Genomic DNA, 53,821 nt, shown 5'->3' with positions numbered 1-53,821 from the left:
GGCCAGCTCGGGACCGCCGCCTCCTTGGGCTCGCGGTCGATCGCCTTCACCAGGGCCTTCACCCCGTCATCGAGGGAGACCTTCATCGAGGTCTTCACCCCCTTGTTGATGTCGGTCTCGATGAAACCGGGCTTGATCACGGTCACGGCGATATCGCTGCCCGCGAACTCGGCCTGCAGGCCCTCGCCGATCGCGGTGAGCCCGGCCTTGCTGGCCGAGTACGCGGTCTGCGCCTTCGGCATACCGCGCTGCCCGGCGATGGAGCTGATCAGCACGAGGTGGCCGCGGCCCTGTTTGCGGAAGATCTCCAGCACGGCCTCGATCTGGGCGAGCGCGCCGGTGAGGTTGGTCTGCACGGTCTCCAGGTTCGCGTGGGCCTTGCCCGTGCCGAGGGGCGCGCCCTTGCCGATGCCGGCGTTGATGATCGCGCGGTCGAGGCCGCCGAGGCGTCCGACCACATCGTCGATCGCGCCGGGCACCGCGGCGAAGTCGGTCACGTCCAGGCCACCGATCTCGACGGCGCCGCCGTCGGGCACCGTCGAGAGTTCGGCCTTGAGTGCTTCGAGGCGATCGACGCGGCGCGCCAGCAGGCCCACGTCCTCGCCGCGTTCGGCGTACGTGCGGGCCATGCCTTCGCCTAGCCCCGAGCTGGCTCCGGTGATGAGGATGCGCATTCGTCCACCTTATCGGCGTGACGCGCGAGCTGCGGGCCGCCGAGTCCGGTGCGGGCGAACAACTGGATCAGCGGCCCCACGCCCACCGCGTAGAGCACGGTGCCCACGCCCAGGGTGCCGCCCAGGGCGAAGCCGAGGACCACCACGGTGACCTCCATCGAGGTGCGCACCACGCGCACCGACCACCCCGTCTTGCGGACCAGGCCGGTCATGAGGCCGTCACGCGGCCCGGGGCCCATCTCGGCGCCGATGTAGAGCACGGTGGCGAAGGCATTGCCGACGATGCCGAGCAGCATCATCGGGATCGCGATCACCAGGGCCGGGTGGTACGGGAACAGTGGCGACATCACGTCGAAGGCGATGCCGATCACGAAGACATTGGCCACCGTGCCGAAGCCCGGCCGCTCGCGCAGCGGGATCCACGCCAGCAGCACCAGCGCGCCGACCACGATGATCACGGCGCCCACGGACACGCCGAGCTTGTCGGCGATCCCCTGATGCAGCACGTCCCAGGGCATGTTGCCCAGGCCTGCGCGCAGAATCGCCGCCATCGCGGTTCCGTAGAGCCACAAGCCGACGAACAGTTTCACCAGTCGCACCATCATGGGAGCCACTCTGCCGCCGATTGGACCTTGAATACATAGCCAGTTCTGAGATACTGGCCTCATGTTCTCAGCGACTGGCACGATCGGCGCCGCCACTCTCACCCGTCAGCTCGGGTCCTGGCGGCCCGACGGTCCGCGTCCGGCGTACCTCGCCCTGGCCGAGGCGCTGCGCCTGCTGGTGCTCGACGGCCGCGTCCCGGTGGGCACCGCGCTCCCCAGCGAGCGGGCGCTCGCCGCGCACCTGGAGGTGAGTCGGACCACCGTGACCACCGCCTACGCGGAGCTGCGCGACAGCGGGCACCTGCAGTCCCGCCAGGGCGCACGCAGCGTGCTCACGCTGCCGCACGAGGTGCCGGCCGAACCCGCGGACACCGGAACCGAGGGCGATCTGATCCGGCTGAACATCGCGGCACCGTCGGCCCCCGACCAGATCGTGCACGACGGCTACCGGCACGCCCTCGAGTGCGCCCCTCCCTACCTCGCGGGAATCGGGCTGTATCCCGGCGGGATTCGCGCACTGCGCGAGTCGATCGCGCGGCGGTACATCGATCGCGGGCTGCCCACCACCGCGGAGCAGGTGCTGGTGACCTCGGGCGCGCAGCATGCGCTGCGGATCGTGCTGGACACCCTGGTGCACCCCGGCGACCGGGTGCTCATCGAACAGCCCACGCACCACGGCACCATTCTCGCGATCCGGCGGCACAACGCGCGCCCGGTGGCGGTGGGCCTGCATCCCGAGCACGGCTGGGACCTCGATCAGTTCGAGGCGGTGGTGAAACAGCAGAATCCGCGGATCATCTTCTCCATCGCGGACTTCCACAATCCCACGGGCCTACTGCTCGACGAGGCCGGCCGCGTTCGGCTGGCCGAGATCTCGGCGCGGTACCGGGTACCGCTGATCGTGGACGAGACGATGGCCGAGCTGGGCCTGGACGTACCCGCTCCCCCACCACTGGCGGCGCTCGCACCGCGCGGCGCACAGATCATCACCATCGGCTCGGCGAGCAAAACGGTGTGGGCGGGCCTGCGGGTGGGCTGGATCCGCACCGAGACACCGCCCGACGGTCTCACCTCCGCCCGCTACGACATGGACCTCGCGGGTGCGGTCTTCGAACAGCTCGCGGCGGGCTACGCGCTCGATCACCTCGCCGACTTCCTTCCCGGCCGGCTCGATTCGCTCCGCACCGCGCGGGCGGTCGCGCTCGCCGGGATCGCCGAGCACCTGCCCGGCGCCACGGTCGCGGACGGCGTCGGCGGCCTGTGCCTGTGGGTCACCCTGCCGCGACCGGCCGGTACCGCCACCGCCGCCGCAGCCGCAGGGCTGGGCGTGCGGATCGCCCCCGGTTCGGCCTTCGGGATCGACGGTGCGCTCGAACGCAACATCCGCATCCCGTACACGCTCCCCGTGGACCAGCTCGTGCGCGCTCTCGAGCTCGTCGGCGCCGCCTATCGCCAGGCCACCGGCGGCGCATCCGCCGCCCCCGACCTCGCCGGCCAGCTGGTGGTGTGACTACGCCCCGCAGGCGGCCGCGCGGGCCTGAACGCCGCAGAAGGTATTTCCGCCCGACGACACGATGATGTCGGACGTCCGTTCCAGGGTCAGACGCTCGACAGGCGTGAGCAAAGCCCGTGCGCGCTCGGGGCGCACTGCGATGATCGTCCGATCGACACTCGCCGAGCTCCGTTCGAAAAATGTCTCACCGACTACGAAGTCGTAGTACACGCCGTTCACGCAGTTGCCTCCCGTGGCGTCGCAGACGACCGTGAAATATCCCGTGCCGGAGTCGTCTGCACGAATGGTCAAGCCACGCCCGTGGCCGCCGTACCAACCGGCGAGGGGAGGGAGCCCCGCCCTCGTGTAGTGGTAGCTCGTGCCCCGGTACGGGATCGACAGCGTCATCGAGTTCCAGTCGACAGCGGCAACGATCATTCGGGACTGTGGATCGCCGGGCGTCTGAATCACAGTGGGTGAGTAGTCCCCATCGCGGTCGCCGACGACGACCTCCCATCGGCCTGCGCCTTCGACCTCCCTCCTGGTCGACAACGTTTGCCGGGTGCCGTCGACGAGGTATCGGGTCTTCGTCTCACTTGGCGCTTCGACCCGCACCCAGGTACCGACGACGAGATCGCGGACCCGATCGACGTCGGACACCTGCACACCGTTCGAGGGCGAAGCGATCGATGAAGCCGTAGGTGGTGTCCCGTAGTCGACGATCGGGTCAGCACAGGCCGTAACGAGCAGGGTCAACGACACCAGGAGCCCCATCCCGCAGAGCAAACCCCTCATGCACTTCACTCAATCAAGCGTAGACGCCGCCGAGCCCGCAGACTCGACAGTGAGGCGGGACACATTTCCGCGATCCCGGAATCACTCGGACCACGGTCCGGTTGAACGTGGGCAGAACCGTCGACCTCCGCTGGAAGGGACCCACCACCATGGGACAGAACAACACCGCACGTGACCTCGGACTCCTCGCCCTGCGTACCGCCGTCGGCGGCACCCTCGCCTACCACGGCGCACAGAAGCTGTTCGGCGTCTTCGGTGGCCACGGCCTCGACGCCACCGGCCAGGGATTCGAGTCGATGGGCTTCGCCCCCGGCAAGCCGAACGCCGCCCTCGCCGGCGCCGGCGAGCTGGCCGGTGCCGCCCTCGCGCTCGGCGCCGCGACCCCGCTGGCCGCGGCCGGCGGCGTCGGCGCCATCATCGTGGCCGCCGAGGTGCACCGCCCGCAGGGCTTCGCCGCGCAGAGCGGCGGCAACGAGTACCCGATCACCCTCGGCGTCGCCGCGGCCGCGCTGGCCCTCACCGGCCCCGGCAAGTACTCCGTCGACCACCTGCTGGGCGACCGCCTGAACAAGCCCTGGCTCGCCGCCGTCGCGCTGGGCGGCGCCGTCGCCGGCGCCGCGGCCACCATCGCGCGCCGCAACGCCGCGCTCGCGCAGACCGAAGCCGTGTCCGAGGAGATCGAGACCGAGGCCGCCGAGGGCGACTTCCTGCTCGGCGATTACGACCCGGAGACCGGCAAGAACGACGGCGCCGACAAGCTCATCAAGTAGTCGACGCCGCCGCGGCACTCACCGGCCGCATGAAGAACACGAATGCCGCCGTTCCCATCACCCAGGGGGCGGCGGCATCGTGGTGTCCGGCTGTGGGACGAGGGATGCCCTCGGCCATCCCGCCGCCCTCACGCGAACAGCCCGGAGCCCAAGAAATCCCGGTCGTCCTTCACACCCGGCACCGCGAAGAAGTACCCGCCCCCGAAGGGCGTCACGTAGTCGGTGAGCGGCTCGTCGATCAGCCGCTTCTGCACCTCCTCGAACTGCCCCTGGATATCGCGCTGGAAGCAGATGAAGACGTGCCCGCAGGCCATGTTGCCGTTCACGTCCAGCCCCAGGTCGTAGTTGTACGACCGGCGCACCAAACGCTGCTTCTCCGTCTTCTCGCCCTCGCGCGGATTCGCGAGCCGGATGTGCGAATCCACCGGGATCACATCGCCGTCGGGGTCCTTCGAGTAGTCCGGCTCGTCGAACTCCTCGGCACCGTCGAGGGGTGCGCCACTATCGCGCCGCCGCCCGAACATGCCCTCCTGCTCGGCGATCGAGACGCGGTCCCAGAACTCGACGAGCATCCGGATCAGCCGCACCACCATGTACGTGCCGCCCTCGGTCCAGGCGGGCTCGTCCGATCCGGCCCCGTCCAACCAGATCAGCGACTCCGCCTGGCCCCCGGTGGGATTGGCGGTACCGTCCTTGAATCCCAGCAGGTTCCGCGGCGATCCACCCGGCCGCGGCGGGGTACCGTAACCCTGCATCTTCCACCGCAGTTGCATCGCGCCGCGGGTCTGCTTGGCGATATCGCGCAAGGCGTGGTGCACGGTGTCGGGGTTGTTGGCGCACAACTGGATCACCAGATCGCCGTGGCACTGCGTCGGATCGGGCTGATCGTTCGGGAAGGTGGTCATCGGCGTGAGCCGCTTCGGCTTCACCCCCGCCAGCCCGAACCGCCCGTCGAACAGGCTCTCGCCCACGCCGAGGGTCACCGTGAGGCCGTCGGCCGGGACCACCGGCCCCAGCACCGCACTGTCCGACGGCGGCTTACCGACGCCGAGATCGGCCGGGGCACCACCCGTGGTGAGGAAACGCGATCGCTCGGTGATGGTGCGCAGCAGGCCCTCCAGGCCCGCGCGGTCGGCGGCGATCACATCGAACGCGGCCACCATGAGATGCGACTGCTTGTTCGCGGGGTCCGGCGTCAGCACACCGGACTGGTGCTTGCCCTGGAACGGGTAGGTCTCGCTCACCGTCGGGCCGGTGCCCCGCGCGTCGCTGCGGGCGCCGCCCACCAGCACCGCGCCGAGGGCGGCCGCACCCACGGCACCGGCGGCCGTGCCCTGCAGGAACTTCCGGCGGTCGGTGCCGCCGTTCTTCTCATCGCTCATGCTTGGGCTTCTCCAGGAGGTTGGGCACGGCCGAGAGCGTCTCCAGCGCCTGGCCGACGGTGCCGTTGATCTTCTGCCGCTGCGCGAGCGGCGGGGTGTCGAGGGGCGGGTACGTCCCGTCGGGGCGCTTGACCGCGTCGAGCGCGCGGATCACCTCGTCGAGTTCCCGGCGCGCCGTGGGCAGCAGTTCCGGTGCGCGGGTCACCAGCAGCGGCTCGACGATCCGCAGCACGGCGCGAGTGGCATCGACGCCGGCTGCGGTGGCCGCGTATCCGGCGTGCGCGCCCTGATCGCTGACCCCGGTGAGGTGATCGCGCAGGGCGTCCTCGAGGATCTCCTGCGCCCGCTTGGTGAGGGTCACCGGATCGCCCGCGATCTCGTCTGTGCGCAGATCGGTGCGGACCTTCTGCAGCCCCTCGCTGGTCTTATCGACCTGCGTCAGGAGCGCGGCGGGCGCCTCGCCGCGGTACAGGCCGTACTCGATCCGCCGGATGCCGGAGAACTCCGGATCGCGCACACCGTCGGCGAAACCGTCCGGCAGGCCCGCGACGGCCTTCCCCGCCGCGCCGAAGCTGTTGTACGAGGCGCCGACCCGCTCCCACGCGGTCATGGTGTCGAGCCAGGCCCGCTTCGCACCGTCGACATCGCCGCCCGCGAGCGCCGACCGGACCCGGCCGAGCGCGGACTCCACGGTGGGCAGCACCTGGAGCACGTAGTCCTGGTACGTGGCGTTCACGCCCTCCAGGTCGGCCTTGGTGACGCGGTCGACGGCCTTGGGCGCTTCGCCCGAACCGCCGGTCACGGTGAACTGCTCCGACCGGGTGGGCTGCTGGCCCGCGAGGTAGCAGACGAACTGGTAGGTGCCGTTGCCCAGCGTCGCCGAGAGATCCGCGGTGGTGGCGGGACCGATGGTCTCGATCTCCCCCACCACGGCGCCGCCGGCGTCCACCAGGTTGATCTCGCCCGACTTGCCGGACTTGTTGGTCACCGAGATCCGCTGCAGCCCGGGGCCCGCACCGCTGAACTCGCGCGCGCAGTCCTCGGCCGTGACCGTCACGGCCCCGGCGACAGCGGGCTTCGACGGCAGGATCGCGATGATCAGGCCGGCCACCAGGAGCGGAACGAGCACGATCACCGCGGCCACCGGCCACACCTGCCGGCCGGCGAGGTTCTCGGCCCAGGTCTCGAACCGGCTCTTGGTGTGCGCCTCGGGCGGCGCCGGCGTGGTGCGCAGGAAGGCCCACAGCACGATCACCAGGTACGCCAGCCAGGCGAACACCTGGAGCACCGTCATCTTCGGGGACAGGTTGGTGATGCCGGAGAACAGCGCGACCCACCAGGCGTCGGGGTTGACGGTGCCGGTGAGATCGAACGCCAGCCAGGTGCGGCCCGGCAGCACGCCCGCGTTCTGCAGGTCGCCGAGGCCGTACGAGAGGACGCCGGCCGCCACCACGATGAGCAGGATCGCGGTGTAGCTGAAGAACTTGCCCAGGTCGAGGCGGACGGCCTGCCGGTACAGCAGCACGCACAACCCGAAGGCCACCAGCAGCCCCAGGGTCGCGCCGACGGCGGGTCCCACGGCGTCACCGGAGGCGCGGGCGGCGGTCCATAGGAACAGCGTGGTCTCCAGGCCCTCGCGCGCGACGGCGAAGAAGGCGGTGAGCACCAGCGCGCCCGCGCCGAGCGCCATCGCGGCCTCGACATCGCCGCGCAGACCCTTCGAGAGCGTCGCGGCGGTGCGGCGCATCCAGAAGATCATCACCGTCACCAGGATCACCGCGAGCACGCTCAGCGTTCCCGCGACCACCTCCCGCGCCGTCGCCGACATCTCGGAGGTGGTGAAGGTCAACACCGCACCGAAACTCACCGACAACGAGGCCGCGCCGAGCGCGCCCAACCACACCGGCACCCGCGAACCGCCCGATTTCTTCACGGCGGCCAGCAGGATGCTCACGATCAGTCCCGCTTCCAGACCTTCACGCAGGCCGATCAGGAAGTTCGGGACGGCATCACCCCAGTTCATGGAGTAGAAGGTAAGGCACGCCTTCACCGCACTATGCAGCAATGCCTAACCTCAGGGCGTTTCGGGCGATATGCGCCCTACTTCAACAGCTTGGACATTCTGCGGTCAGCGAGGATTTTCCCGCCCGTCTGGCAGGTGGCGCAGTACTGGAAGTTCCGGTCGGCGTACGACACCTCGCGCACCGTATCGCCGCACACGGGGCACGGACTGCCGGTGCGGCCGTGCACCTTCATCCCCGAGCGCTTCTCCGCCTTGAGCGTGGCGACGTGCTGCCCCACCGAGCGGGCCACCGCATCGTCGAGCTCCGCGTGCATCGCCGCGTACAGCGCATCGACCTGCGCCTCGTCGAGCGATTTCGCGATGGCGAAGGGCGAGAGCTTCGCCGTGTGCAGGATCTCGTCCGAATAGGCGTTACCGATCCCCGCGATGGTGCGCTGATCACGCAGCAGAGTCTTCAACTGGGCCCGCGAGCCCGCGAGGATCGCGCCGAAGTCCTCTCGACTCACCGCGAGCGCATCCCGACCGAGCGTGGCCACCATCTCGATCTCGCTGGGATCGCGGACGATCCACACCGCGAGCCGCTTCTGCGTGCCCGCCTCGGTGAGATCGAAACCCTCCCCCTCCGGACCCACGTGCACCCGCAGCGCGATCGGCGATTTGCCGCCCGGCTTGAGCGGGGTGGGCGAGAGTTTGTCGGACCAGCGCAGCCATCCCGCCCGCGACAGGTGCGTGACCAGCGCGACGCGATCGCCGTTCTTCTCGGTCCACAGCACGAAGTACTTGCCGATCCGGTCCGTCCCGGTCACAGTGGCGCCCACCAGATCGTGCGGGCCGGGCGCGAAGGTCTTGAGCACCGACAGCGCCGCCACATCCACCCGACGGATCTGCGTTCCCACGGCCTTCTCGGCCACGTACTGCGCGATAGCGGCGATCTCGGGAAGCTCCGGCATAGGCCCACTCTAGGGTGGGGGTATGACCTTTTCGAGCCGTTCCGACGGTGGCATGCTGTCCGACATCGAGCTCGCGGCCGAGATCGCCGACGGGGCGGGGCGGATCCTGCAGGCCATCCGCCACGGCTCGCTGCTCGAGGACGGCATCCTCGGTGACACCGGCGACCGGCTCGCGCAGGCCTGGATCGCCCGCGTCCTGCGTCGCTACCGCCCCCAGGACGCCGTGCTCTCCGAGGAGGCGCCCGATTCCACCGAGCGGCTCAGCGCCGACCGGGTGTGGGTGATCGACCCGCTCGACGGCACCCGCGACTACGCCGCGCACCGTCCGGATTACGCCGTGCACGTGGCGCTCACGCAGAACGGGCAGCCGGTGCACAGCGCCGTCTCACTGCCCGCGATGGACCGGGTGTTCCGCTCCGACACCGTGACCGCGCCCACCGGACCGCTCACCGGCAACCTCGCCCTGAGCCGCAGCCGCGCCACCCCCGGGATGTTCCGGGTGGCCGATCAGTTGGGACTGCAACCGGTCTCGCTCGGCTCCGCCGGCGTCAAGACGATGGCCGTGGTCACCGGGCAGGTGGATGTGTACCTGCACGCCGGCGGCCAGTACGAGTGGGACTCGTGCGCGCCGGTGGGCGTGGCGCGGGCCGCCGGCCTGCACTGCAGCCGCCTCGACGGCTCCGAGCTCACCTACAACAATCCCGATCCGTATCTGCCGGACCTCGTGGTGTGCCGCCCCGAACTGGCCGAGCGGGTCCTGTCCGCGCTCAACTGATCCGGCGCGCGAACGGGTTCAGGCGATGGGACGGCGCAGCAGGTAGATGTCCATGATCCAGCCGTGCCGCTCGCGCGCCTGCGCACGGGTCCGGGCGATCCTCTCGCCCACCTCGCCGACGGGCCCGTCGATCAGGATCTCCTCGGGTGTACCGAGATACGCGCCCCAGTAGATGTGGTCGGTGGGCCGCGCGGTCCGCCGGAAGGTGCAGTCGGCGTCGAGCATCACCACGGTGTTGCCGCCCGCACCGTCGGAGAACCCGTCGCCCGCCAGGCGCCGGCCGGTGGTGATGTGGATCGGCTCCCCCACCCGGTTGAGCAGGATCGCGTGCGCAGCAGTGAGCGCCTGCACGCTGGTGATGCCCGGGATCACCTTCGGGGCGATCGGCAACACGGCACCCACCCGCTCGATCACCCGCAGCGTCGAGTCGTACAGCGACGGATCGCCCCACACCAGGAATCCGGCCCGTCCACCTTCGGGCACGTGCTCGGCGATCGCCGCCGCCAGCGCCTGTGCGCGGGCGTCGTGCCAGGCGTCCACGTTGGCCGCGTAGGCACCGTCGGGCCGGGACTCGCCGCGTTCGGCCGACCGGTCGCGCGGCGGATCGGGCACCAGGATCACCGGGGTGTCCGGGGCGTGCCGCGCGAGGATCGCCTGCCGGGCATCGGTGAGCGAGGAGGCCGAGGGCTTGTCGAGCACGAAGAAGGCATCGGCCTCGCCCATCGCGTCCACGGCACCGAGGGTCACGTGCCCGGGATCGCCGGCGCCGATCCCGATGACGAGCGCGGTGCGGCTCACGCCGACGGCTCGATGGGCTCGCTGTACATGTTCAGCGTGGCCGTGAGCAGGTTGATCCGGTTCTGCTTGAGGGTCTCGTTGTCCGGGTCGATGACGCAGTACGAGGCGGTGCCCTCGTGCACGGCGAGCAGGGCGTAGCCGAGAGCCTCGGGCGCGGTGACCCGGCGGCCGGCGGCCTCCAGCACGTGCATCACGGTGGGAATCATGTTGGCCAGCAACATCTGCTGCGCATCGCGCACCGTCTGGTTGAGCTCGGGCGTGCGGGTGCACAGGGCCACGAAATCGCCGTTCACGCGCTGCCAGCGCTCGTTGACCGGGATCGCACGGACGGCCATATCGATCAGCTTGCCGTAGTCGGCGCCCTGCACCACGTTGCTCTCGACCACCTTGGCCAGGACGTCCATGATCCACTGCACGTGGTAGCGCCAGACCTCGATGAACAGCTCTTCGAGGCTGGTGAAGTTCGAGTAGAACGCGCCCCGGGTGAACCCGGCGGCATCGCACACCATCTTCACGGTGGTGGCGCCGTAGCCGTGCTGCGCGAAAACGAAGTAGGCGGCCCGGATCAGCTTGCGGCGGGTCTTGGCGCGTCCCTTGGCGTCGGGTGACTCCTCGCCCGACTGCACCGCGGCGGTCACCCGAGCACCGCTACGGGACAGATCCTCGGACGTTGTCTCATTCGATCAGTGTACCGGCGGGCCGCCACGGCTTTGGCGCGACTTCAGCGACCGCCAACCCGCAGGTCCTAGCGTTGCGGACACATCGCCGTAGGAGGTCCGCAATGCCCGATTCGAAGTCCGCCCCGTCCGCTCTTCCGCGGTACGCGGGCGTCGTGGCGGCCGCCCTGGGCGGCGCCGCGCTGATCGCCGCGGCGTTCCTCACCTGGTTCTCGGCGACCGCCGACCTCCCCGCGCTGCCCGGCCTCCCGGCGCAGGTGAAGGCGGAGGTCACGGGGTTGGGCGAGGTCTCGGCGCCCGCCGTGGGCGGTGTCGACGTGGCCTCGCAGGTCCCCACCGACGGCGCCTGGGTCGGTGCGGCGGTGATCGCCGCCGGTGCGGCGGCGATCGTGCTCGGTGCCGTCGCGGCCTTGGCTCGCCCGGCCACTGTCCGACGGTCCGCGGCCGGCCTGGTGGCCGCGTCCGGGCTCGCCGGCATCGGCGTGGCCGGGTACGCCCTGGTGCGGCTCGTCGGCAGCCGGACGGTGCCCGTGCAGGGCGTCTCGCTCGACCTCGACGTGGCGGCCGGGCCCGGACCGTTCGTGGCGATCGCCGGCGGCGCCGCGGTGGGTGTCGGCGCGGTCCTGCTGCTCCTCGCGCGGCGGGCCGCTCCGGCGCCCCCGATCCCGGCGGCGGTGCGGCACGAGCAGCGGCCGGTTCCGTCGGCGCCGGTGCCTCCGCCGCTCCCGCAGCGGATTCCGGCACCCGACGCCCGGTGGGCGCGCCCGGCACCGTCGCCCCGGCTCCCCTCCCAGCAGGACACCGTGGTGGTCAAGCGTCCGCCGCGGCCGGTGCGGGTCTCGCCGAATCCGGTGACCGAGGCGATCCCCCGGCAGAACTCCTACGACGGGCCCACCGGCCCCCTGTGAGCTACCGCGCCTCCAGTTCGGCCACCCGCGCCCGGAGCCGCTCGATCTCCGCGGTCAGCTCGTCCTCCCGCTCCGCCGCGACCTTCTGATAGGCGGCACCGAGCTGCGCCAGATAGTCGCGGTCGAACCGCGGGATGATGCTGCGCGAGCAGTTCCAGTCGAAGGCCTCCACCGCGATCTCGATGGCCCGGCCCGCCTCGTCCTCGACCACCCGTCCGCGACCGAAGACCTTGAGCCGGATACGGCGCGGATAGTCCACGAAGAACATCGCGAGGCGGTCGTCGTCGGCCAGGTTCCCGAGGGTGACGAACTGGTTGTTCCCCGGCAGATCGGTGAACCGCAGCCGCCCCGTCGCCGCGTCGTACCGCACGAATCCGGCCGGGCCGCTGCGGTACTGGAGGTACGGCCAGCCGGTGGGCGTGACGGTGGCCAGACAGAACTGATCGGCGCGGGTGATCATGAGCAGCTCGCGGTCGGACAGCTCCTGCGGCCCGTCGTCGCCGCGCTCCATCTGCCGCCCGTAGGCCACGTAGCTGCCGTTCGCGCGTTGCCGCTCCAACGCGTCATCGCCGAAGACGAGGTGGTGGTAGTGATTGTTCGGCACAACACCTCCCGTATAACTCGTGTCAGTCACCGTCATTATGCTTCTCAGCAAGATGAATCGATGACGGAGGAGAAGATGGGCCCTATTGTCTACTGGCCTCGCGACCTTCGAAGCGCATTCGATGATCCCGAGGCCGTGGTACAGCAGGCTGTAACCTTTCAAACCAGGTGCGGATTGTGCCACGAAGATCTCGGCTCCGCGGAACTCTCCTGCGTCGTAATCGCCCCGCGCTCTCTGCGGACACACGCCACGGCAGGCCAGCCGGGCACCAGGACGACAGTCCAACTCTTCATCACGCACTTTCGGTGCAGTATGCCTCACGTCATCATCGACCCTGAACTCGAAACAGCCCCTCCACCCGTGGAGATGACGTGTGATTGGCGGCCAGGTGCACTCCTGTTCGACGAGGACACAGTGGTACCGCTGCTGGTCGTCCAGATAAGCTACTCAGAGATTGTTCGAAAGCCCAACGGCGATACCGTATCTGCCTTCGTTCAGAACCTGATGAATTGCGGAATGCAGCTCGCCAGTCTAGGTATCCTTGACGCCGACGCCGTGGGGCACGCACGCGTTGTTCGACCGGGCGTACTCAGTGCAGACGTCAGCGCCTTCGAGTTGCTTCGGGAAGCCGACTTCACCCTGGCTCAAGAGAATCTCGACTGGCTCGATTACGCACGGAGCCTCGGTCGGTTTGTCCTCCTCGCCGGAACCGGAATCCATGTTCCCACCGACGGCCTTCTGGACATCACCAATGTGGGAGTCATGGGGTCCGTCGTGTGGGGATGGATCGAGATCGACGACGAACCTCAACACGAGATATCCTCGTGACATGGGGTCGGCGCGCATACGCAAAAAGGGGTCCGTGGTCGATGGGCTCCGTGAATCGCCACGCGCGCTACGGGAGACTGATCGAGGGTGGCTCGAAGCCCTGACTCGCGAAGAAGCCGAAATCCGGGAAGATACCTCAGCCGTGATACCTACACAGGCGTGCGAGAAACCACTCGCCCACGCGGCTGACGTCAATGAAGTGGTGGAGGAGATCCTCCGGGACTTGCCCGAGGATCGATGACCGGCGGACCGCGTTTCGTTGAACTTGCCACCGAGCCGAGGACTTTCGTCTTCGATATCAACGTCTGGCTGAACGTCGCCGATCTGCTTGGCACCAACGCCGTCCAGAGCGATCGCGAGCGGCTGGACCGTGCGGTCGCCCAACGCCCGATCCCGGACCGTGAGCAGCCCCAGATGGACGACTACCGCGTGTGGCGGATGGCAGCCAGCGGGCTTTTCACCCCCTCGCTCACCGCCATCGTTTACATCAGCCGATCAATGATCAAGACGCTGTATACGAAGCTGACGCAACCCGAGTCCGGCCCTACAGCCGAGACAGCGGGCCTGGGCTGGACCCGCGATGAGGCGCGCGATTTCATCAGCGATGCCGTCATGTCGTTCGCGCGTCTTCCGGAGCACGACGGGTTTCAGGAACCGATCAGCGCGGTGCGAGGAGGCACGCATCAGCCTGCCCTCGACCATGAGGACGGGATGGTGCTCGCATGCGCCCTCCAGGTCGGCGCGCACTTTCTCGTAACGTCTGATTCCGACTTCAACGCGGTTCGCGGCGACCGCCGCTGGAAAAACACACTCGCAATCGTGACCCCCGGCATGCTTACCGCGCTGCAACGGAGATACGGAGGCGGGGCCGGGCCATCCCGTCGCTACGATTGATCCTCGTGGCGGACGAGATCGTGATCTACACCGATGGTGCGTGCCTGGGCAATCCCGGGCCCGGCGGCTGGGGTGCGGTGCTGCGCTTCGGCGAGCACACCAAGGAGCTGTACGGCGCCGAGAAGGACACCACCAACAACCGGATGGAGCTGATGGGTGCCATCTCGGCGCTGGAGGCGATCACCAAGCCCTACCCCGTGGTGCTCTACACCGACAGCTCGTACGTCAAGAACGGCATCACCAAGTGGGTCGCCGGTTGGCAGCGCAACGGCTGGAAGACCGCCAACAAGCAGCCGGTGAAGAACGTGGAGCTGTGGCAGCGGCTCGTCGAGGTCGCCGGCCGCTACGAGATCGACTGGCGCTGGGTGAAGGGGCACGCCGGCAACGAGGGCAACGAACTCGCCGACCAGCTCGCCTCGCGCGGCGCCGCCGAGGCCCGCGACGCCTGAGCCGGGCTCAGCCGATCAGCCGGCCGTCCGGGTCCGGCCAGCGCGGATGCGCACCGTCGATCACGTACGCGTGGGTGTGCTCGAACCAGCCGTCGCCCACCGGCGTGGCATCGGCGATGATCGCCGGGTCGACCTCGCCCTCCTTGTGGCTGTGGGTGATCTCCACGGGATCCTGCCGCGGCCACGAGGCCACCGCCACGGCCAGACCGATCAGCGCCAGCACCAGCATCGCCGACCAGGTGACGGTGAGTCCGGCGGCGCCGGTGAGCCACCCCGTGAGCGGGTAGGTGATCAACCACGCCACGTGCGAGAGCGAGAACTGCGCGGCGAACACGGCGGGCCGGTCGGCGTCGTTGGACGAGCGCCGCAGCACCTGCCCCGACGGGGTGACCACCGCGGCGGTGCCCGCGCCGATCACGAACCAGATCGCGGCCAGCAGCGCCCAGCGCCAGGTGCCGTCGGTGAACCGCGACAGCACCACCGCCGCGACCAGCGCCACCGGCAGCACCGCACCGCCCGTGAGCATCACCGTGCGCGTGGGGGTGCGGTCCAGCAGCCGCGGCACCACCAGTGCGACCACCATGGTGCCCAGGCCGTTCGCCGCGAGGACGAGCGCCATATCGGCCTGATTGCCGCCGAGCTCGTCGCGGGTGTAGTTGACCGTGTTCACCATGACGATGGCGCCCGCCGCGGCCACCGTGAGGTTCAGGCCCAGCAGGCCGCGCAGCCGCGGGGTGGCCACGAAGATCCGGGTGCCCGAACTCAGGCGCTGCAGGAACGATCCCTCGGGCGCCGCATCGGGGTTCGGCACCCGCGAGCGCAGCACCAGGGCGGCGGCGATCACGAAGCCGATCGCGGTGCCCACGAACAGGTACTGGTAGCTCATCACCAGCAGCGCGGCCGCGGCCAGCATGGGGCTGAGCAGCGTCTCCATCGTGGTCGCGAGCTGGGAGGCCGACAGGGCCCGCGTGTACTGCCGCTCGTCCGGCAGGAGGTCGGGGATCACGGCCTGGTAGGTGGGCGTGTACGCGGCCGACGCCGCCTGCAGCAGGGCCACCAGCAGGTAGATCTGCCAGATCTCGGTGACCACCGGCAGCGCCAGCACCACCCCCGCCCGGATCAGGTGCAACGCCACCAGCAGCGCCCGCCGCGGCAGCCGGTAGGCCTGCGCCGCGACGACCGGCGCGACCACCACGTACAGGGCCATCTTGATGGTGAGCGCCGTGGCGAGAACCCCCGCCGCCGATGCCCCCGCCAGCTCGTAGGCCAGCAGGCTCAGGGCCACCGTCGTCAGGCCCGAGCCGAACAGGCCCACCACCTGCGCCGCGAACAGGCGGCGATAGTCGGGGTCGACGAACGGGGATGCACTGTCGGACATCGAGGCTCCTCTCCTGAGCAACCTCATGATGCCGCCCCCGACTGGCTAGCGCGAGAGGATGTTCACGATCGCGATCTCCGGCGGCGCGGCCACCCGGACCGGCGGTCCCCAGGCGCCCGCACCGCGACTGGTGTACACCGGCATACCGTCCACCTGCTCCAGGCCGGCGATGGTGGGCTGGTCGAGCCGGACGAGGTAGCGGAAGGGCCACAGCTGGCCGCCGTGGGTGTGCCCGGCGAGCTGCAGATCGACTCCGCGGCGGGCGAATTCGGTGGCCTGCTTGGGTTCGTGCGCCACCGCCACGGTGAACTCCCCGGGGGAGACTCCCGCGAGCGCGGCGTCGTAATCGGGGCCCAGCGGCTCCTTGCCCTTGCGGTCGTTGACGCCGACGAAGGTGACGGACGAACCGCCACGCGGTCCGTCGCGCCAGATCCGCACCGATTCGTTGATCAGCGGCCGCACGCCCACCTCCCGCCAGCGCTGCACCCAGTTGCGGGCATCGTCGGCGTAGTACTCGTGATTGCCCGTCACGGCGAAGACGAAGGGGCTGCGGAGATCCTTGAGCGGCGCGAGGTACTCGCCGATCTGCTCGACGGTGCCGTCGATGAGGTCGCCGCCGAGGATCACCACGTCGGGCTTCTGCGCATTCGTCGCATCGACCACGCGCTGGGTGAAGGCGCGGGTGCGCACCGGCCCCACGTGCAGGTCGGTGATCAGCGCGATCTTCAGGTCGCCGGGCTCGGCGGGCGCCGCCGGCAGGGCGACGTCGGTGTGGGTGATCCGCGGCGACGACGCCTCGAACAGTCCGTACACCGTGGCGGTCACGGCGCCGATCAGCCCGACCGCGGCGATGGTGCGCAGGAGGCGCCGCGCACCGTCGGCCAGACCGGGCCGCAGGCGCACCGCGATCCGCGCCCCGACCCAGACGATGCCCAGCACGATCAGCGTGATGAGCAGGTAGAAGATGGTGGCGAGCCAGGTCAGGCCCACCGCGCTGATCCACCGGACCGGTCCGGGCGGCAGCACACCGGCACCCGCGAGCAGACCGACCGCGGTGGCCACCGTGAGCAGCGCGGCGACGATCAGCCCGGCGGTCCCCACCGTGCGCGCCCGCGGCGAGTTCCACCGCGCGACGATCCGGCGCCGGGTGACGAACAGCGCCGCGAGGATCACGACGAGGAGCACAGTGATACCGGACGGCACGCCGATTCCCTTCGATGGTTCGAGCAAAGCTAAACTGTGGCCGCACGCCCTCGTAGCTCAGTTGGATAGAGCGGATCTCTCCTAAAGATCAGGTCGCACGTTCGATTCGTGTCGGGGGCACCAGGCCTACTTGGCCCGCTTGGCCACCGCCGTCACGAAATCGGTGAGCATCTGCTCCTCGGAGTCGGCCTCCTGAGCGGTGCCGCCCGTGGCGTCCGCGATCCGCTTGAGCGCCCCGAGATCGGCGTCCTTGCTGATGCCCACGGTGTGGATGTTCACCGGCCGCGCGGGATCGACCAGCGCGCGCAGCCGCGACACCAGATCGTCGAGCGACATGCCGCCCGGCTTCTCATCCGAACCGTCCGTGAGCAGGATCAGCGAGTTCGAGTACGCCGGGTCGAAGTTCTCCACCGCGCGCCGGTACGCGGCGAGGGTGGTGTCGTAGAGCGCCGTGGCGCCGCCGACCTTGCCGGGCAGCCCGTTCACACCGTCCAGCAGTGCCTGACGCTGCGATTTGTCGCCGCGCCGGGTGTCCAGCGGCGCCGTGGGCACGACCTCGGTCCAGTCGGGGCGGGTCGCCGTGCCGATGGAGAAGGTCCACAGGCCGACGGCGTTGGCGTCGGGGATCTGGGTGACCACCTTGGTGAAGCCGGAGGCCAGCATGCCGATCCGGGTGGTGTTGCCCGCCGAGTCGTTCATCGACCCGGAGGTGTCGACCACCACGAGCGCCTTGAGCGGCACGGCCAGGGTGGCGAAGGACTGTTCGGCCTTGGTGAGCTCGTCGGTGTTCGGTTCGGGCAGCGCGGTCACCTTGCCGACGCCGGCGGGCGGCGCGGGGCTCAGATCCTTGCCGCGCAGGCCCTCCTCGCCGAGCGCGACGATGCCCGCCTCCGAACCGAAGGCCTTGGCGAGGGTGTCGGCGCCCGTCTTCGCGTCGGTCGCGCGATCGCCGGACGCGGTGACCGTGAGCAGCAGATCGTCGCGCGGGGCGCCGGTCTTGGGCACCACCGCGGCCACCCCCGGCTCGTCCTTCTTGGCGGCGAGGTACGCGTACTCGGGGACGACCACGACGCCGCCCTGCGATTTCGCGGTCCGCACCGGATCGCCCGAGACGCGCTTGGCGGCCTGGGCGTACTGCGCGAGGGCGGCCGTGAGGGCCTGCCGGTTGGCGCCGGGTTGCTGGGCCTCGGAGACGCCCGCGGTGACGGGCGCCGAGGCGTAGGTGGAATCCGCGGGAACCGCGCGGATGGTGGCGGCCTGGAGTGCCTCCAGCCAGCTCGCCGGCTGGGGAATCGAGGCCCCGGCCAGCACGATCGGCGAGCTCGCCACCTCGGTGGCGGGCAGGTCGCGGCCCAGCTGGGCGGAGACCGCCGCGACCCGGGTGTGCGACGGTGCCAGCCACAGGTCGGGGGTCTCGCCGCCGCCCGTGAGGCTGCCCGCGACCTGAGCGTCGGGCACCTCACGGACGGTGTAGGTGGTGCATTTGTCGGCGACCGCCTTCGCCTCGGCACGGACGGCCGAGGCGAGGGCGGGGTCGGCCATCACCGTGTATTCGGACCGTTCGCCGCAGCTCGCGACCTTGCCGCCGAAGATGGCGACGAGACCGGCGACCAGCACTGCGACGAGTCCGATGCCGAGCGCGATCCGCAGGTAACTGCGGCCACGCGGAGTTGCCGCCGGCGCGGCGCCGGGGGCGTGATGACGACCCATGAGTCGATGACGCTACTTTCTCAATGAAGATCTACTGCTGGTCGGGCTTGGGCTGATCCGCCTGCGGATCGCGCGCCTCCTGCTCGACCTGGATCTCCTTGTCGTCGATGAACTTCTTGGCGGCATCCTGCGCCTTGTTCACCTGCTCGGAGAACTTGCCGCCGGTCTTGCTGTCGACGAAGTCACCCGCCTTGTCGATGATGCTCGGGTTCTTGCCCAGAGCGTCTTTGGCCTTGTTTGCGATGTCCTTGAAATCCATGGCCACAGGCTAGCCGACCTCGGTCCACCAGTCGCCACTGCTTCGCGTTCCCGAAGAATCTCCGCTGTGGTGATCTACCTGCGGGATCCTCCCCGCGGCCGCCGCGACACCGTCCACCCGGCCGCCCGGCTTCGGCACCACTGTGGTGATACCCGCCTCCCGCGCCGCGACCAACAGTCGCTCCACGGGCTCGGACCAGTCGTGGAAGGCGAGGTTGAAGGTGGCCCAATGCACCGGCACCAGCGGCGCTTTCGGCTTCGCGATCATCTGATGGATCGCGACCGCCTCCTCGGGGTTGGTGTGCACATCGGGCCACAGCGGGTCGTAGGCGCCGATCGGCAACAGCGTCAGATCGAAGGGTCCGAAGTGGTCGCCCACCAGCTTGAACCGCTCCGTGAAGCCGGTATCGCCGCCGAAGAACACGCTGTGCCCCTTGCCCTCGGCCCGCTGCCCGATCAGCGACCAGGACGCCCACTGCGTGGAGTTGCGGGTGAGGCCGCGGCCGGAGAAGTGCCGCGCCTCGGTGCACACCACCTTGAGCTCATCGGTGCCGCCGCGGCCGTCGTCCCGGCGGAGCGTGTGGCTCTGGTCCCAGTCGAGCTCGATGATCCGATCCTCGGGGACGCCCCAGGCGCGCAGGTGCCCGCCCACGCCGATCGGCACGCAGAAGGGCACGTCGCGGTCGCGGGTGAGCTCGTCGATCGTGGGCAGGTCGAGGTGGTCGTAGTGGTCGTGGCTGATGATCACCGCGTCGATCGGCGGCAGCGCACTGAGTGCCACGGGCACGGGGTGCAGCCGGGCGGGTCCGATGGTGGGCGACGGGGACACCCGCTCGCCCCACACCGGATCGGCCAGGACACGGAAGCCGTCGATCTCGATCAGTACCGAGGAATGGCCGTACCAGGTGACGGCCAGGTCGGCGGCGTCCACGGGACTCAGCGGCGCGACCAATGGGATGGGGCGTGACGGCCGGCCCTGGCCGTGGCGGGCGCGGCCGACCACGCCGCGCAGGATCTTCCCGGCGTCGAACCGCTCGTGCGGGCTGTCGGGATCGGAGTTGGTGTACACGGTGTCGGCCTGTGCACCCATCGAGCGCTTGAGGCCGCGGCCCGCGCGCAGCAGGTACACGCCGGTGGCGCCGAGCAGGCCGCCGCCCACCGTGCCCGCGGCCAGCGCGGCGGAACTCCGCCGGCGCGGCATGTCAGCGCCCCGAGAAGCGCGGCTCGCGCTTCTCGAATCGGGCCGTGAGCGCCTCGCGCAGATCCTCGGAGTCCCAGACGGCGTGCAGCCGGGCCTCGTCGTCCTCGGTGAGCGGTTCGCGGGCGACGTCGTTCTTGAACAGCGCCTTGTAGTTCTGCAGCGACAGCGGTGCCAGCCGGGTGATGCCGCGCGCGTATTCGAGGGCCGCCTCGCGGTCGCCGATGCGGTTGGCGAAGCCGAGCTGGGCGAGCTGCTCGGCGCCCAACTTCTCGGCGGCCATGAGCACGCTGCGGGCGTGGCCGCCGCCCACCAGGTCGACCAGTCGGCGCAGGGTCCACTTGTCGATGGTGACGCCGAGCTTGGCGGCGGGGATGGCGATGGTGGCGCTCGGGTCGAGCACGCGCAGATCGGCGACCATGGCCAGCTGCACGCCGGCGCCCACCGCCGGACCGTTCACGGCGGCGATCACGATCTGCTTCATGTCTTCGATCCGCTGGTACAGCCGGATGACCCGTGCCATGAAGTTCTTGTCGAGCACGGCGCCCGAGCGCAGGTCCGCCCCCGCGGAGAACACCGTGCCCTGCCCGGTGAGCACGATCACGAACGCCCCGTCTTCCTCCGCCCGGTCGATCGCGGCCTCGAAAGCCTCGATGAGCTCGGGGTTCAGTGCGTTCCGTGCCTCCGGGCGCTGGAACTCGATGACGGCGACCCGGTCCTCCAACGTGTATCCGATCATGGCCCGCAATCTACGCTACGGGGGTGAAGGATGTCGTTGTGGTCGGTGCTGGCCAGGCCGGTCTCTCGGCCGCCTACTTCCTCCCGAGGTTCGGGATCGACGATTTCGAGGTTCTCGATCACAACGCGGGTCCCGGTGGTGCGTGGCGGCAGCGGTGGCCCTCGCTCACGCTCAAGGCGGCGAACCACGTGCACGACCTGCCCGGCTGGGGTTTGCATGACGCGTTGGGCAACCAGTGCGACGACATTCCCGCCGCAACGGGCGTCGCCGAATACTTCGGCGAATACGAGAAGCGATTCGCGCTGCCGGTCCGCCGGCCCGCTCACGTCGCCTCGATCACCCGCACCGGCAACGCCGAGGCCCCGTTCCTGGTGTCGGGGACGGTGGACGGTGCGCCGTACGCCGAGCAGGCTCGTGCAGTGATCAACTGCACGGGCACGTGGGACCGGCCCTTCTGGCCCACGGTGCCGGGCGCCGCCACGTTCGCGGGGCGGCAACTGCACGCGCACGACTATCGGACCGCCGAGCCCTTCGCGGGGAAGACGGTGGCGGTGGTGGGCGCGGGCATCACCGCGGTGCAGTTGCTGCTGGAGATCGCGAAGGTGGCGCAGACGCGGTGGTTCACCCGCCGCGAGGTGCAGTGGGACGAGACCCCGTTCGATCCGGAGAAGGGCCGGCGCGCCGTGGCCCGGGTGGACGAGCGGGTGCGGGCGGGCCTGCCGCCCGGCTCGGTGGTCTCGGTGACGGGCCTGCCGATGAACGACGCGATGCGCCGCGGGATCGCCGACGGGATCCTGGTGCGGCGCCCCATGTTCGCCTCGCTGACCCCCGACGGTCCGATGCTGGCCGACGGTTCGCTGGTGCCCGCCGACGTGATCCTGTGGTGCACCGGCTTCCGGTACTCGATGGATCACCTGGCGCCGCTGAATCTGCGTGCACCGGGCGGCGGCATCGTGATGACGGGCCGCCTGGCCACCGAGGTGGCCGGGGAGCCGCGGCTGCATCTGCTGGGCTACGGTCCCTCGGCGTCGACCATCGGCGCGAACCGGGCGGGCCGCGAGGCGGCGAAGGCGGTCGCGGAGGCGATCGGCATTCGGGCGCCGGTCACCGACTGACGGTGATGCTCTTCCCGTCCCGAGTCATGGCAGCGGCCTTCGGATCGAGGTCCGGCCCCTCGGGCAGTGCCGACAGCACCGACCACGCGACCGGCCGCGCCTTGTGCATCAGCCCCAGCGTCTGGGCCACCTCGGCGTTCGGGATGCCGTAGCGGACACCGGAATCGGAGACGTAGAACAGGCCGTCCCGGCGATCGCCACCCGGCTGCGCCGCGAGCACGTACTCGCCGGTGCCCGGCGGTACGTACGCGAGATCCAGATCGTCACCGGCACCGTCGGCCCCGGCCAGCGTGACGGGCGTGCCCGGCGTGGGTGCCGCACCGAAGGTCCGCAGTTCGACGGTGCCGCCGCCCTTCCCATCGGCCCCGGCGGCGACGCAGGCGACCGGCGCGTCCTTGACCGTGCGCAGTTCGGGCCGCGCATCGGGCAGATCGCGGACGGGCACCGACCGCACCGTCTTCGCGGCGGCGACGGTGGCGGCGGGCACGGTCGCGATCGATGTGGCGGTGGTATCGCCCGCGCGGATCAGATCGGCCGCCCAGCGCCCGATCGGCTGCACGCCGTCGGCGAGCACCACGTACAGCCTGTCCCGATCGGCGTCGGCCACCTTCACCACATCGCCCACCGCCGCGTCCGGGATCGCGGCGGATCGCTGCCCGCGGCCGGCGATCTGCGGGACCGCCAGCGGATCGGTCTCCGCGAAGGCGTTGAGCAGGGCTGCGCTGACCGCCCGCGGCCGCGCACCGTCGAGCCCGGCGACCCGCCGGACCGCGGCATCGCCGAGGTCCACTGGCGCCCGCACACCGCCGAACAGCAGGTAGTTCGTGCCCTCGCGGGAGACGAGGACCGCACCCGAGTCCGCGGCACCGGTGGCCGCCGTAGTCACCAACGTGTCGAGGGTGTCGCGCGCTGCGGGCTTGTCCGCGGCGGCGGCCGTGGTCCGGTCGCACAGCAGCCACGGCGTGGCCCCGTCCTTCCACGCCGACGCCGGGCCGAGGATCTGTGCGGGGCCACCCACGATCCCCACCTCGGGACCGCGGCGGAAGCTCTGCAGCCGCTTGTCCTTGACCTGGGCGGGCTGGGCCGCCTCCCCCACCGCGAGCCGCGCCGAGGCCAGGCCCGTGACCGGGTACAGCACATCGTCTCCCCGCACGTACAGGGCACCGGACTCCTTGGCCAGCACGATCTTCGAATCGCCCACCGCGCCCTGCGGCCGGATCAGGGCGAGCACACCGCAGCCGCCGGTGATCACCAGAGCCAGGATGAGGCCCGCGATGAGCGACCGCGATTGCGAGGCCATCGGGTCCGAGATCATCCGTGGGTCGCGCCGCAGAAGCGCATGGTCCATTCGGCGCAGCACGAAGCGGTAGCCGCTCACCTGCGCGCGCGTGGTCAATTGACGTCGCATCGATTCGCCCCTCCCCCAAGGCGCACCGCGTCCGCTTTCCCCAAAGCAGACGCCGTTCCTCGCAGAATACGGTACTTTGCCACCAGGGCAGCGCGTTTCGGGGGAGACGGCTGGATCGGGGGAAGAAAATGGAACAGACCACGGGATTCACTCGCTCCGTGACCGGAGCGGTGCCCGCAGCGCTGGCCGCGCCCACCCGCTGGGAGCGGCACCGATGGCCCGCCGCCGGGGCGATCCTGCTCGCGGAGGCCTCGGCGGCGGTGGCCGGCCTGGGTACCGCCGCGGCAGGTGGGCCGCATTGGGCCGCGGGCCTCGCCGCGCTCACGGTGGGCGGTGCCGCCCTCACGCGGCGCCGCGGCACCTCGGCCGCGGAGTGGGCCACGGGCCGCCTGCGCCGGCCTGCCCGATCCACCCACGCCACTGCCGCGGCGCCCTATCCGGGCGGCGGGGACATCGGCATTCGGCACGAGAACGGACTGATCACAGCGGTTCTTCGGCCCACGATGGACGTTCCGCGGATCGTCGCCGTGCGCGGCCGGGACGATCCGTCACTCCCGCTGGACGTGCTCGCCCGGGTGCTGCGCCACGCCGACACCCCGGCCGCACGGATCGACGTGCTGCTCGCCGGGGGCCGCGCACCGTCGGGGCCGATCGCGCCGCGCACGCGCTATCAGATGCTGCTCGGACCGATCGCCCGCTGGGCGGTGAGCGATCTGCGGATCGCCGTCTCGATCGATCCCACGGCGTGCGCACCGGCCATCGCCCGCCGTCGCGGCGATGCTGCCGCCACCGCAGCGCTGGCCGCCCGTCGGGTCGCGGACGCACTTGCCGCGGAGGGCATCCCGACGCTCCCGGTGGGCTCGGCCGAACTGGCCTCGATCGTCATCGAGTCGCCCGAGGAAGCGGTGCACGCCGATCCGGACGCGCTCGCCGCGGGCGATCTCGACCACCTGCTGGGCCGGGCCGATCCCTTCGGCACCGCCGTCATCACCGTGCGCCCCGGCGATGTCCGGCGCGCGGGTGGCACTCCCGACGTCCGCGTCGAGGCGCGGCTGTACTCGAGCGGCCTGGTGCCGGGCGACGGTGACCGGAACGCGCACGCGGTCAGCGGAACCGAGCCCGCGCTGCGGACGCTGCACGTCCCCCTCGCGGGGTGCGGCCAGATGCTGGGCGCCGACACCACGGGCGGCCCCGTCTCCACACGGCTGCACGGCCCCGGCGTCCGCACGGTGTGGGCCTCGGTGGCCGACGATCCGGCCCGGCAACTCGTGGAACGCGCGGTGGCCACCGGCGCGCGCGTGCTCATCGTGACCGGCCGGCCCGCGCTCTGGGAGCCCCTGGTCGGTTGGGTCGATTCCCCGGAGGCGCTGTGGATCTCCGGGTGGCGCTACCCGCCGCACCTGGCGCACCTGAGTCCCGCCGACTACACGGTCACGGTGCTCGACGGGACCGCCTCCGGGCTCGCCCCGGGGTCCGTGGAGCCCACGGGCACCGTGTGGCGGATCGAGGGCCTGGGAATATCGCCGGTGATGGAGGCCGATGTGGTGCTGAGCCAGCCGCAGCCGGGCATGCTCACGGTGCGCACCACCGGCGGCGCGGCGACGGTGCGCCTGGTCGCCTGATCGAGGACACGACGAAAGGGGCCCGGCGACATGGTCGCCGGGCCCCTTCGCTGTGCGATCAGCCCTGCCAGTCGGCAGCAGCCCGCTGATTGGTGGCCTGCATGTTGTCCACCGCGTTGCCCGCCGCCGTCTGCACGGCCTTGAGCAGGTTGTTGATGTCCTCGAAGCTGCTGTTCCACTTCGTCTGGACCGCCTGGTACGCCGTGGCCGATTCCTCGTCCTGCCAGGCGTTGTCGAACTTGTTTTGCTCGGTGCGGATCGCATCCGCCTGCTGCAGCAGCGTGCCGTACTTGGCGTTGATGTCGTCGAGCCCACTGCGGATCGACGCGTAGTCGTACTTGATGAAGTCGTCGCTCATTGGTTCTCCCCCTTCGATTCCTGGTTGTCGATCACATGTTCAAGGTGGCGCCGCCGACCGACTGCAGGTCGGCCTCGCTCTGCGCCTCGGTGGTGCCGTAGCTGGTGGTGTTGCCCGCCAGCAGCGAGCTGATCTCGTTGATCGCGTTGTTCAGCTTGGCGCTGCTCTCGTCCCACCGCGTCATCACGGTGCGGAAGGCGATCTGGGCGGTGCCCGCCCAGGCGCTCTGCGTCATCTCGACGTCGGTGCGCAGCTGGCCCAGGACGGCGTTCATCTGCGTACCCAGATCCTCGAGCGAGCTCGCACCGGCCTTCATCGCGGCCAGTTCAGCTGATGTCCCCATAGTTCCTTCTCCTCCCGCCGGCTGGGCCGGCATCGTCGAGCTGCGCCCAGGTGGCGCAGCCGTCCCCCGCTACGGCATCCAGCCGCCCCCGGGAAGTTCTTCGCAGGCGCGTCGCAGCGCCCGGCCGATGCGGTGGGCGGTGCCCTCCGCGATGGCGATCCAACCCTCGCCCGGACCGTCGGTCGCCGTGAGTGCGACGATCCGGCCGGCCGGGCCGTCGATCACCGCCACCACCACTGCGATGCGCCGATCCCGCTCGTGGAAGGTGAATTCCACGCTGCGGCTCGACCGGGCGAAGGTGCGGCCGATCAGGCGCGCCGCCTCGGATTCGACGCCGATCCGGCGCAGTTCGGCCGCGATCTCGCCCGCGTCGCCGCCGCAGGCGAGGGCCGTACGCCCCGCTGCGGCCGGGAACGATGCGGCCACCGCCGGATCCGCTGCCGGCGCGGTGCCGATCAGCGGTTCGACGAGCCGCGCCAGCGTGCCGACCGAGCCGTCGCAGTACGGCAGGTCGACGTCCGCGGTTCCCGCGGCGCGCACCACCCGCGCGGTGAGCTCACCGGCACGGGCCAGACACAGCTTCGAATCGAGATCGCCGGTGGCACGGCCCTCCAGCCGGACCTCCGGCACGGCGAGCACACGCAGTGCGGTGAGCTCGTCGTCGGACAGGTCGGTCTCGGGCCCGGGTGGCGCCGCCTCGATCCGCGGATCGGGTGGCGACCAGAGGACCGGCGGAACCTCGGTGCCGAACCGGGATCGGAGGGCGGACACGGTATGGACGCTCACATGGCCTCCTCGACGAGCTCGTCGCCCTGGCCGCCGAGCACCCCGGGCGCGGTGTGCACCACGAAGGCCTCGGGCAGGTCGTCGTCCGATTCCGAGGGCACGGCGCCCGACGGGTGCGACTGGGCGCGATGACTCGCCGCGGCAGCGGCGCCGGCGCCCATCATCCCCGCGGGCATCATCGGGAAGCCCCGGCCCGTACCGCCGTTCGACGTGGTGGCCGCCGCGGGCCGGGTGGTGCTCCCGCCCTGATCGCGCTGCGGTGTGGTGGCCGCGTAGCCTCCCAGCGGTGCGGCCGGGACGCCCGCGCTCACCGCGCCGGCGCCACCGCCCTTGCCCGCACCGGTGGACTTGCCCGTGTTCTTCTCCCGCGAACGGTCGGTGGTGGCCAGCTTCGGCGCCGTGGTGAACTGCCACGACTTGCTCAGCGGCTCGGCCGCCTTCTCGAAACCGACCATCACCGCGGCCGCGGTGCCGTGCGCCTGCTGCTCCACCCGTTCGGAATCGGCTGCGGCACCGGCCAGCGCGGCCACCGCGGGATCGGCGCCGCCGGCCGCGGCTGCGGCCTGCGCGTTCTCCCGGTCGCTGCGGAGGCGTTCGGCGTCGGCCACCGAGGGCATGGCCCGCGAGGCCGTCTCGTACGCCGCGGCCTGGCCTGCGAGCTTGGCCGCGTACTCCGCGAGCTCGGCGGCGTGCTTGGCCAACCAGCGGGCGTAATCCGGCAGTGGGCCGGTGCGCCGACGGGCACCGGTGCTGTCCGCCGCCGTGCGTCGCTCGGTCTCGACCGCGCCGTCGAGCTGCACGATGATGCGATCGAGCGCGACCGCGGCGGCGCCGTACGCGGAGGCGAGGCGCGCCGTCTCCTGCGCCGCGGTGGAGAGCGGACGCGCCCCGGCGCCGCCGAGGAGATCCTCGGCGAGGCGTTCCGTGGGGCGTGAGTACCAGTCGACACCGGTGAAGCCCGGCGGCTGCGGGGCCTGCGGCGGCTGTGGGGCCTGCGGAGCGGGCACGTCAGATCTCCAGGCGCACCGTGGCTGCGAGTTCGGCGTCCTTCTGCTGCACTGTGTTCGCGTGCTTGTTCAGAGCCTCGCCGAGGGTGCGCAGGTCGTTCACCGCCGTCTCACCGAGGCGCCGCTGCGCGACGCCGATCTCGGAGGTGGTGCGCGCCACCGCGACCGACACCTCGTCGCGGCCGGTGGCGGCGGGTTCCGCGTGGGCGGCGAACCGCTCCTGCGCGCCACGCAGATCCTCGACGATCCTGTCGACCCCGCGCGCGATCTCGCGCACCTCCTGCAGATCCATGCTCAGCATGCCGTCACTCATGGTTCCTCAACTCCCCCCGAAGTCGTTCCTAGTCATTAGACGCACCGGGTGCCGGTGCGGTTCCGTCGGATCGGCGCACCGCTACAGGCGCAGTTCCACATCCGGCAGCTCATCGAATCCCGCGGACTCCGCATCCCCCACCACCTGCGGGCCGACCAGCGGGAGGTCGCCCACAACCTGCTCGCCGTTGTGCCCCGTCACGAGGTAGTCCGGCACGTTGTGGTCGGAGCCCTGGGTGGGCCGGGCGCCCGCCGCGGCCATCGGCATCATGCCGCCGCCGAGGCCGCCGCGGGTGACGACATCGCCGGCCGGGACCGTGCGTGCCCCGGCCTCCACGACCGGGGTGCGCGGCGCGGAGGCCTGCGGGCTCGCCGGGGAGAGCGCGGCATTGACCGCACTCGCCCCACCGAAGCCGCCGACGGCGCCGCCACCGCCACCGGACGCGCCGCCCGTCCCGGCGCCGCCGAGGCCACCCGCGGGATAGGTGCCGGTGGGCGTGGTGTCGGTACCGGTCGTGCCGAGGCCCGTCTCGTCCTTGCCCGCCTGGTTCTCGGCCATACCGCCGATCGCCTCGGCCGCCGAGCTCGCCAGACCCGTGGCGGTCTGCACCGCGCCGCTCACCGTGTCGGTCGCCAGCTTGCCGACCGCCGAGACCGCGCCCGTCGCGGCGGAGACCACGGCCGGGATCACGGTGCTCGCGACCTCCGCAGCCGCGGTCGCCGCGGCGGCCGGGGGCTGCGTGACCGGAACCTTCCGGCCCGCCGCGCCCACCTGAGCGGAGAGGCCGGACAACTGCCCCTTCACCCGGGACACCACGGCCAGAGCATGATCCGTGTGTTCCTGCGCCGCGGTCACCGCGGCGACCTGCCCGGGCGGCAGCCACAGGGACGGCCCCAGGGCCGCGATCACCGACATGAAGGAATCGATGATCGCCTGCAGTTCGGCCTCGCCCTGCCCCACCACGGCGGCCGCCTCGCCCACCGCGGTGGACAGCTCGGCCCCCTGTTCGGCCACCATGCCCGTGCCCGCCGCGGCCTGCATGCCCTTCCCGGTCGCGGCCGTCGCGGCCGGGCCCTGCCACACCTGGCTGAGCGAGCTGATCGCCTGCATCCCCGCGCTCATCCCCTGCTCCAACGCCTTGGAGGCACCGTCGAGCGCCTTCGAGGGGTCGAGACCGGAGAAGCTGCCGGAACCGAAGGTGGACAACAGGTCCGTCATCGGTTTGACCAGGCCGGCCACGTCGAATCCCGGGACCTGCGGCGCCTCCGGGACGCCCTTCGGCGCCTGCGGCAGCTCCTGCTGCGGCGGATTCTCCGGTGGCACCGGCACCGGTGGCAGCCCGAGCGCGGCGAGCACGTCGTTGACCGGGCGGTCCAGCAACGCACGGATCGCCGGATCGAGCTCGACACCCGGTGCCGTGGGGCCGGGTGTCACGGGTTCGGCCATCGCTACACCGCGGCGGACATCAGTCCGGCGGCGCCCGCGGCCTCGGTCGCCGTGTAGGCGGCCACCGTGGCGGTGGAAGAGGCGGCGATACCGGCGTAGACCGTCGCGAGCTCCGCGACCGACGTGGTGTAGCTGGTCTGCGCCGCGGTGAAGGCGGCCAGGAAGTCCTGGCCGATCAGGCCCAGGGCCGGATTGAGCGCCGCCACATTGGCTGCGGCGTTCACCGAACCCGCGGTCGCGACGGTGACCCCGACTCCCGCGTTCGCCGCACCGAATGCGGCGATCGCCGAATTGATGGCCATGAACATGGCATTCCCCCTCGAATCGATTGATCGTCTAGAAGTTGGACGCGCCGACGCGCGGTTCGGATCCCGGTTCGTCGAAATCGGTGTGGAAGCGCTCCATCACCGCGCCGCGCCGGGCCGCGACCTCCCGGGCCGCGACGGCGCAGGTGTCCACGATCCGACGGCCGAGGACCGCACCGCTGGAGCGCAGCGCCGACTCGGTGAGCGTGAGCCCGACGAGTGCGCAGACACCGTCGAGCTCCACCCGGACGGCGCCGTCAGGACTGGAGACCGTGACCCGGACGGCATCGAGTTCGTCTCGCGCCGTGCGCATCACGCCCAGCTGGTGCCGGACCCGGGCCTCGATCCGATCCATTTCCGCAGTCATGGTCAGCCCCTCCGCAGCCAGCTGCCGACATCGTCGTCCGGTTCCGCGGCCGGTGCTCGCGCCGGCGGTTCCGGGAGGCGCAGGGCCCGCAGCACGGGCTCGGCGACGCCCTCCCGTTCCAGCTGGGCGCGCCGCTGCAGGCCCGCGGACGTGGCCGCCTCGGCGCACAGGCGCACGATGGCATTGGCGAGTTCCTGCGGCTCCCGGCGCATTTCACCGGCCTCGATGCTGATGTTCAGCGGTGTGCCCTGATCGTTGGCGCGCACCCGCAGACCACCGTTGGTCGACGTGGCGATACTCATGAATCTCCCCCTGTCCGTGTCTCCCCCAAGACCCGAAGCTCCTTCACCGTAAACCCCGACGCGGCTTCGCGCGCGCCGAATCGGGCGAATCCCATCAATCCGGCCGCACCGATCCCACCGCCCGCTCGCAGGCACCGGCCAGCGGGGCGGCAGTGCGACCCGCCTCGCAACCCACGCTGAGCTGGGCATCCCCGGCAACCACCACGTACCAGTCCACCACCCGATCCGCCGCGAGGCGCTCGCGGTAGCCGATCACATCGCGGCCCGCGACGGACCCCGCCGGGTCCAGATCGGAGATGCGATGGTCGCCGCGCCGGTCCAGCTCCGACTTCAGTTCCGCGGCCACCGCGGCCTGATCGGTGGACGCGCGCAGGCGGGTGCGCACCACCGTGACCCGGCGGCCGTCGCCGGCCTGGGCGATACGCCGCCCCGGCGCGGGCTCGGTGATGTCCCACCCGCGCGGCAGGTCGACGACGGTGCCGTCGAAGGCCACCTGCACGAAGGACTCCGGCGGCGGTGCCGGGCGTTCGGGGGCGCCCGCGCCGCCGGTGCTCGGCAGGCAGGCGATCGCCGCGGCCGCGACGCCGGTCACGCCGGCCGCGGCCACCACGGCCCGTCGGACACCGCGCCGCCGTGGCTGATCGGCGATGGGCCGCGCCTCGAACTCGGGCTCGGGCTCGGACTCGGACTCGGACTCGGGCGCGGCGGGCCGCGCCAGCGCGGGAAGAAGGTCACCCGGATCGACCCGCACCACGCGCCACAGTTTCTGCGCGGCGAGCTCCTCCCGCACCGCGGCCTCCACGTCGGGCGGACCGTCGATCAGGGCCTGGTCGATCCGGTCGTCGAAGACGGCCCGCGCAGCGGCCGCGGGATCGGGATGCGAGGCGGCGGCCACCGGCAGCCAGCTGCCGTCGACGAGGTCGAGCACGTGCGCCTGCGCCACCGGGCCGCGGCATTCCAGGACCAGCGCTCGGCGGCAGTACAGCAGGCCGCCGCCGCGGACCAGCGCCTCGGCGCGGGACACGACTGTGGCATCGACACCGAGCGCGGCGGCACCCGCGGCGACGATGCCTCGGCGTGGCGCCCCGAAGACGGTGGGCGCGAGGATCGTCCACGCGCGCACCGGCGGCCCACCCGACACCGCCTCGGAGAGCCACGCCGCCCACCGGCGGGTGGCCTCGGCCGGCGCGACGAAATCCTCCACGTCGCCCGGGGCCGCGACGGTGCGCACGGCACCGTCGGGCCCACAGATGTACCAGTCGTCCCCCGCGCAGTCGATGACGATGCGCTCCGGGTCCCCCAACCCGATCATGCGACGCAGCGTAGCGCGCTAGCCCTCCGCGTGGGCGGCTTCGACACGTTCGCCCGCCGCCTCCGCGCGGCGGCGGGCCCGGCGACGGGTGATCACGGTGATGGCGATGGGCACGATGATGGTGATCGCCGAGCCGATGAACAGCACCTCGAGGTTGTCGCGGAGCAGCGGGATGCCGCCCAGGAAGTAGCCGAGCAGCACGATCCCGTCGCACCACAGCAGCGAGCCGATCACCGAGAACAGCGTGAACTTGCGGTGATCCATCCGCGAGAAGCCCGCGAGCACCGGGACCAGGGTGCGCACGATGCCGATGAACCGGGCGAACAGCACGGTGAACGGCCCGTATTTGTCGAAGAACTCGTAGGTCTTGTCCACGGGCCCCTGGCCGATGAAGTTCATCACCCGGCCGCGCATCACCTTCGGTCCGGCGTACCTGCCGATCGCGTAGCCGCATTGATCGCCGATGATCGCGGCGAGCGGCAGGAACACCAGCAGTTGCCACAGCTGCGCGAAGGGCTGCGGCTGCGCGGCGAAGATGCCCGCGGTGAACAGGATCGAGTCGCCCGGGAAGATGAAGCCCACCAGCAGGCCGGTCTCGATGAAGATCAGCACGATCAGACCGATCAGGCCCGCGGACCCGAGGAAGCCGGTGACGTCGAAGGGGTTCACGTCACCCGAGTATTCAGGGGCCCGGCTACGGGATCGTGAACTGCGGGAGAACGTCGTCTGCCCGCTGAGGAGATGCGTCAGTCGCCGCAGCAGCCGGCGGAGGGGCCGTCCACCTCGCGCCGCTCCCGAGTGATCAGGTTCCGCTCCGCGAGCTCGTGATCGGCGGGGTAGTCCACCCGCACCAGAGTCAGGCCGCAGGCGGCGGCCACGTTGATCGCGCTGGACCGCTCGCGCTCGTCGAGCAGCCCGGCGACCCACTCCACAGACCGTCTCCCCTCCCCGACGGCCGCGACGGCACCCACCAGGGACCGCACCATCGACCAGCAGAAGGCGTCGGCGGAGACCTCGGCGGTGCACACCCCGTCGGCGTCCCGGCGCCACGCGAAACGCTGCAGCTCGCGCACCGTGGTCGCGCCCTCGCGGCGACGGCAGAAGGCCGCGAAATCGTGCAGGCCGAGCAGGGCATCGGAGGCGGCCTGCATCCGATCGAGATCGACGGGGCGCCGCCACGGCGCGGTATCGCGGGCCCGCAACGGATTCGCGCCGTACACGGCATCGGTGAGGCGGTACTCGTAGTGCCTGCGCAACGCCGAGAACCGGGCGTCGAAGGCCTCCGGCGCCTCCGCGATCGCGGTGACCCGCACATCCTCCGGCAGCAACCGCGCCAGCCGGCGCACCAGGCCGTCGGGCAGCGCCACATCGGTATCGAGATGCGCGACCTGCCCGGTGGCGTGCACCCCCGCGTCCGTCCGGCCCGCAACGGTGAGCTGCACCTCGGTGCGCAGGATCGTGCGTAAGGACTCCTCCAGGACACCGCACACGGTGCGCCGCTCCGGCTGCCGGGCCCAGCCGCTGAAGTCGGTTCCGTCGTAGGCGATGTCGAGGCGATAACGAGTCATGACCGCAGCGATGCTACCCGCACCAGCTCGGGCCGACTATCCGGTGGACGCACCGTCGGTTCCCGCTGCCGCGCGTGCCATCCGCGGCCGGTAATCGGCCGCGGATGAGGCAGGCGGAGGGGAGAATCACCTGCCCGGAATCGGTGCGGCTCCGTGCCCTTCTGCGTAGCGTCGCGATCATGAGCGAAGCCACCTCCCAGACCGTCACCGTGATCGTCGAGGGCGTGCCGCCCGAGGCGCTGTTCGCCGCCCTCGCGCGGCCCGCGGCGCACGTGGCGGCCGACGGCTCCGGCATGCTCCGCGGGCTGTCGGAGGGCACGCCCGAGGTGATCACCGCCGCCGGCCAGACCTTCGGCATGGAGATGAGCGACGAGCAGGGCCGCCCCTATTCGGTGGACAACCACGTCTCCGCGTTCGAGCCGGGCCGCCGCATCGCCTGGCTCCCCGCGGGCCGCGGGCGCAGCCCGATCGGCGTCGAATGGTCGTGGGAGTTCACCCCGCAGGGCGATGGCACCCGGATCGACGTGACCTGCGACTGGTCCCGCGTCACCAGCGAGGCCTACCTCGCCCGGTTCACCCTGCCGCGGGTCTCCGCGGAGAAGGTGCGCGCCACCGTCGATGCCATGACGGCGCTCGCCGCCGACGAGCCGCGCTGACAAGCCCCATCGGACGGACCCACCCCGGCCCGGCCCGGCCCGGAAACGACGAAACCCGCCGGACCTTGCGGCCCGGCGGGTTTCGTGGTGTTGCTGACTTACTCCGAGTCGGCGTCGGTCTGCTGCGACTTCGGCAGCGAGTAACCGGCGGCCTCGGCGGCGGCGTCGTCGGCGAACCAGATCTCGGCCACGGTCGAGTCGAAGAACCGGGTGCCCGGCTTGTGGTACAGCTTCGAATCGGCGTTGCCCTTGATCGGGAAGCCCTCGGGCGCCTCGTTCGGGTCCTCCAGCGGCGCATGCGCACCGGCAGGGAGATCCGAATCCGACTTCGCGGGAGCGTCGTCGGCCTTGATCTCGTCGGCCTCGACGGCAGCGGCCTTCGCCGCGGCCTGCGAAGCGGCGACGCGAGTCGAGCGCGACGCCTCGGTGGCGGCGAGCTGCTCGGTCACGATCTCGATGACGGCCATGGGGGCGTTGTCGCCCTTGCGGTTCTCCGTCTTGATGATCCGGGTGTAGCCGCCCTGACGGTCGGCGACGGCCGGAGCGATCTCCGCGAACAGCACGTGCACGACGTCCTTGTTGCGGATCTCCTTCATGACCTCGCGGCGGTTGGCCAGCTTGCCGTGCTTGGCATGGCTGATCAGCTTCTCCGCGTAGGGACGCAGGCGCTTGGCGCGGGACTCGGTGGTCTCGATGCGGCCGTGCTCGAAGAGCGCGGTCGCGAGGTTCGCCAGAATGTGCTTCTGGTGCGAGGCCGAGCCGCCCATGCGGGCGCCCTTTGTGGGCCTAGGCATTGTTTCTCCTGTGGGGGTTTACGAGCTCTTCAGCTCAGAGCTGCTCGGTCTCGGCGTAGTCCTGATCGCCATCGGCATCACCCGAGAACGACGGCTCGTCGCTCCAGGTACCGGTGGCCGGGTCGTACCCGTCGACCTGCGACGGATCGAACGACGCGGGGCTGTCCTTGAGGGCCAGACCCAGCGCGTGCAGCTTGACCTTGACCTCGTCGATCGACTTCTGACCGAAGTTGCGGATGTCGAGAAGGTCGGACTCGGTGCGGGCCACGAGCTCGCCCACGGTGTGCACACCCTCGCGCTTGAGGCAGTTGTACGAGCGCACCGTCAGGTCGAGGTCCTCGATCGGCAGCGAGAACGCCGCGATGTGGTCGGCCTCAGCCGGCGACGGTCCGATCTCGATGCCCTCGGCCTCGACGTTGAGCTCGCGCGCCAGGCCGAACAGCTCGACCAGGGTCTTGCCGGCCGAAGCCAGCGCGTCCCGCGCGGTCATCGAGTTCTTGGTCTCGACGTCCAGGATCAGACGATCGAAGTCGGTGCGCTGCTCGACACGGGTGGCCTCCACCTTGTAGGTCACCTTGAGCACGGGCGAGTAGATCGAGTCGACCGGGATACGGCCGATCTCGGCGCCCGAGGCCTTGTTCTGCACGGCCGGCACGTAGCCGCGGCCTCGCTCGACGACGAGCTCGATCTCGAGCTTGCCCTTGTCGTTCAGGGTGGCGATGTGCAGATCGGGGTTGTGCACGGTGACCGACGCCGGGGGAACGATATCGCCCGCGGTGACGGCGCCCGGGCCCTGCTTGCGCACGTACATGGTGACCGGCTCGTCGTCCTCCGACGAGACGACCAGGCCCTTGAGGTTCAGGATGATGTCGGTGACATCCTCCTTCACGCCGGGGACCGTGGTGAACTCGTGCAGCACGCCGTCGATGCGGATGCTGGTCACGGCCGCGCCCGGGATGGACGACAGCAGCGTGCGGCGGAGCGAGTTGCCCAGCGTGTAACCGAAGCCCGGCTCCAGCGGCTCGATGACGAACTTCGACCGAGCCTCGGAGATGACCTCTTCGCTGAGAGTGGGTCGCTGCGAGATGAGCATTGAGTATTTCCTTCTCTCTGGGCGTCCGCTATTTGACGCCCGTAGAAGGCCGCCGGCGGCGAATCCGCCGGCGACCCTGCACTACTTACTTCGAGTAGTACTCGACGATGAGCTGCTCCTGGAAGGGCACGACGATCTGCTCACGCTCGGGCACGCGGTGCACGAGGATGCGCAGGGTCGACGGGACCACCTGGAGCCATGCCGGAGCGGTGCGCTCGCCGACGGTCTCACGCGCGATCTGGAACGGCGTGGTGCCGAGCGACTTCGGGCGGACGTCGATGATGTCGTACTGCGAGACGCGGTACGAGGGAACATCCACGCGGACGCCGTTCACCGTGAAGTGACCGTGGGTCACCATCTGGCGAGCCTGACGACGGGTGCGCGCCAGGCCGGCGCGGTACACGACGTTGTCGAGACGGGTCTCGAGGATCTGGAGCAGGGCGTCGCCGGTCTTACCCGAGGCGGTCTTGGCCTCCTGGTAGTACCGCGAGAACTGCTTCTCCATCACGCCGTACAGGAAGCGGGCCTTCTGCTTCTCCTTGAGCTGCAGCAGGTACTCGCTCTCCTTGACCCGGGCGCGGCCGTGCTGGCCGGGCGGGTAAGGACGACGCTCGAACGCCTCGGAGCCGCCGACGAGGTCGACGCCCAGACGACGGGACTTACGGGTGACAGGGCCGGTATAACGAGCCATGGTTTCTCTCTCCTACCTTCCCTAGACCCGGCGCCGCTTGGGCGGACGGCAGCCGTTGTGCGGCTGAGGGGTCACATCGGAAATGGTGCCCACCTCGAGGCCGGCGGCCTGCAGCGAGCGGATGGCGGTCTCACGGCCCGAGCCGGGGCCCTTGACGAAGACGTCGACCTTCTTGACACCGTTCTCCTGCGCCTTGCGGGCAGCGCTCTCGGCAGCGAGCTGCGCGGCGAACGGGGTGCTCTTACGCGAACCCTTGAAGCCGACGTGGCCCGACGACGCCCACGAGATGACGTTGCCGGCGGGATCGGTGATCGAGACGATCGTGTTGTTGAACGTGCTCTTGATGTGGGCGTGGCCGTGCGGGACGTTCTTCTTTTCCCGCCGACGCGAAGCGCCCTTCTTGGCGCCGGAAGCGGCGCGCGACTTCGGAGGCATTACTTCTTCTTTCCGGCGATGGTCTTCTTCGGACCCTTACGGGTGCGAGCGTTGGTCTTGGTGCGCTGGCCACGCACGGGCAGGCCACGACGGTGGCGGATGCCCTGGTAGCACTGGATCTCGATCTTGCGACGGATGTCGGCCTGCACCTCACGGCGCAGGTCACCCTCGACCTTGTAGTCCGTGCCCTCGATGAAGTCACGGAGCTTGGTCAGGTCCTCGTCGCTGAGGTCCTTGCTGCGCAGATCCGGGCTCACGCCGGTGGCGTCCAGAATCTCAGTCGCGCGGGTACGGCCGATGCCGTAGATGTAGGTCAGTGCGATCTCCATGCGCTTCTCGCGCGGGAGATCGACACCCATAAGACGTGCCATGTCTGGCTGTTTCCTTCTTCTTCGTCGGAGGTCTGCTCCCCGTCCGTCCTCGCGGGTTCCGGCGCTTTCACGCCGGCCGAGGCCCCGGCCTCCGAGCCGGGGGTCCTACAGGGGCTCGTATGCCCCCGCTGGTGCGGAGAGTTCATGTACTGCAGTTCAAGCGGCGAACCGCTCAAAGCGCTGACGATCCTGGGCGATTAACCCTGACGCTGCTTGTGACGCAGGTTGTCGCAGATCACCATGACCCGACCGTTACGGCGGATCACCTTGCACTTCTCGCAGATCGGCTTGACGCTGGGGTTGACCTTCACGTCAGTCCTATCCCTTGTGTTCAGTGTTTTCCGGCGCTGCACCGGGTACTCCGGCACAGCGTCACGGCGCACGCGGGAACCCGCGCACGCACGCGATGATCCAGTCTACGCGCCGATGGCCGCGCGCCCAAATCGTCGGAGGTCGGAGCCGTGCTAATCTCGGATTCGCCATCGCACAGCAGGACATTCCTATCCCGCCGCTGTGGCTTGACGACCCGTTGAAGACGTAAAGGACCAGCATGTCGCTCTCCCTTGCCCGCCGCCTCGGGGTCGCCGCCACCGCGACGATCGGTGCCGCGACCTCCGTGCTCATCGCCGCCGGTCCCGTGAACGCCGCCCCGATCGTGATCGGCCCCGGCTCCGAGATCGACGTGGTGCAGAAGGAGACCGCGCAGGGCATCGAGGTGCAGGCCTGCACGCTCGGCGTCATGGCCCTCACCCCGGACGGCCGCCGCGTGGGCGTGACCGCCGGGCACTGCGGCAACGCGGGCCAGACGGTGGCCGTGCCGGTCCCCGGCCGCGACCGCACCATCGCCGAGGTCGGCAAGGTCGAGAAGTCCGCCGCGCCGCGGATCTCCGCCGACGACCGGGTCGTCGACCCGAACGAGCCCGACTGGGCCACCCTCTCGTTCAAGCCGGGCGTTCCGCTGGTGAACCGGCAGGGCACCGTCCAGCCGCGCACCGTGGGCCGCGCCGTGGTCGGCGACAAGGTGTGCCGGCAGGGCCGCACCACCGGCTGGCAGTGCGGATCGGTGATCGACGTGGCCGGCAACCGCATCCTCTCGGACGTGCGCAGCGATCACGGCGACAGCGGCGGCCCGCTCGTGCGCCTGAACGACGGTGCCGTGCTCGGCATCGCCACCAGTTCCTTCAAGGACGGCAGCTCGGCCGGCCAGTCCCAGTACCTGGACCTCGGCTTCATCTTCGGCGCGGCCGGCGGCCTGCGCCTGGCCGTCTGACCGGCGGGGCACCAGGCCCCGGAGACGAGAAAAGGCCCACCCCGCCGGGGTGGGCCTTCGTCGTCTGCGCGACTACCGGATCACTTGTACCGGTAGACGATGCGCCCGCGGGTGAGGTCGTAGGGCGAGAGCTCCACGACGACCCGGTCCTCGGGCAGAATACGAATGTAGTGCTGCCGCATCTTGCCGCTGATGTGGGCGAGAACCTTGTGCCCGTTCTCCAGCTCGATGCGGAACATTGCATTGGGGAGCGGCTCGACGACGCGGCCCTCCACCTCGATGGCTCCGTCCTTCTTCGCCATACCCTCCACGATCCTGTGTCTTCGTCCCGGCGCCGGTTGCGCCCGGGGTGCGGGCTCGATCATCACTGACGAACGCCGCGCTACCTGCCCATTCTACGCGCTCACGACTCGTCGGACGAATCCTGGCCCAAACCCGCGCCGGGCGGCGCCCCGTCGGTCACCAGGTGCAGGGCCGTCTGCACCGAATCCGGAACGAAGTCGCCGGGGTCGTCCGCCACGGCCGCGAGGAGCTCGGCGCGGGTCATCCACTCGCCGCCGGCCACCTCCTCGGGCTGCCAGACGATGGGCCCGTCGTAGGTGCACACGTACTGGAAGCACACGAACCTGGTGACCGCGTCGATGTAATCGGCGGTGCCCACCCGCAGCAGCGGGACGCCGTGCACGCCGAGTTCCTCGAAGGCCTCACGGGCGGCACCGTCGTCCGGCGACTCCCCCGCCAGCAGCACCCCGCCCGCGCAGAAGTCGCGCAGCCCCGGGTAGACGTCCTTGACGGGGGTGCGCCGGTGCACGTAGATCCGGCCGGCCGGGTCGAAGACCAGGATCGCGGTGGTGGCGTGGCGCAGGTTCCCCGCGCGGACGCGGGCGCGCGTGGCGGACCCGTCCGGGCGCCCCGCGTCGTCGTAGAGCGCCACCACCTCGTCGTCGACCATTTCCCTACTGTATGAGCCAAAGTCTTTACTCCGGCGGCCGGTTGCATTTGGATCGCACCCATGACCACTCCGGACAGCCCCGCCTGGCACTTCGAAACCACGCAGATCCACGCCGGGCAGACGCCCGACGGTGCGACCAATGCGCGTGCGCTCCCGATCTACCAGACCACCTCGTACACGTTCAACAACACCGATCACGCGGCGGCGCTGTTCGGGCTGGCCGAGCCGGGCAACATCTACACCCGGATCATGAACCCCACGCAGGACGCGGTGGAGCAGCGCATCGCCGCGCTCGAGGGCGGCGTCGCCGCGCTGCTGGTGGCCTCGGGTCAGGCCGCCGAGACGCTCGCGATCCTCAACGTGGCGGAGTCGGGCGATCACATCGTCAGCTCGCCGTACCTCTACGGCGGCACCTACAACCTGCTGCACTACACCCTGGCCAAGCTGGGCATCGAGGTCACCTTCGTCGAGAACCCCGACGATCTGGAGCAGTGGCGCGCCGCCGTCCGCCCCAACACCCGCGCCTTCTTCGCGGAGACCATCGCCAACCCCCGCGGCCACGTGCTGGACCTGCCCGGCGTCTCGGGCGTGGCGCACGAGAACGGCGTGCCGCTCATCGTGGACAACACCGTGGCCACCCCGTACCTGCTGCGCCCGCTGGAGCACGGCGCCGACATCGTGGTGCACTCGGCCACCAAGTACCTCGGCGGCCACGGCTCCGCGATCGGCGGCGTGATCGTGGACGGCGGCACCTTCGACTGGACGCAGGGCCGGCACCCCGGTTTCACCACCCCGGACCCGTCGTACCACGGTGTGGTCTTCGCCGACCTGGGCGCGCCCGCCTTCGCGCTCAAGGCCCGCGTGCAGCTGCTGCGCGATCTGGGCCCGGCGATCTCGCCCTTCAACGCCTTCCTGCTCAGCCAGGGCATCGAGACGCTGAGCCTGCGGGTGGAGCGGCACATCGAGAACGCGCAGAAGGTGGCCGAGTTCCTCGACGGCCAGGACGGCGTGACCTCGGTGATCTACGCCGGGCTGCCCTCGTCGCCGTACCACGAGCGCGCGAAGGCCTTGCTGCCCAAGGGCGCCGGCGCCATCGTCGCCTTCGAGCTGGCCGGCGGAGTGCCCGCGGGCAAGGCCTTCGTGGACGCCCTGCAGCTGCACAGCCACGTGGCGAACATCGGCGATGTGCGGTCGCTGGTGATCCACCCGGCGTCGACCACGCACAGCCAGCTCACCGAGCAGGAGCAGCTCGAAGCCGGAGTCACCCCCGGCCTGGTGCGCCTGGCCGTGGGCATCGAGCACATCGACGACATCCTGGCCGATCTGCAGCTGGGCCTCGCCGCTGCTGCCGCGGCGCAGGCGCCCGCCACGGCCGGCGTGTCCTAGGGGCTCGCGATGCGCGCACTGCGGTGGTTCCGCCAGGCGGTCCGGTCCGTCCTCACCGACGACGGTGCCTGGACCTCCGCAGTGCGCCGCGGCTGCACCTAGCCGCGGCTAGTTCGAACTCTCCAACGCTGCCCGCACCGCTCGCTCCAAGGCGACGGTGGCGGGCAGCGGCAGGTTGAGCAGCCCGTCGAGTTCCTTGCGGGCCCGCTGATAGGCCTGCTGCCGCTCGGCGCCCGTGGCGCCGCCGTCCAGCGCCACCGCCAGCAGCCGCTGCGCGCGGGAGAGCCGCTCCTGCTCGATCGGATCGAAGTCCCCGCGCCGCCGCCGGTGCGCCTCCTGCTCCGCCACGTCGAACGCGGCGACGTAGGCGTGCACGGCATCGCGGTAGTCGGCCAGTCCGCTCGTCTCGTCCGGCGTCGCGGGGCGCAGCAGATCGGCCCGCCGCTTGGCCGTGTGGAATTCGACGGTGAGCGGCTCGCGCATGTCGATCATCATCGGGTAGTCGAGGATGGTGGCCAGGTCGGTCTCGTACTCGAACCACCGGGTGTCGACGGTGTCGTGTTCCTTCGTGACTCGGGACATCTCGCGGGCGGCCTGCTCGGCGTCGATCCGGCCCATCCCCTTGGCCTGCGCCAGCGCCACCTTGGTCTCCTGCTTGATGCGGTAGCGCTCCAGGCGGCGGGCGGCGCGGCGCTCGTTCCACGCGCCGATCGCGCGCCCGGTGCCGCCGAGTCCGGCAGCGATCGGGAACACGATCCACCAGTTGTCCAGGAACCACTGCACGTCGCCAGCGTAGCTCGCGGTACTTCGCGCCGCTCAGATGTCGGTGGACACCCGAGCGGCACGAATCCGCTACCGGCCCTCGGCGTTGGCGGCCACGAGGTCGAAGACGTACTGGGCCAGGCCCGGTGCGATGTCCTCGTAGTGCTTGCGGAACCGCGGGTCGTCGATGTACATCCGCGCGACGCACACGTGCATCGCGTGGTCGCAGTCGTACCAGCGGTCGATACCGGCCCGGTGCTGCTCCGCGAGGGCGTTGCCCTCCTCGGAGCCCGGCGCCACGCCGCGGGCCAGACCGTCGGCCAGCGCGGCCTCCAGCGCATCGCCCTCGGCCTTGAGCTGCTTCCAGTCGTCCTTGCTCAGCTTCGCCGTGCGCTCGGCGCTCTGCTTCCAGGCGTCGGTGTCGCCCCAGCGCTGCTCCGCCTCCTCGGCGTAGCCCTCGCCGAGCCAGTCGTCCCCGAAGATCTCGGCCTGGTCCTCGGCGCTGAGCGTGATTCCCTTCTTCTTGCTGTTCATCATTTCCTCCACTGCTGCGACCATGCGGTGCAAACGATCGATCCTCGTCGTCAGCAGCGTGCGCTGCTCCTCCAGATGCGCCATGGCATCGGCCGACGGATCGTCGAGCAGGGTCGCGATCTGCTCGAGAGGAAAGCCCAGCTCCCGGTACGTCAGCACCTGGTGCAGCCGCTCGACGTCGGCATCGGAGTACGCGCGGTACCCCGCGGCGGTGCGGCCCGAGGGCGGCACCAGACCGATGTCGTCGTAGTGATGCAGCGTGCGGACGCTGACGCCGGTGAGGCGCGCGATCGCGCCCACCGTGTGGAACTGCTGCTTCCCGTCGTTCACACCGATCACCTTCTGGCCTCACGTCGCGTGAGGGTCAAGAGATATTCGTAGCGGGTGTCAGAAGTCGTAGGCGGGTTCATCGTCGACGATTCTCGCGAACAGCGATTCAAGGCCGGAGAGGTCACTGTGCGCACGCGCCTGATGGCACGCATCGTGTAGTTCCGCCATATCGGTTCGGTCCCACGCCAACCCCGCACCACGCTCCGCCAGCAACAGGTTGAAGAATTCTCTCGTGGCCCTGCCGTTTCCCTCGCGAAACGGGTGCGCGAAGTTGACGTAGTCGTACAGGTAGGCGACCTCGCGCGGTAGCTGCTCCCCGGGGATCTTCCGCAGTCGACTCGATTCGGCGATACGCCCCGCGACATGCTGCATCGCCTGCGCAATATTGCCGGGCGGGCAGAAGGACTCGTCGCCCTTCTCGATGCCGACGGTGCGCAGATGGCCCGCCCACTCGTAGACATCGCGGAAAAGGTGGCGATGAATCGCACTGAGGTGGTGCAGATCGTAGCGTCGTGCCGCGAGATCGGGTCGCTCTCGGAGCTCGATCACGCGGACCTCGACGAGGTCGTTCTCAGCGTCCTCCAGCTCGCGGGCAGTGACCGCTCCGACTCGATTCCGCAGCACGGAAGTCCCGGGAACGAAGTATCCGACCCAATCCGCGTCGTGATCGCCCGTGTCCCACGGGTACTGCGCCACCGGTCACTGCACGTTGTATCGGCGACGAACGCGCTCGCCGAGTTCGGCCACGTCGATCGTGCCCCGGGCATAGGCCACCTGATCTGCGCGCGTAGCGACGGTGCTCTCGGCTCCTTCGAGCTCCGTACTGCGACGGATCGATCGGATCGCCTTCACACGACGACGGGTTCGTTCAATGTCAGTCATGCCACGTCCTCCCTGCTCAGCATCAATTCTAGCGCGATGGAGGACGGCACCGCTCGCGTCAGGGGCGCGGGGTGAGGATGCGGGGACCGTCGGCCGTGACGGCCACGGTGTGCTCCCAGTGGGCGGCGCGGGAACCGTCGTCGGTGACCACGGTCCAGTCGTCCTCCAGCACGGAGGTATCGGGGGTGCCGAGGGTGAGCATGGGTTCGATCGCGAGCGTGGAGCCGACGACGAGCCTCGGGCCCTTGCCCGGATCGCCCTCGTTCGCGAGGAAGGGGTCCATGTGCATCTCGCGGCCGATGCCGTGACCGCCGTAGCCGTCCACGATGAAGAAGTCGCGGCCCAGCCGCGCGGACTGCGCGTAGGTGGCGGTCTCGATGGCGTGCGAGATGTCCGTCAGGCGCGCACCGTCGACCATGGCGGCGATCCCCGCCTCCATGGCGAGCCGGGTGGCCTCGGAGAGGTCCGCATCGTCGTCGGCGAGTTCACCGACTCCGAAGGTCCAGGCGGAGTCGCCGTGCCAGCCGTCGAGGATGGCGCCGCAGTCGATGGACACCAGATCGCCCTGGGCGAGCACCGTGTCCCGGTTCGGGATGCCGTGCACGACCACCTCGTTGACCGAGGAGCAGATCGAGCCCGGGAAGCCGTGGTAGCCCTTGAACGACGGGACCGCGCCGGCCTCGCGGATCACGGTCTCGGCGACCTCGTCGAGTTCGAGGGTGGAGACGCCGACGCGGGCGGCATCGCGGACCGCGACCAGCGCGCGGCCCACGACGGCGCCCGCGGCGGCCATCGCGTCGAGCTCTCCCGCCGAGCGGAAGGGCACGGTCTTGTTGCGGCGGAACCTGCTCACTTATCGAGCGCGGCGGTGACCCGGCCGAGCACCTCGTCGACGGTGCCGACGGCGTCGATGTGGGTCACGAAATCGCCGTAGTAGTCCAGCAGCGGGGCGGTCTGCTTCGCGTAGACCTGCATGCGGTTGCGGATGACCTCTTCGGTGTCGTCCGCGCGACCGCGGGCCAGCATCCGCTCGACCACGGTGTCCTCGGGCACCTCGAAGGAGATCACGGCGTCGAGCTTCTCGTTGCGCGGCACCAGGATCTCGGCCAGCGAATCGGCCTGGTCCGTGGACCGGGGGAAGCCGTCCAGGATGAAGCCGTTCACGGCGTCGGGCTCGTCGAGGCGCGAGCGCACCATGTCGACGGTGACCGACGACGGCACGAGCTCGCCGGCGTCCATGTACTTCTTGGCCTCGACACCGAGCTGGGTGCCCTCGCTGATGTTCGCGCGGAACAGGTCACCGGTGGAGATGTGAGGGATTCCGTACTTCTCCGACAGCTTCTCCGCCTGCGTGCCCTTGCCCGCCCCGGGAGGGCCGAGAATAACCAGTCTCACTTGAGGAATCCTTCGTAGTTGCGTTGCATCAATTGACTCTCGATCTGCTTCGTCGTGTCGAGGGCCACCACCACGATGATGAGCACCATCGTGCCGCCGAAGGGCAGGTTACTCATGTTCGATCCGCTACCGGTGAGTTCGATGAACAGGTTGGGGAGAATCGCGATGATGCCCAGGTACAGCGAGCCCGGCAGCGTGATCCGCTGCAACACGTAGTTCAAGTAGTCCGCGGTCGGCTTGCCGGGGCGGATGCCCGGGATGAAGCCGCCGAACTTCTTCATCTCGTCGGCGCGCTCCTCCGGGTTGAAGGTGATCGCCACGTAGAAGTACGTGAAGAAGATGATCAGCGCGAAGTAGACGCCGATGTGCACCCAGCTGCCCGGGTTCACCAGGTTGGTCTGGATCCACTGCACCCAGCCGGCGGTCGAGGCGCCGCCGGACACGAGCTGGATCACCAGCTGCGGCAGGTACAGCAGCGAGGACGCGAAGATCACCGGGATCACGCCCGCAGTGTTCACCTTGAGCGGGAGGTAGGTCGACGATCCGCCGTACATCTTGCGGCCGACCATGCGCTTGGCGTACTGCACCGGGATGCGGCGCTGGCCCTGCTCGACGAAGACCACGGCGATGATGATGAGGAACACCGCGAACAGGACGAGGCCGAAGGTGAGGCCGCCCTGGCTCTGCAGGATGTTCTGGCCGTCGGCCGGGAGGCGCGAGGCGATGCCGGCGAAGATCAGCAGCGACATGCCGTTGCCGATGCCGCGCTCGGTGATCAGCTCGCCGAACCACATCACGAGGACGGCGCCGGCGGTCATGGTGATCACGATGACGATCAGCGAGAAGATGTCGGTCTTGTCGAGGATCGGCTTGGCGCAGCCCTGCAGCAGGGCGCCGCGCGAGGCCATCGCCACGATGGCGGTGGCCTGCAGCAGCGCCAGCGCCACCGTGAGGTAGCGGGTGTACTGCGTGATCTTGGCCTGGCCCGCCTGGCCCTCCTTGCGGAGCGTCTCGAAGCGGGGGATCACCACCATCAGCAGCTGCACGATGATCGAGGCCGTGATGTACGGCATGATGCCGATCGCGAACACCGACAGCTGCAGCAGCGCGCCGCCGGAGAACATGTTGATCAGCGAGTAGACATCGGCGTTGGCGCCCTTGGAGACGTTGTCGACGCACTCGCTGACGTTACGGAAGTTGACGCCCGGGGACGGCAGCGTGGCGCCGAACCGATAGAGCACGATGATGCCCAGGACGATCAGGATCTTCCGCCTCAGATCCGGGGTCCGGAAGATCGGGACTAGGGCCGAAAGCACACATCCTCCTGGCAGCCGGGCGGCCCGGACGGGCGGCCCCACGCTCGTGGACACGCGCAACTCCCGCAGGCGGGAGCGGCGTGCCCTCATCGGTAATCCTGCAAACGTTAGAACTCTAACAGCCGCACCCATCGCGGCTGTTCACGGCCGTACCGCCCGACAGAAGTCGGGCCGCGCGACCTGGTGCGAAAGAAGAACCGCGGCAGGCACCGTTTCCGGCGCCTGCCGCGGTCTCCACGCTAGTCGATCGAGACGGTTACGCCTCGGCCGAAGCGGCGAGCTCGGTGACCGAGCCGCCCGCGGCGGTGATCTTCGCCTTGGCGGCGCCGGTGACCTTGGTCGCCGTCACGTCCACCTTGACGCTGATCTCGCCGTCGCCCAGCACCTTGACGACGCGGTTCTTGCGAACCGCACCGGCGGCGACGAGCTCGTCGATGCCGACGGTGCCGCCCTGCGGGAACAGGCGAGCGATGTCGCCCACGTTCACCACCTGGTACTCGACACGGTTGCGGTTCTTGAAGCCCTTGAGCTTCGGCAGCCGCATGTGCAGCGGCATCTGGCCGCCCTCGAACGCCACGGGGACGTTCTTGCGCGCCTTGGTGCCCTTGGTACCGCGACCGGCGGTCTTGCCCTTGGAGCCCTCACCGCGACCCACGCGGGTCTTCTCGGTCTTCGCGCCCTTGGCGGGACGGAGATCGTGCAGCTTGATAGCCATTGGTTACACCTCCTCCACTTCCACGAGATGCGACACGACCTGGATCAGGCCGCGGTTCTGCGGGGTGTCCTCGCGAACGACACTCTTACGAATGCCCTTCAGGCCGAGCGTCCGCAGGCTGTCGCGCTGGTTCTGCTTGGTGCCGATCGTGCCGCGCACCTGAGTGATCTTGAACTGTGCCATGAGTTACGCTCCCTGACCTGCACGCGCACGCAGCATGCCCGCCGGAGCGACGTCCTCGATGGGCAGGCCGCGACGAGCCGCGACCTCCTCCGGACGCTGCAGCTCCTTGAGAGCGGCGACGGTCGCGTGGACCACGTTGATCGCGTTGTCCGAGCCGAGGCTCTTGGCGATGACGTCGTGGACGCCGGCCGCCTCGAGCACGGGGCGCACGGCGCCACCGGCGATCACACCGGTACCGGGGCTGGCGGGACGCAGCAGCACGACGCCGGCCGCGGCCTCACCCTGCACGGGGTGCACGATGGTGTTGCCGATCATGGGGACGCGGAAGAAGTTCTTCCGAGCCTCCTCGACGCCCTTCTGGATGGCCGCAGGAACTTCCTTGGCCTTGCCGTAGCCGACGCCGACCATGCCCTGGCCGTCGCCGACGATCACGAGGGCGGTGAAGCTGAAGCGACGACCACCCTTCACGACCTTCGAGACGCGGTTGATGGTGACAACCTTCTCGATGTAGTTGCTCTTCTCGGCCTCGCGGCCTCCGCGCTGATCGCGGTCACGGCCGCCACGGCCGCCGCGGCGGTCGTTGCTGTTGTTATCGGGACCGTTGTTGCCGGCGGGCCCATTGCCGCCGTCACGACGCTGACGTCCGGGCATCAGGCTGCCTTTCCTTCGGTGGAGTACATGGTGGTGGTCTGCATCAGAACGTCAACCCGCCTTCGCGAGCGGCGTCCGCGAGCGCGGCGATGCGGCCGTGGTACTTGTTGCCACCACGGTCGAACACCACGGCATCCACACCAGCGGCCTTGGCGCGGGCGGCGATGAGCTCGCCGACCTTCTTCGCCTGGGCGGACTTGTCGCCACCCGCGGCCTTGACGTCCGCCTCGAGAGTCGACGCCGAGGCCAGCGTGTGGCCCTTGAGGTCGTCGATCAGCTGCACGTGGATGTGCCGGCTGGAGCGCTTGACGGCGAGGCGCGGACGAACCGCGGTGCCCTCGATCTTCTTGCGCAGGCGGAAGTGACGACGGGCCTTCGACGTACGACGACGAGTCGAGACGTCCTTGCCCATCGGAATGCGCTTCTTGTTCTCAGTCTGAGTTGCCATGAGTTACTTACCCGTCTTTCCGACCTTGCGACGGATCTGCTCACCCTCGTAGCGAACGCCCTTGCCCTTGTACGGGTCGGGGCGACGCAGACGACGGATGACCGCCGAGATCTGGCCGACCTGCTGCTTGTCGATGCCGGACACGGAGAACTTCGTGGGGCTCTCCACCGCGAAGGTGATGCCCTCGGGCGCCGTGATCGGCACCGGGTGGCTGAAGCCCAGGGAGAACTCGAGGTCCTTGCCCTTGAGCGCCACGCGGTAACCCACGCCGTAGATCTCCAGCTTCTTGGTGTAACCCTCGGTTACACCGGTCACCATGTTGGCGACCAGGGTCCGCGACAGGCCGTGCAGCGCCTTGTTGCGCCGCTCGTCGTCGGGACGGGCGACCACAATGGCGCCCTCTTCATTCTTCGACACCGAGATCGGGTCCGAGACGGTCAGCGCCAGCTGGCCCTTGGGGCCCTTGACGGTGACATCCTGGCCGGCGATCTGCACGTCGACGCCCGCGGGAACGACCACGGGGTGCTTACCAATACGCGACATTAGTTCTGTCCCCTTACCAGACGTAAGCGAGGACTTCGCCGCCCACGCCCTGCTTGGCTGCCTGACGGTCGGTGAGGAGGCCCGAGGACGTGGAGATGATCGCCACGCCCAGGCCGCCCAGGACCTTCGGCAGATTGGTGGACTTCGCGTACACGCGCAGACCGGGCTTCGACACGCGGCGCAGGCCGGCGATCGAACGCTCACGGCTGGGGCCGTACTTCAGCGAAACGACGAGGTTCTTGCCCACCTCGGCGTCCTCGGTACGGAAGTCGGTGATGTAGCCCTCACGCTTGAGGATCTCGGCGATGTTCGCCTTGATCTTCGAGTGCGGCAGCTTCACCTCGTCGTGGTACGCCGAGTTGGCGTTGCGCAGACGGGTCAAGAAGTCTGCGATCGGATCAGTCATAGTCATGACAGATTCGTCTACCTTTCTCGCAGCGGTTCCCATGCAACGACGGCGCACTGGTGCCTTGAAATCAGGGCCTGATGCGTCCGACGGTGGGCCTACTACGAAGCAAACCGTCCTGCGAAGCCGTTGCCCCGCAGGGATTCCGGACCGTCCGGACGTATCCGTACCGGTTCGGGGAGGTGCGCCGGACGTGCTCACGCACGACAGGCAACCTCTCTAGTGTAGAGAAACTGCCGGTCAGAGTCGAATCGAGTCCGTCTCCCACCCCGTCTCCCCCACATGCCTCGGCCTCCCCCATGCAGGTGCACGGGGGAGGCCGAGGGATCACGGGGAGGCGCGCTCCCGGCGGGGAGCGGGCTGCCGGCTATTTCTGAGCGGGCAGCACGTGCTCGCCGGACTTGTCGCAGGACAGCGCCAGCGAGCTGATGTACTGCTTCTCGCCGTTCGGGCCGGGCACGTTCGAGGCGATCATGTCGGGCCGCTCGAACTCGATGCCGGTCACGCAGCACAGCAGCTTCTCGCCGGACGGGTTGCCGTCCTCGTCGAACATCGGCAGGTCGATGCCGTCGTCGGTGCGCCGCAGGTAGTACTTGCCCTTGGTCGCCAGTGCCAGGATCGGCGGCAGCACCAGGGCCAGCACCAGGGCGACCAGCGGCGAGTACGGCTGCAGGGTGGCTCCGAGGAGGCCGAAGAACGCCGCGATCGACAGTCCGGCCGCCACGACCACCGAGACGAAGCCCACGGGGTTCACGTCGTAGAGCATGCCGCGGCGGAACTCGGGCACCTTGGGCGAGATCTTGAGCAGGTACTTGTTGATCGCGATATCGCTGGCGACCACCACGATCCAGGCGATGCCGCAGTTGGCGTAGAAGGCCAGCAGGCTGTTGAGGAAGCTGAACATGTCGGCCAGCATCAGGCCGAGGGCGATCGCCACGTTGAAGATGACGAAGACGAGGCGGCCGGGGTAGGTCTTGGTGACGCGGGTGAAGCTGTTGGTCCAGGCCAGCGAGCCGGAGTAGGCGTTGGTCACGTTGATCTTGATCTGGCTGATCACCACGAGGATCACGGCCAGGGTCATGGCGAGCCAGGCGGGCATGAAGTCCTTGTAGATCTCCAGGAACTGGTGCACGGGCTCGTTGGCGATGCCGGCGTTCTCGGCGGTCTGCGCGATCAGGTACACGGCCAGGAACAGGCCGACGATCTGCTTGATGGCGCCGAAGAACACCCAGCCGGGGCCGGCGGTGATCACGGCGATCCACCACTTGCGGCTGTTCTCGGGGGTCTTGGGCGGCATGAACCGCAGGTAGTCGATCTGCTCGGCGATCTGCGCGATGAGCGACAGGCACACACCGGCGGCCAGCATGGCGCCGGCGAAGGAGACGCCGTGGCCGGCGGGGGTCGCGGAGATCACGGTGCCGGAGGCGTCGCGGACGATGTCGGTGCCGCTGTAGGCGAAGAAGGATTCGATCGCCTCGGGGTGGCTGAAGAGCAGGTAGCCGAAGGGCAGCACCATCATGATCAGCCACAGCGGGGTGGTCCACACCTGCAGCTTGGCGAGCGATTTCATGCCGTAGATCACCAGCGGGATCACGATCACCGAGCTCACCAGGTAGCCCAGCCACAGCGGCATGCCGAGGCCGAGTTTGAGGCCCTGCGCCATGATCGAGCCCTCGAGCGCGAAGAAGATGAACGTGAAGCTCGCGAAGATCAGGTTGGTGAGCACCGAGCCGTAGTACCCGAAGCCGCTGCCGCGGGTGATCAGGTCGAGATCGATGTTGTACCGGGCCGCGTAGTAGGAGAGCGGGTAGCCGGTGAGCACGATGACCAGCGCGAAGAATCCGATGCCGATGAGCGCGTTGCCCGTGCCGCCCGCGATGCCGATGTTGGCGCCGATCGCGAAGTCGGCCAGGTAGGCGATGCCGCCGAGTGCGGAGGTGGCCACCACGGCCGGGCCCCACTTGCGGTAGCTGCGCGGGGCGAATCGCAGGGTGTAGTCCTCGAGCGTCTCCCGCAGTGCGCTCTGCTCCGCCGCGGGCATCGCCGTATCGGCGGTGTCCTTCGGTGTCAGCTGGTCGGTCATCTGTCCTCCGTTTCCGTGCGGCATCGCCGCCTGGCGGAAAACGTAGGAACGCGGTGTTGCGTCTGCGCCGCGCTGATGTTTCCGGCACGCTACGCCGGGTTAACTCCACACCGAGATCTGTTTACAACCGCGGAAAACCGCAGGTCGGGGCGTATCTATTCGTTGCCCTAGCCATCGGTCCAGGCGGCGGTGACGCCGTCGAGGGGGCTGCGGTGGGTCTCATCGCCCAGGTACCGGGCCACGGCGCCGGGCCGGTCGAGGTCGAGCACGTCGAGCCCGGGCACCGTCGGCGGACGGAAGCCGAGGGCGGTCACGGTGTCGTACACGCGGCGTCCGCCGAGCACACCGGGTTCGGGGGCGTCGCCGCGCACGCGCAGGTCCTCGACGAGCAGGGGCAGCCCATCCGCTGCGACGAATTCGGCGCGCAGCTCGCCGCCGCGTTCGCCGGTGCGGCCCAGCACGCTGGTCTCGCGGAGCACGGCGGTCGCGCCCTCGGCGAGCGTCACGGAGGTTCGACGGTGCACCCGCGCACCGTCGGCCACCACGAGCGGCAGGCCGTCCCACCGCAGCCGCCCACCGGCCTCGACGGTCACGTGCACGGTCCAGCGGGACCAGGGGCCGCCACCGTCGGCCTCGCCGTAACAGACGGTGCCGCCGATGTCCTCGAGCTCCAGGCTCGCGCCGGCGCCCACGGTGATGTCGATCCGCACCTCGTCGCCGGGCAGGAGCAGGGCGCCGCCCGCGACCAGGGCGATGCGGGCACCGTCGGGCGTGCGGGACACGAGCCGGGGCACGATGGTGCCCCCGACCAGGTCGACGTGCGCGCGCGGCGACGCGGCCCGGACCGCGACTGCTGCTGCGCTCACCTAGTGAGTATGCGGGTGCGCGTGATCGTGGTCGTGCGCGTGCTCGTCGTCCTCGGCGTGGAAGTGCGGGGCCATGGGGCCCGGGTCGACGGCCACGTGGTCGCCGCCGAGGTACTGCGTGCGCAGGCCCAGCAGCCACTCCCCCAGCTGCGTGACCGAGGTGGGATCGGTGCGGGAGAGGGCGAGGACGGGTCCGCCCTCGCGGGCGGCGGTGGCATCGGCCACCATCTGCGGGACGTCGACGCCGACGTACTGCGCGAGGTCGGTCTTGTTGACCACCAGCAGATCCGCGCGGGCGATACCGGGGCCGCCCTTGCGGGCCACATCGCCGCCGCCGGCCACGTCGAGCACGAAGATCTGGGCGTCGACGAGCGCGGGCGAGAAGGTGGCGGTCAGGTTGTCGCCGCCGGACTCGATGATCACCACGTCCAGCGGGCCGTGGTCGGCCTCCAGGTCTTCCACCGCGATGAGGTTGGCGGTCACATCGTCGCGGATGGCGGTGTGCGGGCAGGCGCCTGTCTCGACGGCGCGGATCCGGTCGGCCTCCAGCACGCCCTCGGAGCGCAGGAAGCGGGCGTCCTCGTCGGTGTAGATGTCGTTGGTGATCACGCCGAGGCGCAGTTGATCGGCCAGGGTGCGGCAGATGGTGGCGATGAGCGAGCTCTTGCCGGTACCGACGGGTCCGGCGACGCCGAGCCGCAGTGCGCGCGTGGGGTTCTGGGTATCAGGCACGGAACAACCTCTTGTTCGTCACGGCGTGGGCCTGCGCCCACTCCTCGGCTTGCGGGGTCGATCCGGCGGGGATGTCCGCCGGATCCGTGAGCGCGGCGACGGCGCTCACCTCGGCTTCGGTGGCGGCGCACACGCGCAGCACCAGTTCGGTGGCGAGCACCGGATCGCCCGGCTCCAGTTTGAGCAGGGCGGCCGCCGCGCACGCGGCCTCGTCGTAGACCACGGTACGCACGAGTTCTTCGGCGCTGGTCGCGGCGGCGGCGGCCATCGCGCCGAGCACCACGGCCCGCGCGGGGGTGCGGGGCAGGGAGCGCAGCGCGGGGTCGTCGGGCCACAGGCGCAGGGCGAGCCGCAGGTAGCCGCGGCCCAGCAGCCGGGCCGCATCGCGCATCGACGGTGCGGGGGTGCGTGCGGCCCACGCCGCCTCGACGGGGGCGAGGCTCTCGCCGGCGAGGGCGCGATGTCGGGCGACGACGGCGGTGCCCGCCTCGACGAGCGAGGTGGTACGGGCCCGGGACAGGGCCAGGGGCTCCGCCTGGGTGGCCGGAAGGCCGCCCAGCAGTGCGGGTTCCATGCCCGCGGAGTGGGCGTGCCCACCCGAGGGCAGCCGGGCGTCGGCCAGCGTCATGGCCAGCACGCCGGCGGGGAGAGCGCCGATCATCAGAACATGCTGTAGAGCTGCGCGAGCGGCAGCTCGGTGGCGGGCGCGGGCACGATCTCGTCACCGTCGACGGTGATCCGGAAGGTGTCGGGTTCCACCCGGATGTCGGGCAGTGCATCGTTGCCGCCGAGCATCTGCGCCTTGGTCACCGCGCGGGTGGGTGCGAGCGCAAGCAGCTTGCGGCGCAGTCCGAGTCGCTCGGCGAGGCCGTCGTCGAGGGCGGCGGGCGAGACGAAGGTGACGGCGTGATCGGCTCCGGCGTCGGCGCCGAAGGTGGGGCGCATGAGCACCGGCTGCGGCGTGG

The 53,821-nt window shown here is 70.0% G+C and carries 66 protein-coding genes and 1 tRNA gene (2 of these 67 cut by a window edge); 13 read left to right on the top strand and 54 right to left on the bottom strand.

Translation table 11 applies throughout. From position 1 onward, the window contains the following. Positions 1 to 629 carry the 5' portion of an SDR family oxidoreductase gene (locus tag ABD108_RS08730; RefSeq protein WP_305111034.1) on the bottom strand. The gene continues 64 nt to the left of window position 1, outside the view, so 629 of the gene's 693 nt are visible here — the first part of the coding sequence; it begins with the start codon at positions 627 to 629; its stop codon lies beyond the left edge, outside the window. 8 nt (positions 630 to 637) lie between these two features. Next, positions 638 to 1,279, bottom strand: a complete 642-nt coding sequence (gene yczE, locus ABD108_RS08725; RefSeq protein WP_220658011.1) for a membrane protein YczE — start codon at positions 1,277 to 1,279, stop codon at positions 638 to 640. A 61-nt stretch (positions 1,280 to 1,340) separates the two neighbouring features. Between yczE and yczR the strand changes: the two genes are divergently transcribed. Next, complete coding sequence (yczR, locus tag ABD108_RS08720) at positions 1,341 to 2,789, top strand: MocR-like transcription factor YczR (protein WP_305111035.1); 1,449 nt, start codon at positions 1,341 to 1,343, stop codon at positions 2,787 to 2,789. Here yczR and ABD108_RS08715 read toward each other — a convergent pair whose 3' ends face one another. After that, positions 2,790 to 3,545, bottom strand: coding sequence for a hypothetical protein (locus tag ABD108_RS08715; RefSeq protein ID WP_343930051.1), 756 nt, complete (start codon positions 3,543 to 3,545; stop codon positions 2,790 to 2,792). Between the two features lie 170 nt (positions 3,546 to 3,715). On the opposite strand from ABD108_RS08715, the gene ABD108_RS08710 reads away from it, so the two are divergent. Then, positions 3,716 to 4,336: a DoxX family protein gene (locus ABD108_RS08710; RefSeq protein WP_343930050.1), complete on the top strand. Its 621-nt coding sequence runs from the start codon at positions 3,716 to 3,718 to the stop codon at positions 4,334 to 4,336. 128 nt (positions 4,337 to 4,464) lie between these two features. Here the strand turns inward: ABD108_RS08710 and efeB are convergent, their stop codons facing one another. The 3 genes from efeB to ABD108_RS08695 all read right to left on the bottom strand — a co-directional run bounded on the left by efeB (position 4,465) and on the right by ABD108_RS08695 (position 8,691). Continuing rightward, positions 4,465 to 5,718, bottom strand: coding sequence for an iron uptake transporter deferrochelatase/peroxidase subunit (gene efeB / locus ABD108_RS08705; RefSeq protein WP_305111038.1), 1,254 nt, complete (start codon positions 5,716 to 5,718; stop codon positions 4,465 to 4,467). Further along, positions 5,708 to 7,741 (bottom strand): iron uptake transporter permease EfeU, encoded by a 2,034-nt coding sequence (efeU, locus tag ABD108_RS08700; protein ID WP_305111039.1) that lies wholly within the window; start codon positions 7,739 to 7,741, stop codon positions 5,708 to 5,710. Before efeU ends, efeB begins: the two co-directional genes overlap by 11 nt. A gap of 77 nt (positions 7,742 to 7,818) precedes the next feature. Beyond that, entirely contained in the window at positions 7,819 to 8,691 is an 873-nt protein-coding gene (locus tag ABD108_RS08695; RefSeq protein WP_343930049.1) for a DNA-formamidopyrimidine glycosylase family protein, read from the bottom strand. A gap of 22 nt (positions 8,692 to 8,713) precedes the next feature. Between ABD108_RS08695 and ABD108_RS08690 the strand changes: the two genes are divergently transcribed. After that, entirely contained in the window at positions 8,714 to 9,466 is a 753-nt protein-coding gene (locus tag ABD108_RS08690; RefSeq protein ID WP_220658006.1) for a 3'(2'),5'-bisphosphate nucleotidase CysQ, read from the top strand. A gap of 18 nt (positions 9,467 to 9,484) precedes the next feature. On the opposite strand, the gene cobF is transcribed toward ABD108_RS08690, so the two are convergent. Together cobF and ABD108_RS08680 are read right to left on the bottom strand one after the other, a co-directional pair. Further along, complete coding sequence (gene cobF, locus ABD108_RS08685) at positions 9,485 to 10,264, bottom strand: precorrin-6A synthase (deacetylating) (protein ID WP_343930048.1); 780 nt, start codon at positions 10,262 to 10,264, stop codon at positions 9,485 to 9,487. Next, positions 10,261 to 10,902 (bottom strand): TetR/AcrR family transcriptional regulator, encoded by a 642-nt coding sequence (locus tag ABD108_RS08680; protein WP_305111040.1) that lies wholly within the window; start codon positions 10,900 to 10,902, stop codon positions 10,261 to 10,263. Before ABD108_RS08680 ends, cobF begins: the two co-directional genes overlap by 4 nt. Positions 10,903 to 11,045: 143 nt before the next feature. Between ABD108_RS08680 and ABD108_RS08675 the strand changes: the two genes are divergently transcribed. After that, complete coding sequence (locus ABD108_RS08675; RefSeq protein WP_305111041.1) at positions 11,046 to 11,849, top strand: hypothetical protein; 804 nt, start codon at positions 11,046 to 11,048, stop codon at positions 11,847 to 11,849. Between the two features lies 1 nt (position 11,850). Here ABD108_RS08675 and ABD108_RS08670 read toward each other — a convergent pair whose 3' ends face one another. After that, positions 11,851 to 12,453: a pyridoxamine 5'-phosphate oxidase family protein gene (locus ABD108_RS08670; RefSeq protein ID WP_220658002.1), complete on the bottom strand. Its 603-nt coding sequence runs from the start codon at positions 12,451 to 12,453 to the stop codon at positions 11,851 to 11,853. A gap of 60 nt (positions 12,454 to 12,513) precedes the next feature. Between ABD108_RS08670 and ABD108_RS08665 the strand changes: the two genes are divergently transcribed. The 3 genes from ABD108_RS08665 to rnhA all read left to right on the top strand — a co-directional run bounded on the left by ABD108_RS08665 (position 12,514) and on the right by rnhA (position 14,624). Further along, positions 12,514 to 13,281: a hypothetical protein gene (locus tag ABD108_RS08665; protein ID WP_305111042.1), complete on the top strand. Its 768-nt coding sequence runs from the start codon at positions 12,514 to 12,516 to the stop codon at positions 13,279 to 13,281. 237 nt (positions 13,282 to 13,518) lie between these two features. Beyond that, positions 13,519 to 14,175 carry a PIN domain-containing protein gene (locus ABD108_RS08660; protein WP_305111043.1) on the top strand — a complete coding sequence of 219 codons (657 nt, stop codon included), beginning with the start codon at positions 13,519 to 13,521 and terminating at the stop codon, positions 14,173 to 14,175. Then, positions 14,172 to 14,624, top strand: a complete 453-nt coding sequence (gene rnhA, locus ABD108_RS08655; RefSeq protein ID WP_343930047.1) for a ribonuclease HI — start codon at positions 14,172 to 14,174, stop codon at positions 14,622 to 14,624. The genes ABD108_RS08660 and rnhA overlap by 4 nt, the downstream gene beginning before the upstream one ends. Positions 14,625 to 14,631: 7 nt before the next feature. Here rnhA and ABD108_RS08650 read toward each other — a convergent pair whose 3' ends face one another. After that, positions 14,632 to 16,002: an MFS transporter gene (locus ABD108_RS08650; RefSeq protein ID WP_305111044.1), complete on the bottom strand. Its 1,371-nt coding sequence runs from the start codon at positions 16,000 to 16,002 to the stop codon at positions 14,632 to 14,634. Between the two features lie 45 nt (positions 16,003 to 16,047). Further along, on the bottom strand, positions 16,048 to 17,205 hold the full coding sequence (locus ABD108_RS08645; protein WP_343930046.1) for a metallophosphoesterase: 1,158 nt from the start codon (positions 17,203 to 17,205) through the stop codon (positions 16,048 to 16,050). Between the two features lie 46 nt (positions 17,206 to 17,251). On the opposite strand from ABD108_RS08645, the gene ABD108_RS08640 reads away from it, so the two are divergent. Next, positions 17,252 to 17,328, top strand: a tRNA-Arg gene (locus tag ABD108_RS08640). A 3-nt stretch (positions 17,329 to 17,331) separates the two neighbouring features. On the opposite strand, the gene ABD108_RS08635 is transcribed toward ABD108_RS08640, so the two are convergent. Genes ABD108_RS08635 through ABD108_RS08620 form a run of 4 tightly spaced genes read right to left on the bottom strand, consistent with a single transcriptional unit; the run spans position 17,332 to position 21,110 of the window. Then, positions 17,332 to 18,915 carry a VWA domain-containing protein gene (locus ABD108_RS08635; RefSeq protein WP_343930045.1) on the bottom strand — a complete coding sequence of 528 codons (1,584 nt, stop codon included), beginning with the start codon at positions 18,913 to 18,915 and terminating at the stop codon, positions 17,332 to 17,334. A 31-nt stretch (positions 18,916 to 18,946) separates the two neighbouring features. Then, entirely contained in the window at positions 18,947 to 19,174 is a 228-nt protein-coding gene (locus tag ABD108_RS08630) for an antitoxin (protein WP_220657997.1), read from the bottom strand. Between the two features lie 9 nt (positions 19,175 to 19,183). Further along, complete coding sequence (locus ABD108_RS08625; RefSeq protein WP_220657996.1) at positions 19,184 to 20,374, bottom strand: MBL fold metallo-hydrolase; 1,191 nt, start codon at positions 20,372 to 20,374, stop codon at positions 19,184 to 19,186. Position 20,375: 1 nt separating this feature from the next. Beyond that, on the bottom strand, positions 20,376 to 21,110 hold the full coding sequence (locus tag ABD108_RS08620) for an enoyl-CoA hydratase (protein WP_220657995.1): 735 nt from the start codon (positions 21,108 to 21,110) through the stop codon (positions 20,376 to 20,378). Positions 21,111 to 21,133: 23 nt separating this feature from the next. Here ABD108_RS08620 and ABD108_RS08615 point away from each other — a divergent pair, with 23 nt between their 5' ends. Continuing rightward, on the top strand, positions 21,134 to 22,225 hold the full coding sequence (locus ABD108_RS08615; protein ID WP_343930044.1) for an NAD(P)-binding domain-containing protein: 1,092 nt from the start codon (positions 21,134 to 21,136) through the stop codon (positions 22,223 to 22,225). On the opposite strand, the gene eccB is transcribed toward ABD108_RS08615, so the two are convergent. Continuing rightward, positions 22,215 to 23,633, bottom strand: coding sequence for a type VII secretion protein EccB (gene eccB, locus ABD108_RS08610; RefSeq protein ID WP_220657993.1), 1,419 nt, complete (start codon positions 23,631 to 23,633; stop codon positions 22,215 to 22,217). The genes ABD108_RS08615 and eccB overlap by 11 nt on opposite strands. A 128-nt stretch (positions 23,634 to 23,761) precedes the next feature. On the opposite strand from eccB, the gene ABD108_RS08605 reads away from it, so the two are divergent. Continuing rightward, the gene (locus ABD108_RS08605) at positions 23,762 to 25,255 is read left to right on the top strand and encodes a type VII secretion protein EccE (RefSeq protein ID WP_343930043.1); all 1,494 of its coding nucleotides are present in this window, start codon (positions 23,762 to 23,764) and stop codon (positions 25,253 to 25,255) included. Positions 25,256 to 25,313: 58 nt separating this feature from the next. On the opposite strand, the gene ABD108_RS08600 is transcribed toward ABD108_RS08605, so the two are convergent. The 12 genes from ABD108_RS08600 to truA all read right to left on the bottom strand — a co-directional run bounded on the left by ABD108_RS08600 (position 25,314) and on the right by truA (position 33,362). Beyond that, positions 25,314 to 25,613: a WXG100 family type VII secretion target gene (locus ABD108_RS08600; RefSeq protein WP_343930042.1), complete on the bottom strand. Its 300-nt coding sequence runs from the start codon at positions 25,611 to 25,613 to the stop codon at positions 25,314 to 25,316. Positions 25,614 to 25,644: 31 nt separating this feature from the next. Next, on the bottom strand, positions 25,645 to 25,956 hold the full coding sequence (locus tag ABD108_RS08595; protein ID WP_343930041.1) for a WXG100 family type VII secretion target: 312 nt from the start codon (positions 25,954 to 25,956) through the stop codon (positions 25,645 to 25,647). Between the two features lie 69 nt (positions 25,957 to 26,025). Next, a complete protein-coding gene (locus ABD108_RS08590; protein WP_305111051.1) occupies positions 26,026 to 26,742 on the bottom strand; it encodes an ESX secretion-associated protein EspG in 717 nt (238 codons plus the stop codon). Beyond that, positions 26,739 to 27,749, bottom strand: coding sequence for a PPE domain-containing protein (locus ABD108_RS08585; protein ID WP_220657988.1), 1,011 nt, complete (start codon positions 27,747 to 27,749; stop codon positions 26,739 to 26,741). Before ABD108_RS08585 ends, ABD108_RS08590 begins: the two co-directional genes overlap by 4 nt. Before the next feature lies 1 nt (position 27,750). Then, entirely contained in the window at positions 27,751 to 28,062 is a 312-nt protein-coding gene (locus ABD108_RS08580) for a PE family protein (RefSeq protein ID WP_305111052.1), read from the bottom strand. Between the two features lie 81 nt (positions 28,063 to 28,143). After that, on the bottom strand, positions 28,144 to 29,508 hold the full coding sequence (locus tag ABD108_RS08575; protein WP_220657986.1) for a WXG100 family type VII secretion target: 1,365 nt from the start codon (positions 29,506 to 29,508) through the stop codon (positions 28,144 to 28,146). Between the two features lie 2 nt (positions 29,509 to 29,510). After that, positions 29,511 to 29,816, bottom strand: coding sequence for a type VII secretion target (locus ABD108_RS08570; protein WP_220657985.1), 306 nt, complete (start codon positions 29,814 to 29,816; stop codon positions 29,511 to 29,513). Positions 29,817 to 29,844: 28 nt separating this feature from the next. Further along, positions 29,845 to 30,180, bottom strand: coding sequence for a YbaB/EbfC family nucleoid-associated protein (locus ABD108_RS08565; protein ID WP_220657984.1), 336 nt, complete (start codon positions 30,178 to 30,180; stop codon positions 29,845 to 29,847). Positions 30,181 to 30,182: 2 nt separating this feature from the next. Beyond that, positions 30,183 to 30,482, bottom strand: coding sequence for a hypothetical protein (locus ABD108_RS08560; protein WP_343930040.1), 300 nt, complete (start codon positions 30,480 to 30,482; stop codon positions 30,183 to 30,185). Positions 30,483 to 30,576: 94 nt separating this feature from the next. Next, entirely contained in the window at positions 30,577 to 31,794 is a 1,218-nt protein-coding gene (locus tag ABD108_RS08555) for a type VII secretion-associated protein (protein WP_343930039.1), read from the bottom strand. 18 nt (positions 31,795 to 31,812) lie between these two features. Continuing rightward, positions 31,813 to 32,463, bottom strand: coding sequence for a DedA family protein (locus ABD108_RS08550; protein ID WP_220657981.1), 651 nt, complete (start codon positions 32,461 to 32,463; stop codon positions 31,813 to 31,815). A 77-nt stretch (positions 32,464 to 32,540) separates the two neighbouring features. Next, the gene (gene truA, locus ABD108_RS08545) at positions 32,541 to 33,362 is read right to left on the bottom strand and encodes a tRNA pseudouridine(38-40) synthase TruA (RefSeq protein WP_343930038.1); all 822 of its coding nucleotides are present in this window, start codon (positions 33,360 to 33,362) and stop codon (positions 32,541 to 32,543) included. Between the two features lie 179 nt (positions 33,363 to 33,541). On the opposite strand from truA, the gene ABD108_RS08540 reads away from it, so the two are divergent. Continuing rightward, positions 33,542 to 34,018, top strand: a complete 477-nt coding sequence (locus ABD108_RS08540; RefSeq protein ID WP_343930037.1) for an SRPBCC domain-containing protein — start codon at positions 33,542 to 33,544, stop codon at positions 34,016 to 34,018. A 98-nt stretch (positions 34,019 to 34,116) separates the two neighbouring features. Here ABD108_RS08540 and rplQ read toward each other — a convergent pair whose 3' ends face one another. The 6 genes from rplQ to rpmJ form a co-directional block, all read right to left on the bottom strand. Then, the gene (gene rplQ, locus ABD108_RS08535; protein WP_305111056.1) at positions 34,117 to 34,812 is read right to left on the bottom strand and encodes a 50S ribosomal protein L17, sunset domain variant; all 696 of its coding nucleotides are present in this window, start codon (positions 34,810 to 34,812) and stop codon (positions 34,117 to 34,119) included. A 34-nt stretch (positions 34,813 to 34,846) separates the two neighbouring features. Beyond that, positions 34,847 to 35,905 (bottom strand): DNA-directed RNA polymerase subunit alpha, encoded by a 1,059-nt coding sequence (locus tag ABD108_RS08530; protein ID WP_220657977.1) that lies wholly within the window; start codon positions 35,903 to 35,905, stop codon positions 34,847 to 34,849. A gap of 85 nt (positions 35,906 to 35,990) precedes the next feature. Beyond that, positions 35,991 to 36,596, bottom strand: coding sequence for a 30S ribosomal protein S4 (gene rpsD, locus ABD108_RS08525; RefSeq protein WP_220657976.1), 606 nt, complete (start codon positions 36,594 to 36,596; stop codon positions 35,991 to 35,993). Between the two features lie 21 nt (positions 36,597 to 36,617). After that, positions 36,618 to 37,031: a 30S ribosomal protein S11 gene (gene rpsK / locus ABD108_RS08520; RefSeq protein WP_220657975.1), complete on the bottom strand. Its 414-nt coding sequence runs from the start codon at positions 37,029 to 37,031 to the stop codon at positions 36,618 to 36,620. Next, positions 37,031 to 37,402 (bottom strand): 30S ribosomal protein S13, encoded by a 372-nt coding sequence (gene rpsM, locus ABD108_RS08515; protein ID WP_305111057.1) that lies wholly within the window; start codon positions 37,400 to 37,402, stop codon positions 37,031 to 37,033. The genes rpsK and rpsM overlap by 1 nt, the downstream gene beginning before the upstream one ends. A 197-nt stretch (positions 37,403 to 37,599) precedes the next feature. Next, positions 37,600 to 37,713: a 50S ribosomal protein L36 gene (rpmJ, locus tag ABD108_RS08510; RefSeq protein WP_013127970.1), complete on the bottom strand. Its 114-nt coding sequence runs from the start codon at positions 37,711 to 37,713 to the stop codon at positions 37,600 to 37,602. 239 nt (positions 37,714 to 37,952) lie between these two features. On the opposite strand from rpmJ, the gene ABD108_RS08505 reads away from it, so the two are divergent. Then, on the top strand, positions 37,953 to 38,672 hold the full coding sequence (locus tag ABD108_RS08505) for a S1 family peptidase (RefSeq protein ID WP_220657973.1): 720 nt from the start codon (positions 37,953 to 37,955) through the stop codon (positions 38,670 to 38,672). A gap of 80 nt (positions 38,673 to 38,752) precedes the next feature. Here ABD108_RS08505 and infA read toward each other — a convergent pair whose 3' ends face one another. Together infA and ABD108_RS08495 are read right to left on the bottom strand one after the other, a co-directional pair. Next, on the bottom strand, positions 38,753 to 38,974 hold the full coding sequence (gene infA / locus ABD108_RS08500) for a translation initiation factor IF-1 (RefSeq protein ID WP_005140011.1): 222 nt from the start codon (positions 38,972 to 38,974) through the stop codon (positions 38,753 to 38,755). Positions 38,975 to 39,075: 101 nt separating this feature from the next. Next, a complete protein-coding gene (locus ABD108_RS08495; RefSeq protein WP_343930036.1) occupies positions 39,076 to 39,624 on the bottom strand; it encodes an NUDIX hydrolase in 549 nt (182 codons plus the stop codon). 60 nt (positions 39,625 to 39,684) lie between these two features. On the opposite strand from ABD108_RS08495, the gene ABD108_RS08490 reads away from it, so the two are divergent. Further along, positions 39,685 to 41,010, top strand: a complete 1,326-nt coding sequence (locus ABD108_RS08490; protein WP_220657971.1) for a bifunctional o-acetylhomoserine/o-acetylserine sulfhydrylase — start codon at positions 39,685 to 39,687, stop codon at positions 41,008 to 41,010. 108 nt (positions 41,011 to 41,118) lie between these two features. On the opposite strand, the gene ABD108_RS08485 is transcribed toward ABD108_RS08490, so the two are convergent. The 18 genes from ABD108_RS08485 to ABD108_RS08400 form a co-directional block, all read right to left on the bottom strand. Beyond that, positions 41,119 to 41,793, bottom strand: coding sequence for a hypothetical protein (locus tag ABD108_RS08485; protein ID WP_305111059.1), 675 nt, complete (start codon positions 41,791 to 41,793; stop codon positions 41,119 to 41,121). A gap of 69 nt (positions 41,794 to 41,862) precedes the next feature. Then, positions 41,863 to 42,636, bottom strand: a complete 774-nt coding sequence (locus ABD108_RS08480) for a MerR family transcriptional regulator (RefSeq protein ID WP_343930035.1) — start codon at positions 42,634 to 42,636, stop codon at positions 41,863 to 41,865. Between the two features lie 57 nt (positions 42,637 to 42,693). Further along, positions 42,694 to 43,332 (bottom strand): Fic/DOC family protein, encoded by a 639-nt coding sequence (locus tag ABD108_RS08475; protein WP_343930034.1) that lies wholly within the window; start codon positions 43,330 to 43,332, stop codon positions 42,694 to 42,696. Between the two features lie 3 nt (positions 43,333 to 43,335). Continuing rightward, positions 43,336 to 43,518, bottom strand: a complete 183-nt coding sequence (locus tag ABD108_RS08470; protein WP_220657968.1) for an antitoxin VbhA family protein — start codon at positions 43,516 to 43,518, stop codon at positions 43,336 to 43,338. A gap of 58 nt (positions 43,519 to 43,576) precedes the next feature. Continuing rightward, complete coding sequence (gene map / locus ABD108_RS08465; protein WP_220657967.1) at positions 43,577 to 44,371, bottom strand: type I methionyl aminopeptidase; 795 nt, start codon at positions 44,369 to 44,371, stop codon at positions 43,577 to 43,579. Continuing rightward, positions 44,368 to 44,913 carry an adenylate kinase gene (locus ABD108_RS08460; protein WP_220657966.1) on the bottom strand — a complete coding sequence of 182 codons (546 nt, stop codon included), beginning with the start codon at positions 44,911 to 44,913 and terminating at the stop codon, positions 44,368 to 44,370. Before ABD108_RS08460 ends, map begins: the two co-directional genes overlap by 4 nt. Beyond that, positions 44,910 to 46,229: a preprotein translocase subunit SecY gene (gene secY, locus ABD108_RS08455; RefSeq protein WP_220657965.1), complete on the bottom strand. Its 1,320-nt coding sequence runs from the start codon at positions 46,227 to 46,229 to the stop codon at positions 44,910 to 44,912. The genes ABD108_RS08460 and secY overlap by 4 nt, the downstream gene beginning before the upstream one ends. A gap of 256 nt (positions 46,230 to 46,485) precedes the next feature. Next, positions 46,486 to 46,944, bottom strand: coding sequence for a 50S ribosomal protein L15 (gene rplO, locus ABD108_RS08450; RefSeq protein WP_220657964.1), 459 nt, complete (start codon positions 46,942 to 46,944; stop codon positions 46,486 to 46,488). A 3-nt stretch (positions 46,945 to 46,947) separates the two neighbouring features. Next, on the bottom strand, positions 46,948 to 47,127 hold the full coding sequence (rpmD, locus tag ABD108_RS08445; RefSeq protein WP_013127982.1) for a 50S ribosomal protein L30: 180 nt from the start codon (positions 47,125 to 47,127) through the stop codon (positions 46,948 to 46,950). 3 nt (positions 47,128 to 47,130) lie between these two features. Then, on the bottom strand, positions 47,131 to 47,778 hold the full coding sequence (gene rpsE, locus ABD108_RS08440; RefSeq protein WP_220657963.1) for a 30S ribosomal protein S5: 648 nt from the start codon (positions 47,776 to 47,778) through the stop codon (positions 47,131 to 47,133). 43 nt (positions 47,779 to 47,821) lie between these two features. Next, positions 47,822 to 48,226 (bottom strand): 50S ribosomal protein L18, encoded by a 405-nt coding sequence (rplR, locus tag ABD108_RS08435; RefSeq protein WP_304941250.1) that lies wholly within the window; start codon positions 48,224 to 48,226, stop codon positions 47,822 to 47,824. Positions 48,227 to 48,229: 3 nt separating this feature from the next. Next, on the bottom strand, positions 48,230 to 48,769 hold the full coding sequence (gene rplF / locus ABD108_RS08430; RefSeq protein WP_220657962.1) for a 50S ribosomal protein L6: 540 nt from the start codon (positions 48,767 to 48,769) through the stop codon (positions 48,230 to 48,232). A 13-nt stretch (positions 48,770 to 48,782) separates the two neighbouring features. Further along, positions 48,783 to 49,181 (bottom strand): 30S ribosomal protein S8, encoded by a 399-nt coding sequence (gene rpsH / locus ABD108_RS08425; protein ID WP_220657961.1) that lies wholly within the window; start codon positions 49,179 to 49,181, stop codon positions 48,783 to 48,785. Positions 49,182 to 49,542: 361 nt separating this feature from the next. After that, positions 49,543 to 51,258 carry a purine-cytosine permease family protein gene (locus tag ABD108_RS08420; protein WP_220657960.1) on the bottom strand — a complete coding sequence of 572 codons (1,716 nt, stop codon included), beginning with the start codon at positions 51,256 to 51,258 and terminating at the stop codon, positions 49,543 to 49,545. 167 nt (positions 51,259 to 51,425) lie between these two features. Continuing rightward, positions 51,426 to 52,124 (bottom strand): urease accessory protein UreD, encoded by a 699-nt coding sequence (locus ABD108_RS08415; RefSeq protein WP_343930033.1) that lies wholly within the window; start codon positions 52,122 to 52,124, stop codon positions 51,426 to 51,428. Beyond that, a complete protein-coding gene (ureG, locus tag ABD108_RS08410) occupies positions 52,125 to 52,856 on the bottom strand; it encodes an urease accessory protein UreG (protein WP_220657958.1) in 732 nt (243 codons plus the stop codon). Beyond that, positions 52,849 to 53,517: an urease accessory protein UreF gene (locus ABD108_RS08405; RefSeq protein WP_343930032.1), complete on the bottom strand. Its 669-nt coding sequence runs from the start codon at positions 53,515 to 53,517 to the stop codon at positions 52,849 to 52,851. Before ABD108_RS08405 ends, ureG begins: the two co-directional genes overlap by 8 nt. Then, positions 53,517 to 53,821, bottom strand: the 3' portion of a protein-coding gene (locus ABD108_RS08400) for an urease subunit alpha (RefSeq protein ID WP_425579771.1). Its footprint extends 1,393 nt past the window's final position; 305 of the gene's 1,698 nt are visible here — the last part of the coding sequence; its start codon lies beyond the right edge, outside the window — the gene reads right to left on this strand; its stop codon occupies positions 53,517 to 53,519. The genes ABD108_RS08405 and ABD108_RS08400 overlap by 1 nt, the downstream gene beginning before the upstream one ends.

Source organism: Tsukamurella strandjordii (assembly GCF_039525985.1).
GTDB lineage: Bacteria > Actinomycetota > Actinomycetes > Mycobacteriales > Mycobacteriaceae > Tsukamurella > Tsukamurella strandjordii.
The sequence above is the reverse complement of the archived record's forward strand: the minus strand, read 5'-3'. Positions and strand labels throughout refer to the sequence as shown.

Coding starts and splice junctions, on each gene's coding strand:
- rpsD (WP_220657976.1), bottom strand. CDS start 36,596: ATGGCTCGTTATACCGGCCCTGTCACCCGTAAGTCCCGTCGTCTGGGC.
- ABD108_RS08625 (WP_220657996.1), bottom strand. CDS start 20,374: ATGCCGCGCCGGCGGAGTTCCGCCGCGCTGGCCGCGGGCACGGTGGGC.
- ABD108_RS08505 (WP_220657973.1), top strand. CDS start 37,953: ATGTCGCTCTCCCTTGCCCGCCGCCTCGGGGTCGCCGCCACCGCGACG.
- ABD108_RS08575 (WP_220657986.1), bottom strand. CDS start 29,508: ATGGCCGAACCCGTGACACCCGGCCCCACGGCACCGGGTGTCGAGCTC.
- ABD108_RS08560 (WP_343930040.1), bottom strand. CDS start 30,482: ATGAGTATCGCCACGTCGACCAACGGTGGTCTGCGGGTGCGCGCCAAC.
- ABD108_RS08580 (WP_305111052.1), bottom strand. CDS start 28,062: ATGAGTGACGGCATGCTGAGCATGGATCTGCAGGAGGTGCGCGAGATC.
- yczR (WP_305111035.1), top strand. CDS start 1,341: ATGTTCTCAGCGACTGGCACGATCGGCGCCGCCACTCTCACCCGTCAG.
- ABD108_RS08665 (WP_305111042.1), top strand. CDS start 12,514: ATGACGGAGGAGAAGATGGGCCCTATTGTCTACTGGCCTCGCGACCTT.
- ABD108_RS08690 (WP_220658006.1), top strand. CDS start 8,714: ATGACCTTTTCGAGCCGTTCCGACGGTGGCATGCTGTCCGACATCGAG.
- ABD108_RS08530 (WP_220657977.1), bottom strand. CDS start 35,905: ATGCTCATCTCGCAGCGACCCACTCTCAGCGAAGAGGTCATCTCCGAG.
- truA (WP_343930038.1), bottom strand. CDS start 33,362: ATGACTCGTTATCGCCTCGACATCGCCTACGACGGAACCGACTTCAGC.
- ABD108_RS08675 (WP_305111041.1), top strand. CDS start 11,046: ATGCCCGATTCGAAGTCCGCCCCGTCCGCTCTTCCGCGGTACGCGGGC.
- ABD108_RS08600 (WP_343930042.1), bottom strand. CDS start 25,613: ATGAGCGACGACTTCATCAAGTACGACTACGCGTCGATCCGCAGTGGG.
- infA (WP_005140011.1), bottom strand. CDS start 38,974: ATGGCGAAGAAGGACGGAGCCATCGAGGTGGAGGGCCGCGTCGTCGAG.
- ABD108_RS08595 (WP_343930041.1), bottom strand. CDS start 25,956: ATGGGGACATCAGCTGAACTGGCCGCGATGAAGGCCGGTGCGAGCTCG.
- efeU (WP_305111039.1), bottom strand. CDS start 7,741: ATGAACTGGGGTGATGCCGTCCCGAACTTCCTGATCGGCCTGCGTGAA.
- efeB (WP_305111038.1), bottom strand. CDS start 5,718: ATGAGCGATGAGAAGAACGGCGGCACCGACCGCCGGAAGTTCCTGCAG.
- rplR (WP_304941250.1), bottom strand. CDS start 48,226: ATGGCAACTCAGACTGAGAACAAGAAGCGCATTCCGATGGGCAAGGAC.
- ABD108_RS08420 (WP_220657960.1), bottom strand. CDS start 51,258: ATGACCGACCAGCTGACACCGAAGGACACCGCCGATACGGCGATGCCC.
- rpsK (WP_220657975.1), bottom strand. CDS start 37,031: ATGCCTCCGAAGTCGCGCGCCGCTTCCGGCGCCAAGAAGGGCGCTTCG.
- ABD108_RS08695 (WP_343930049.1), bottom strand. CDS start 8,691: ATGCCGGAGCTTCCCGAGATCGCCGCTATCGCGCAGTACGTGGCCGAG.
- rplO (WP_220657964.1), bottom strand. CDS start 46,944: ATGGCTATCAAGCTGCACGATCTCCGTCCCGCCAAGGGCGCGAAGACC.
- ABD108_RS08620 (WP_220657995.1), bottom strand. CDS start 21,110: ATGATCGGATACACGTTGGAGGACCGGGTCGCCGTCATCGAGTTCCAG.
- yczE (WP_220658011.1), bottom strand. CDS start 1,279: ATGATGGTGCGACTGGTGAAACTGTTCGTCGGCTTGTGGCTCTACGGA.
- rpsM (WP_305111057.1), bottom strand. CDS start 37,402: ATGGCACGTCTTATGGGTGTCGATCTCCCGCGCGAGAAGCGCATGGAG.
- ABD108_RS08495 (WP_343930036.1), bottom strand. CDS start 39,624: ATGGTCGACGACGAGGTGGTGGCGCTCTACGACGACGCGGGGCGCCCG.
- ABD108_RS08555 (WP_343930039.1), bottom strand. CDS start 31,794: ATGATCGGGTTGGGGGACCCGGAGCGCATCGTCATCGACTGCGCGGGG.
- ABD108_RS08710 (WP_343930050.1), top strand. CDS start 3,716: ATGGGACAGAACAACACCGCACGTGACCTCGGACTCCTCGCCCTGCGT.
- ABD108_RS08635 (WP_343930045.1), bottom strand. CDS start 18,915: ATGGGTCGTCATCACGCCCCCGGCGCCGCGCCGGCGGCAACTCCGCGT.
- rpsH (WP_220657961.1), bottom strand. CDS start 49,181: ATGACTATGACTGATCCGATCGCAGACTTCTTGACCCGTCTGCGCAAC.
- eccB (WP_220657993.1), bottom strand. CDS start 23,633: ATGCGACGTCAATTGACCACGCGCGCGCAGGTGAGCGGCTACCGCTTC.
- ABD108_RS08570 (WP_220657985.1), bottom strand. CDS start 29,816: ATGTTCATGGCCATCAATTCGGCGATCGCCGCATTCGGTGCGGCGAAC.
- ABD108_RS08715 (WP_343930051.1), bottom strand. CDS start 3,545: ATGGGGCTCCTGGTGTCGTTGACCCTGCTCGTTACGGCCTGTGCTGAC.
- ABD108_RS08540 (WP_343930037.1), top strand. CDS start 33,542: ATGAGCGAAGCCACCTCCCAGACCGTCACCGTGATCGTCGAGGGCGTG.
- rpmD (WP_013127982.1), bottom strand. CDS start 47,127: ATGGCACAGTTCAAGATCACTCAGGTGCGCGGCACGATCGGCACCAAG.
- rpsE (WP_220657963.1), bottom strand. CDS start 47,778: ATGCCCGGACGTCAGCGTCGTGACGGCGGCAATGGGCCCGCCGGCAAC.
- rplQ (WP_305111056.1), bottom strand. CDS start 34,812: ATGCCTAGGCCCACAAAGGGCGCCCGCATGGGCGGCTCGGCCTCGCAC.
- ABD108_RS08470 (WP_220657968.1), bottom strand. CDS start 43,518: ATGACTGACATTGAACGAACCCGTCGTCGTGTGAAGGCGATCCGATCG.
- ABD108_RS08630 (WP_220657997.1), bottom strand. CDS start 19,174: ATGGATTTCAAGGACATCGCAAACAAGGCCAAAGACGCTCTGGGCAAG.
- ABD108_RS08405 (WP_343930032.1), bottom strand. CDS start 53,517: ATGATCGGCGCTCTCCCCGCCGGCGTGCTGGCCATGACGCTGGCCGAC.
- ABD108_RS08650 (WP_305111044.1), bottom strand. CDS start 16,002: ATGTCCGACAGTGCATCCCCGTTCGTCGACCCCGACTATCGCCGCCTG.
- ABD108_RS08605 (WP_343930043.1), top strand. CDS start 23,762: ATGGAACAGACCACGGGATTCACTCGCTCCGTGACCGGAGCGGTGCCC.
- rplF (WP_220657962.1), bottom strand. CDS start 48,769: ATGTCGCGTATTGGTAAGCACCCCGTGGTCGTTCCCGCGGGCGTCGAC.
- ABD108_RS08490 (WP_220657971.1), top strand. CDS start 39,685: ATGACCACTCCGGACAGCCCCGCCTGGCACTTCGAAACCACGCAGATC.
- ABD108_RS08660 (WP_305111043.1), top strand. CDS start 13,519: ATGACCGGCGGACCGCGTTTCGTTGAACTTGCCACCGAGCCGAGGACT.
- ABD108_RS08565 (WP_220657984.1), bottom strand. CDS start 30,180: ATGACTGCGGAAATGGATCGGATCGAGGCCCGGGTCCGGCACCAGCTG.